Annotated in this window: 45 protein-coding genes and 1 rRNA gene (1 of these 46 running past the window's edge); 26 read left to right on the top strand and 20 right to left on the bottom strand. The window is 70.1% G+C overall.

The genetic code is table 11. The features are described from left to right. On the bottom strand, positions 1-328 hold the 5' portion of the coding sequence (locus E3O50_RS07390) for a nitrilase-related carbon-nitrogen hydrolase (protein ID WP_134446198.1). 584 nt of this gene lie to the left of the window's left edge; 328 of the gene's 912 nt are visible here — the first part of the coding sequence; its start codon is at positions 326-328; its stop codon lies off the left edge, out of view. Between the two features lie 176 nt (positions 329-504). Here E3O50_RS07390 and E3O50_RS07385 point away from each other — a divergent pair, with 176 nt between their 5' ends. From E3O50_RS07385 to E3O50_RS19795, 5 genes are all read left to right on the top strand, one after another. Continuing rightward, positions 505-1,557 carry a putative F420-0 ABC transporter substrate-binding protein gene (locus tag E3O50_RS07385; protein ID WP_134446197.1) on the top strand — a complete coding sequence of 351 codons (1,053 nt, stop codon included), beginning with the start codon at positions 505-507 and terminating at the stop codon, positions 1,555-1,557. A 78-nt stretch (positions 1,558-1,635) separates the two neighbouring features. After that, complete coding sequence (locus E3O50_RS07380; RefSeq protein ID WP_134446373.1) at positions 1,636-2,634, top strand: putative F420-0 ABC transporter permease subunit; 999 nt, start codon at positions 1,636-1,638, stop codon at positions 2,632-2,634. Beyond that, the gene (locus E3O50_RS07375; protein WP_134560361.1) at positions 2,625-3,425 is read left to right on the top strand and encodes an ABC transporter ATP-binding protein; all 801 of its coding nucleotides are present in this window, start codon (positions 2,625-2,627) and stop codon (positions 3,423-3,425) included. Before E3O50_RS07380 ends, E3O50_RS07375 begins: the two co-directional genes overlap by 10 nt. Positions 3,426-3,501: 76 nt before the next feature. Beyond that, positions 3,502-4,503: a 2-phospho-L-lactate transferase gene (gene cofD, locus E3O50_RS07370; RefSeq protein WP_134560363.1), complete on the top strand. Its 1,002-nt coding sequence runs from the start codon at positions 3,502-3,504 to the stop codon at positions 4,501-4,503. A gap of 86 nt (positions 4,504-4,589) precedes the next feature. Then, on the top strand, positions 4,590-5,624 hold the full coding sequence (locus E3O50_RS19795) for a fructose PTS transporter subunit IIA (RefSeq protein ID WP_134560365.1): 1,035 nt from the start codon (positions 4,590-4,592) through the stop codon (positions 5,622-5,624). 221 nt (positions 5,625-5,845) lie between these two features. Here the strand turns inward: E3O50_RS19795 and fgd are convergent, their stop codons facing one another. Genes fgd through cofE form a run of 3 tightly spaced genes read right to left on the bottom strand, consistent with a single transcriptional unit; the run spans position 5,846 to position 8,483 of the window. Beyond that, positions 5,846-6,868, bottom strand: a complete 1,023-nt coding sequence (gene fgd, locus E3O50_RS07360; protein ID WP_198413456.1) for a glucose-6-phosphate dehydrogenase (coenzyme-F420) — start codon at positions 6,866-6,868, stop codon at positions 5,846-5,848. A gap of 5 nt (positions 6,869-6,873) precedes the next feature. After that, positions 6,874-7,587: a 2-phospho-L-lactate guanylyltransferase gene (gene cofC / locus E3O50_RS07355; protein ID WP_134560367.1), complete on the bottom strand. Its 714-nt coding sequence runs from the start codon at positions 7,585-7,587 to the stop codon at positions 6,874-6,876. Beyond that, positions 7,584-8,483 carry a coenzyme F420-0:L-glutamate ligase gene (gene cofE, locus E3O50_RS07350; RefSeq protein ID WP_241975476.1) on the bottom strand — a complete coding sequence of 300 codons (900 nt, stop codon included), beginning with the start codon at positions 8,481-8,483 and terminating at the stop codon, positions 7,584-7,586. The genes cofC and cofE overlap by 4 nt, the downstream gene beginning before the upstream one ends. A 199-nt stretch (positions 8,484-8,682) precedes the next feature. Between cofE and E3O50_RS07345 the strand changes: the two genes are divergently transcribed. From E3O50_RS07345 to E3O50_RS07335, 3 genes are all read left to right on the top strand, one after another. Continuing rightward, positions 8,683-10,689, top strand: coding sequence for a fructose-specific PTS transporter subunit EIIC (locus E3O50_RS07345; RefSeq protein WP_134560369.1), 2,007 nt, complete (start codon positions 8,683-8,685; stop codon positions 10,687-10,689). 129 nt (positions 10,690-10,818) lie between these two features. Next, positions 10,819-11,655 carry an exodeoxyribonuclease III gene (locus E3O50_RS07340; protein WP_134446191.1) on the top strand — a complete coding sequence of 279 codons (837 nt, stop codon included), beginning with the start codon at positions 10,819-10,821 and terminating at the stop codon, positions 11,653-11,655. 43 nt (positions 11,656-11,698) lie between these two features. Next, complete coding sequence (locus E3O50_RS07335; RefSeq protein WP_134446190.1) at positions 11,699-12,331, top strand: antibiotic biosynthesis monooxygenase; 633 nt, start codon at positions 11,699-11,701, stop codon at positions 12,329-12,331. A 13-nt stretch (positions 12,332-12,344) separates the two neighbouring features. On the opposite strand, the gene E3O50_RS07330 is transcribed toward E3O50_RS07335, so the two are convergent. Continuing rightward, positions 12,345-13,304 (bottom strand): AEC family transporter, encoded by a 960-nt coding sequence (locus tag E3O50_RS07330; protein WP_134560371.1) that lies wholly within the window; start codon positions 13,302-13,304, stop codon positions 12,345-12,347. Between the two features lie 81 nt (positions 13,305-13,385). On the opposite strand from E3O50_RS07330, the gene E3O50_RS07325 reads away from it, so the two are divergent. After that, a complete protein-coding gene (locus tag E3O50_RS07325; protein ID WP_134560373.1) occupies positions 13,386-14,201 on the top strand; it encodes an alpha/beta hydrolase in 816 nt (271 codons plus the stop codon). A 228-nt stretch (positions 14,202-14,429) separates the two neighbouring features. After that, complete coding sequence (locus E3O50_RS07320; protein WP_134560375.1) at positions 14,430-19,526, top strand: hypothetical protein; 5,097 nt, start codon at positions 14,430-14,432, stop codon at positions 19,524-19,526. A 60-nt stretch (positions 19,527-19,586) separates the two neighbouring features. Here the strand turns inward: E3O50_RS07320 and E3O50_RS07315 are convergent, their stop codons facing one another. Genes E3O50_RS07315 through E3O50_RS07305 form a run of 3 tightly spaced genes read right to left on the bottom strand, consistent with a single transcriptional unit; the run spans position 19,587 to position 22,171 of the window. Beyond that, a complete protein-coding gene (locus E3O50_RS07315; protein ID WP_134560377.1) occupies positions 19,587-20,621 on the bottom strand; it encodes an oxidoreductase in 1,035 nt (344 codons plus the stop codon). After that, positions 20,618-21,142: a pyridoxamine 5'-phosphate oxidase family protein gene (locus E3O50_RS07310; protein ID WP_134446185.1), complete on the bottom strand. Its 525-nt coding sequence runs from the start codon at positions 21,140-21,142 to the stop codon at positions 20,618-20,620. Before E3O50_RS07310 ends, E3O50_RS07315 begins: the two co-directional genes overlap by 4 nt. 9 nt (positions 21,143-21,151) lie before the next feature. Continuing rightward, positions 21,152-22,171 (bottom strand): LacI family DNA-binding transcriptional regulator, encoded by a 1,020-nt coding sequence (locus tag E3O50_RS07305; RefSeq protein ID WP_134446184.1) that lies wholly within the window; start codon positions 22,169-22,171, stop codon positions 21,152-21,154. A gap of 139 nt (positions 22,172-22,310) precedes the next feature. Between E3O50_RS07305 and E3O50_RS07300 the strand changes: the two genes are divergently transcribed. Then, entirely contained in the window at positions 22,311-23,255 is a 945-nt protein-coding gene (locus E3O50_RS07300) for an NADP-dependent oxidoreductase (protein ID WP_134560379.1), read from the top strand. Between the two features lie 13 nt (positions 23,256-23,268). Here the strand turns inward: E3O50_RS07300 and E3O50_RS07295 are convergent, their stop codons facing one another. After that, positions 23,269-24,105: an SDR family NAD(P)-dependent oxidoreductase gene (locus tag E3O50_RS07295; protein ID WP_134446182.1), complete on the bottom strand. Its 837-nt coding sequence runs from the start codon at positions 24,103-24,105 to the stop codon at positions 23,269-23,271. A gap of 142 nt (positions 24,106-24,247) precedes the next feature. Between E3O50_RS07295 and E3O50_RS07290 the strand changes: the two genes are divergently transcribed. Further along, entirely contained in the window at positions 24,248-24,871 is a 624-nt protein-coding gene (locus E3O50_RS07290; protein WP_134446370.1) for a hypothetical protein, read from the top strand. 103 nt (positions 24,872-24,974) lie between these two features. Next, complete coding sequence (locus tag E3O50_RS07285; protein WP_134446181.1) at positions 24,975-25,769, top strand: 2,3-bisphosphoglycerate-dependent phosphoglycerate mutase; 795 nt, start codon at positions 24,975-24,977, stop codon at positions 25,767-25,769. A 26-nt stretch (positions 25,770-25,795) separates the two neighbouring features. Here E3O50_RS07285 and E3O50_RS07280 read toward each other — a convergent pair whose 3' ends face one another. From E3O50_RS07280 to E3O50_RS07250, 7 genes are all read right to left on the bottom strand, one after another. Beyond that, entirely contained in the window at positions 25,796-26,941 is a 1,146-nt protein-coding gene (locus tag E3O50_RS07280) for a glycerate kinase (RefSeq protein ID WP_134560381.1), read from the bottom strand. Between the two features lie 116 nt (positions 26,942-27,057). After that, on the bottom strand, positions 27,058-27,441 hold the full coding sequence (gene rbsD / locus E3O50_RS07275; RefSeq protein ID WP_134560383.1) for a D-ribose pyranase: 384 nt from the start codon (positions 27,439-27,441) through the stop codon (positions 27,058-27,060). Next, positions 27,438-28,376, bottom strand: coding sequence for a ribokinase (locus E3O50_RS07270; protein WP_134560385.1), 939 nt, complete (start codon positions 28,374-28,376; stop codon positions 27,438-27,440). The genes rbsD and E3O50_RS07270 overlap by 4 nt, the downstream gene beginning before the upstream one ends. Continuing rightward, positions 28,373-29,317, bottom strand: coding sequence for a substrate-binding domain-containing protein (locus E3O50_RS07265; protein WP_134560387.1), 945 nt, complete (start codon positions 29,315-29,317; stop codon positions 28,373-28,375). Before E3O50_RS07265 ends, E3O50_RS07270 begins: the two co-directional genes overlap by 4 nt. 65 nt (positions 29,318-29,382) lie before the next feature. Beyond that, positions 29,383-30,354: an ABC transporter permease gene (locus E3O50_RS07260; protein ID WP_338145029.1), complete on the bottom strand. Its 972-nt coding sequence runs from the start codon at positions 30,352-30,354 to the stop codon at positions 29,383-29,385. A gap of 5 nt (positions 30,355-30,359) precedes the next feature. Continuing rightward, a complete protein-coding gene (locus E3O50_RS07255) occupies positions 30,360-31,997 on the bottom strand; it encodes a sugar ABC transporter ATP-binding protein (RefSeq protein ID WP_134560391.1) in 1,638 nt (545 codons plus the stop codon). A 1-nt stretch (position 31,998) separates the two neighbouring features. Further along, the gene (locus E3O50_RS07250; protein ID WP_134560393.1) at positions 31,999-33,087 is read right to left on the bottom strand and encodes a LacI family DNA-binding transcriptional regulator; all 1,089 of its coding nucleotides are present in this window, start codon (positions 33,085-33,087) and stop codon (positions 31,999-32,001) included. Between the two features lie 245 nt (positions 33,088-33,332). On the opposite strand from E3O50_RS07250, the gene E3O50_RS07245 reads away from it, so the two are divergent. Next, positions 33,333-34,535 (top strand): class I SAM-dependent methyltransferase, encoded by a 1,203-nt coding sequence (locus tag E3O50_RS07245; protein ID WP_134560395.1) that lies wholly within the window; start codon positions 33,333-33,335, stop codon positions 34,533-34,535. Between the two features lie 79 nt (positions 34,536-34,614). On the opposite strand, the gene E3O50_RS07240 is transcribed toward E3O50_RS07245, so the two are convergent. Beyond that, positions 34,615-36,681, bottom strand: coding sequence for a glucose PTS transporter subunit IIA (locus E3O50_RS07240; protein ID WP_134560397.1), 2,067 nt, complete (start codon positions 36,679-36,681; stop codon positions 34,615-34,617). Positions 36,682-37,074: 393 nt separating this feature from the next. On the opposite strand from E3O50_RS07240, the gene E3O50_RS07235 reads away from it, so the two are divergent. From E3O50_RS07235 to E3O50_RS07205, 7 genes are all read left to right on the top strand, one after another. Then, positions 37,075-38,484, top strand: coding sequence for a DUF6421 family protein (locus E3O50_RS07235; protein WP_134560399.1), 1,410 nt, complete (start codon positions 37,075-37,077; stop codon positions 38,482-38,484). A 15-nt stretch (positions 38,485-38,499) separates the two neighbouring features. Then, on the top strand, positions 38,500-39,189 hold the full coding sequence (locus E3O50_RS07230) for an SDR family NAD(P)-dependent oxidoreductase (protein WP_134560401.1): 690 nt from the start codon (positions 38,500-38,502) through the stop codon (positions 39,187-39,189). Between the two features lie 124 nt (positions 39,190-39,313). Continuing rightward, positions 39,314-40,198: an ATP-binding cassette domain-containing protein gene (locus E3O50_RS07225; RefSeq protein ID WP_134560403.1), complete on the top strand. Its 885-nt coding sequence runs from the start codon at positions 39,314-39,316 to the stop codon at positions 40,196-40,198. Continuing rightward, on the top strand, positions 40,195-41,319 hold the full coding sequence (locus tag E3O50_RS07220) for an ABC transporter permease (RefSeq protein WP_134560405.1): 1,125 nt from the start codon (positions 40,195-40,197) through the stop codon (positions 41,317-41,319). The genes E3O50_RS07225 and E3O50_RS07220 overlap by 4 nt, the downstream gene beginning before the upstream one ends. Positions 41,320-41,391: 72 nt before the next feature. Then, a complete protein-coding gene (locus E3O50_RS07215) occupies positions 41,392-42,516 on the top strand; it encodes a low specificity L-threonine aldolase (RefSeq protein WP_174774650.1) in 1,125 nt (374 codons plus the stop codon). Further along, complete coding sequence (locus tag E3O50_RS07210; protein WP_134560409.1) at positions 42,513-44,213, top strand: long-chain-fatty-acid--CoA ligase; 1,701 nt, start codon at positions 42,513-42,515, stop codon at positions 44,211-44,213. Before E3O50_RS07215 ends, E3O50_RS07210 begins: the two co-directional genes overlap by 4 nt. A gap of 221 nt (positions 44,214-44,434) precedes the next feature. Continuing rightward, positions 44,435-45,028 (top strand): nitroreductase family protein, encoded by a 594-nt coding sequence (locus E3O50_RS07205; protein ID WP_134446166.1) that lies wholly within the window; start codon positions 44,435-44,437, stop codon positions 45,026-45,028. 112 nt (positions 45,029-45,140) lie between these two features. Here the strand turns inward: E3O50_RS07205 and E3O50_RS07200 are convergent, their stop codons facing one another. Next, a complete protein-coding gene (locus E3O50_RS07200; RefSeq protein WP_134446165.1) occupies positions 45,141-46,187 on the bottom strand; it encodes a zinc-dependent alcohol dehydrogenase family protein in 1,047 nt (348 codons plus the stop codon). Between the two features lie 139 nt (positions 46,188-46,326). Continuing rightward, the gene (locus E3O50_RS07195) at positions 46,327-48,513 is read right to left on the bottom strand and encodes an AAA family ATPase (RefSeq protein WP_134446164.1); all 2,187 of its coding nucleotides are present in this window, start codon (positions 48,511-48,513) and stop codon (positions 46,327-46,329) included. Between the two features lie 185 nt (positions 48,514-48,698). On the opposite strand from E3O50_RS07195, the gene E3O50_RS07190 reads away from it, so the two are divergent. The 5 genes from E3O50_RS07190 to E3O50_RS07170 all read left to right on the top strand — a co-directional run bounded on the left by E3O50_RS07190 (position 48,699) and on the right by E3O50_RS07170 (position 57,366). Beyond that, a complete protein-coding gene (locus E3O50_RS07190) occupies positions 48,699-50,630 on the top strand; it encodes a primary-amine oxidase (protein ID WP_134560411.1) in 1,932 nt (643 codons plus the stop codon). Between the two features lie 99 nt (positions 50,631-50,729). Beyond that, positions 50,730-51,638, top strand: a complete 909-nt coding sequence (locus E3O50_RS07185) for a universal stress protein (RefSeq protein WP_166787243.1) — start codon at positions 50,730-50,732, stop codon at positions 51,636-51,638. 87 nt (positions 51,639-51,725) lie between these two features. Then, entirely contained in the window at positions 51,726-55,133 is a 3,408-nt protein-coding gene (locus tag E3O50_RS07180; protein WP_134560413.1) for a DEAD/DEAH box helicase, read from the top strand. A 137-nt stretch (positions 55,134-55,270) separates the two neighbouring features. After that, the gene (locus E3O50_RS07175; protein ID WP_166790701.1) at positions 55,271-56,590 is read left to right on the top strand and encodes a glycosyltransferase 87 family protein; all 1,320 of its coding nucleotides are present in this window, start codon (positions 55,271-55,273) and stop codon (positions 56,588-56,590) included. 134 nt (positions 56,591-56,724) lie between these two features. Beyond that, the gene (locus tag E3O50_RS07170) at positions 56,725-57,366 is read left to right on the top strand and encodes a histidine phosphatase family protein (protein ID WP_277870862.1); all 642 of its coding nucleotides are present in this window, start codon (positions 56,725-56,727) and stop codon (positions 57,364-57,366) included. 215 nt (positions 57,367-57,581) lie between these two features. Here E3O50_RS07170 and rrf read toward each other — a convergent pair. Beyond that, positions 57,582-57,671: ribosomal RNA gene (gene rrf / locus E3O50_RS07165) — 5S ribosomal RNA — on the bottom strand; the annotation flags it as partial.

The following is a 57,671-nucleotide window of genomic DNA, read 5'->3' as shown; positions in this document are numbered from 1 at the left end:
AGACCGGAAGCACGATCACGATGTGGTGCTCTGCGGCGAGCGCCTGGAACCGTTCGACGAGGGGGCCCGGAACGCTCGTCGCGTAGCCGTAGTACTGGGGGTCCTGGATGATGCCGAAGTAGGGGCCGTGGAAGAGCTCCTGGAAGCAGATCACCTGCGCTCCCTGCGCGGCCGCCGAGCGCACGAATCCCTCGTGCTTGGCGATCATCGACGCTTCGTCGCCGGTCCAGGTGGCCTGGGTGATCGCGGCTCTCACGATGTTCCCGCCCTTGCCGGCCGCATCCGCGCGGATCTTCGCGCTGGCCGGGGTATTGGATCCGTCGGACATGTCTGCCTCCACCAAGTCACTACTGCGAGATAACTGAAACGTCCGCCGAAACGTCCGGCGTGCTGAGTGCGTGTGGATCATCCTGTCGCCCAACGGGCCGGGAGGCAAGCACTCAGCGAAACCGTTATCCGGCGCTGGTACCATTCAGAAAGTCCCGCCCGGCCACCGAAGGTCTCATGACACGTCTCCCGTTCTTCCGCGGGCCCCGCGCTTCTCGCGCCTGGCCGGCGCTCATTGCTGCCACGGCGCTCACCGCCCTCCTCGGAGGCTGCGCGACCACGAGCCCGATTCCCGCAGGCCCCGCCCCGGATGCGGTCACGGCCAGCCCCACCCCGACGTCGAAGCCGGCCTACCCGCTCACGATCGAGAACTGCGGCACGACGGTCACGGTCACGAAGGCCCCGAGCCGGATCGTGTCGATCAAGTCCTCGGCCACGGAACTTCTCCTCGCGCTCGGCCTCGGCGACAAGATCGTCGGCACCGCGTTCCTCGACGGTCCGCTCCCGCAGGCGCTCAGCTCGATCGGCACCAACCTCAAGGTCGTCAGCGACTTCCTGCCCAGCCAGGAGGCCGTGCTCGCCCTGAACCCTGATTTCGTCTTCGGCGGGTGGGAGTCCAACTTCGCCGCTGACGGCGTCGGCACCCGCGACACCCTCGCCGCGGTCGGCATCGGCAGCTATGTCGCGCCGTCGGCCTGCAAGGGCGCCGACCAGCCCAATCCGCTCACCTTCGACACCGTCTTCGGGGAGATCACCCAGGCCGGCGCCGTTTTCGGGGCCCCCGAGGCAGCCGCACGGCTCGTCGCCACCCAGCGCAAGGAGCTCACGACGCTCTCCCCCGCGACGACGAAGACCTCTGCGCTCTGGTATTCGAGCGGCGTCGACAGCCCGTACGTCGGTGCCGGGATCGGTGCGCCGCAGATGATCATGGATGCCGCCGGACTCACGAACGTCTTCGCGAGCGTGAAGGACACCTGGACCTCCGTCGGCTGGGAATCCGTCGTCGCTGCCGATCCGAGCGTGATCGTGCTCGTCGACGCGACCTGGAACACGGCAGAGTCGAAGATCAAGACCCTCGAGACCAACCCCGCGACGAAGAACCTCACCGCGGTGAAGAACAAGCGGTACATCACCCTCCCGTTCGCTTCGACGGAGGCCGGCATCCGCAACGTCGAGGCCGCGGCAACGACGATCGACCAGCTGGCCGACCTCAACTCGCTGAGCAAGTAGTCGGTGACTGCGGGCACGGACTCCGTGGCGGGACGGACCCGGCCGGCCGCATCCGCTCGCCGGAACGGCCGCTTCGGGCTGTGGCTCGCGCTCGCCCTGGCCGCGCTTGTGCTCGTCTCCGCGCTGGCCGTGACGATCGGGCCCGCTCCGGTGAACCTGGCGGATGTCGCAGGCAGCCTCGCGGCGCACCTCGGCTTCCCGCACTCCGGCACGGTGCCCGTCCTCACTGACGCGATCGTCTGGCAGCTGCGGCTCCCCCGGGTGCTGACCGCGGCGTTCGTCGGTGCGGGCCTCGCCCTGAGCGGCGCGGTCATGCAGAGCGTGACCCGCAACCCGCTCGCCGACCCGTACCTTCTCGGGCTGTCCTCAGGGGCGTCGCTCGGCGCGGTCTGCGTCGTGATTCTCGGCGTCGGGGTCGCACTCCCGCTCGCCGCCTTCGCCGGCGCACTCGCCGCGCTCATCGCGACGCTCTCCATTGCCAGGGTCGGCGGAACGATCACGCCCGGCCGGGCCGTGCTCGCCGGCCTCGCGATCGCCCAGCTCGGCGCGGCGGGCACCTCCTTCGTGATCTTCTGGTCGGCCAAGGGCGACTCCTACCGGGAGATCCTGAACTGGCTGCTCGGCTCCCTCGCCGGCAGTTCCTGGGCCACGGTCCTCATCGCCGGGAGCGCGCTCCTCCTCGCCGGCACCGGGCTCGTGCTCGCCGCGAGCCGGCTGGACGCCTTCGCCTTCGGCGACACCGCCGCGGCCTCGCTCGGAGTCGACGTCAACCGCACCCGGTGGGCGCTCCTCGGCACGGTGGCACTGCTGACCGGGGCGATGGTCGCCGTGAGCGGTGCGATCGGGTTCGTCGGGCTGATCCTCCCGCACCTCGTGCGCGGGCTCAGCGGGCCGGGGCACCGCAGGCTGCTGCCGCTCGTCGCGGTATATGGCGCGGTGTTCCTCGTGATCGCGGACACCCTCGCCCGAACGGTCTTCGACCCGCGCGAGCTGCCGGTGGGCATCATCACCGCCCTGATCGGGGTTCCGGTGTTCATCGCGCTGATCAAGAGCCGGAAGTCCGTTTCATGGGTGTAGTCATCGAGCGGGTGTCGTTCCGCGTCGGCGGGCGCACGATCCTGGACGACGTCTCCGCGATCATTCCGACCGGCTCGGTGACGGGCCTGCTCGGCCCGAACGGCGCGGGAAAGTCCACACTGCTGCGCCTCATCGCGGGCCTGCACACCCCGACGAGCGGGCGGATCACCCTCGACGACGCACCCCTGGCGACCCTCGGCCGACGCGAAACCGCCCGCCGGATCGCCCTCCTCGAGCAGAACGCGAGCCCCACGATCGACCTGCTCGTGCGCGAGGTCGTCCTCCTCGGTCGTATTCCGTACCGCTCCGGAATCTTCGGCGGCTTCGACGGCGCCGAGGACCTGCGCATTGTCGCCGAATCGCTCGCCCAGGTCGGCGGCACCGACCTCGCCGACCGAAGCTGGGGCACCCTGAGCGGCGGCGAGCAGCAGCGGGTGCAGATCGCCCGCGCGCTCGCCCAGCGGCCGAACCTGCTCCTGCTCGACGAGCCGACCAACCACCTCGACATCGGCGGCCAGCTCGGTCTGCTCGCCCAGGTGCGGGACCTCGGCCTCACCGCCGTCCTCGCCCTGCACGACCTCAACCTCGCCGCCGCATACTGCGACCAGATCCTGTTGCTCGCCGACGGCCGCCTGGCAGCCGCAGGCACACCCGCCGATGTCCTGGTCCCAAGAGTCATCGCCAAGGTCTACGGCGTCGACAGTTTCGTCGTCCCGCACCCCCGCGGCGGGCATCCGTCCCTGCTCTTCGCCCCCTCACCCCCCACCCCGCCCGTTCGCGAAAGCGGGTGAATCGTCGTTATGACCCATCGAAAACGACGATTCACCCGCTTTCGCGGCAGCAGGACGACAGCAGGAGGATAGGGACATGACGAAGATCACGGTACTGGCGGGCGGGATCGGCGGGGCCCGGTTCACGCGGGGGCTGCTGCACTACCTCGCGGCGAGCGACCCCTCCGCGCGGGTGACGGTCATCGTCAACACCGGCGACGACATGTGGCTCGATGGCCTGCGGATCTGCCCCGACCTCGACACGGTGATGTACACCCTCGGCGGCGGCATCAACGAGGAGCAGGGCTGGGGCCGCCCGGACGAGTCCCGCCGCACCTCGGCCGAGATCGCGGCGTACGGGCGCGGCTGGTCGTGGTTCACGCTCGGCGACCTCGACCTCGCGACCCACATCGTGCGCAGCGACCTGCTGCGCTCCGGCTCCACCCTGAGCGAGGCGACCGCGTTCCTCTGCGAGCGCTGGCAGCCAGGAGCCCGCCTCCTGCCGATGAGCGACCAGCCAGTCGAGACCCATGCGCGCCTCGCAGCGGATGCCGACGAGCACCGCGCCGGGGACCTGATCCATTTCGAAGAATGGTGGGTCCGGTATCGGGCGAGCGTGCCGGTCAGCCAGTTCGTGCAGCGCGGGCTCGACACGGCGGAGGCCGCCCCCGGCGTGCTCGAGGCAATCCTGGAGGCGGACCTCGTGATCCTGCCGCCGTCGAACCCCGTGGTCTCGATCGGCACAATCCTTGCGATCCCGGGCATCCGTGACGCCCTGCGATCCACGCCCGCCCGCGTCGTCGGCGTCTCGCCGATCATCGCGGGAGCCGCCGTCCGCGGCATGGCCGACGCGTGCCTCCAGACCATCGGCGTCGCCACGACCGCTGCGGCCGTCGGCCTGCACTACGGCGCCCGGTCCACCGGCGGCATCCTCGACGGCTGGCTCGTCGACGAAACGGATGCCGCGGCGCTGCCCGCTCTCGCGGCCGCCGGCATCCGCTCACTCGCGGTGCCGCTCTGGATGCACGACCTGGACACGACGGCGGAAATTGCGGCAACATTGTTCCGGATCGCATCGCCTGCGCGGGGGATACACTAAGTCAGGCTAATTATTCTTCAAGCTAACTAATTTGCCCCCGGTTCAGCGCTCGATTCCGGTCGGCCTACCGGAAGGACCCTACTGTCATGCCCGCACATCTCGACTCCGCGTTGCACGGCGGCTCGATCACCGCCGTCGTCGGAGCTGTCCCCGGCATGCCGGCATACGTCCCCGCGCTCATCGTCGGCGCCATCATCGTCGCGGCCGCCGTCGCGATCGTTCTGATCGTCGTGCGGCACCGCGCAGCGCGCCGCAGCGCAGCCAGCGCCTCCACTGGGTCCGGCTCGACCAACACGGCCAGCGCGTCCGGTGCGGCCTCGGATGCCACGGGCACCCCGGGCCACCCGGCCAGCGCGGCCCCGACCACCATCGGGAACGCCCCGGGCAGCACCCAGACGACCGCACCCGGCTCCGATGCCGCCCACGCTCCCGCTTCGGCCGGAACGCCGGGCGCATCCGCTCTCGCCTCGGCCGCCGTATCCGCCCCGGCGCCGTCCCTGGTGCACCCGAGACATGAGCCCGTCGTCATCAGCACGCCGCACCCCAAGCGAAAACTCGCCACGATGACGATGCCGCTCACCACGGCGATCCCGATCGTGCCGACCACCTCAACCGGCTCGGTGTCGACCGGCAAGAAGACCGTGCTCGACTACATCGACGAGCGCACCATCGTGCTCGACGTCGAGGAGACCGACCGGGACCGGATGATCCGCACCCTCGCCGGCATGATGAGCACGACCGGGCGGATCACCGACGTGGGGCTCGTCGCCCAGGCCGCGTTCCGCCGCGAGACCCACGGCACCACCAGCATGGGCAACGGCATCGCGATCGCGCACGCCAAGTGCGACTCCGTCGTCGCCCCGGTGCTCGCTTTCGCGCGCAGCAAGCACGGCATCGACTGGAACTCAGCGGACGGCGAGAAGGCGACCCTGATCTTCATGATCGCCGTGCCCAAGGCCTCGGCAGGAACCGAACACCTCCGGGTGCTGTCCCAGCTCTCGCGCTGCCTCGCGAAGCCGGCGTTCCGCGCCGCGATCCAGTCCGCGCAGACCCCGGCCGCCGTGCTCGAGGCCCTCGCGATCAGCGCCAACCTCAAGAAGCCCGAGCAACCCCAGCCCTAGCCCGATCCGGCCGTCATCCCAGCTCCAGCTCCAGCTCCAGCTCCAGCTCCAGCTCCAGCTCCAGCTCCAGCGATCGTCAGTCTTCCGAATTCAGGAGTTGCGGCCGCCAGACTGCAGCACTTCCCGGAGCAGTGCGGCGAGGGCGGGCACCGCGGGCGCAACTCCTGAATTCGGCACGCCCACTGTCGAAGGTGACGCTCGGTCGTGTCTGCACGCGCGGCTCAGGCGCGGGCGCGGATGCGGGGGGCCAGATCGCGCTCGAAGGCCGTCAGGAACCGCTCCTGGTCGTGGCCGGGCGCGTGGAAGACCAGGTGGTTGAAGCCGGCATCGATGTACTCGCCGATCGCCGCGACCGTCTCGTCGGGGTCAGAGCCCACGATCCAGCGCTTGGCGACCTGCTCGATCGGCAGGGCATCCGCGGCCGCCTCCATCTCCGACGGGTCGGTGATGTCGTGCTTCTGCTCGGGCGTGAGCGACAACGGGGCCCAGAACCGGGTGTTCTCGAGCGCGAGCGCCGGGTCGGTGTCGTAGGAGAGCTTGATCTCGATCATCCGGTCGATCGTGGCCGCATCCCGCCCGGCCTTCTCCGCGCCGGCCGCGACAGCCGGTAACAGCTTCTCGGTGTAGAGCTCCATGCCCTTGCCCGAGGTGCAGATGAAGCCGTCCCCCGACCGGCCCGCATAGCCCGCCACGAGGGGTCCGCCCGCGGCGATGTACACCGGGATGCCTCCCTCGGGTCGGTCATAGATGCTCGCGTCATGGGTGCTGTAGTACTCGCCCTCGAAGCTCACCTTGTCCTCCGACCAGAGCGCGCGCATCAGCGCGATCGACTCGCGCAGCCGGGCGTAGCGTTCCTTGAACTCGGGCCAGTCCTGGGCGCCTGCGCCGCGGAACCCGGTCGCGATCTCGTTGAGGGCCTCTCCCGTCCCGACACCGAGCATGATCCTGCCCGGGTAGAGGCAGCCGAGCGTCGCGAAGGCCTGGGCGATCACGGCGGGGTTGTACCGGAAGGTCGGCGTCATCACCGAGGTGCCGATCTGCACCCGTGTCGTGCGCTCCCCGACGGCCGCCATCCAGGCCAGAGAGAACGGGGCGTGGCCGCCGGTGTGCCGCCAGGGCTGGAAGTGGTCACTCACCGCGACCGATTCGAAACCGTGCCGCTCGGCGGCGACGGCGATCTCGACCAGCTCACGCGGGGCGAACTGCTCGGCGGAGGCCTTGTATCCGAGTTTCAGAGGAAGCATGATGCTCATTTCTCGAGGGGGCGATCGGGGGACGGAACCAGGGCTGCGGGCGGTGGGACGGGCGAGTCCTGCTGGGCCGAGTCCTGCGGGGCGGCGGATGCTGCGGTGAGCAGGGCGGACGTGTACGGTCCGGCACCCAGTCGTTCGACCAGGGCCAGGTCGGCCGGGGTGTCGACGTCGCGGCGGATTCCGGACCCGGCCGGCAGCGTGAGCGGAACGTGCCCGGCCGCCTCGTGCGCCGCGCGTGAGCCGGAGCCGAAACGCGGGCTGATCGGCACCCCGGCGAGCGCGAGCAGGGTCGTGGTGCCGGTCCGGTCGGCATCCGGCACCATCGACCGCTCGTGGTGGGCGGCAAGCGCGAGCGTCCGTTCGACGTCATCCGCGGTGAGGGCAGGCAGGTCTCCGGTGATGACGGCGCGGTGCGCAGCGGGGAACTCCGCAGCGGCCGCGGCCAGTCCCACGTCGATCGCGGCGTTGAGCGGGTCGACCGGGTCCCGAACCTCGGCGACGATGTGCGCGCCCAGGCGGGCGAGTCGCGCGCCGAGGACGGTGTCCCCGGTCACGACGAAGACGGCAAGGACCGGGGCGGCTGCGGCGAGGGCAGCAACGGTGTCGAGGGCGAACGCGTCGGCGAGCTCGGCACGGTCCGGGCCGGCGCCGCCGAGGCGTGTCTTCGCGCCAGGGTTTCCCTTGACCGGAACCACGACCACCCAGCTCACGGCAGGTCGGCTTCCGCGGCGGTGAGTCCGGCGGCCAGTCCGGCCGCGTAGCCCCTGGTGTAGCCGAGGGCCTCGGCCTCCGCGCTGCCGAGCCGGAACATGTCGGTCTCGCTCGGGCGCAGCAGAATAGCCGCCCCGCGATCGACAACACCCGATCTGGCGGTGACGGGGTCAGCGGCCGGGAGCGGCAGGACCAGCCGGCCGAGCCCCCGGATCACGGCGACCGGGTTGCCGCTCGCCTTGCCCTTGACGAGGTCGGCGGCGCCGGCGATCTCGTCGCCGACGGCGGGCGCGGTGACGTTGAGGAGTTTGCCGGCGGCATCCGTCGTGCCGCGCAGGTCGTCGAGCACGGCGACGCCGGCCGCGCCGATCGCGATGTCGGTCTGGCCCTCGCGCCAGGGGCGCCCAGCGGTGTCGGTGATGATGACACCGAGGCGGAGCCCGGTGCGTGCCCGCACCGCGGCGCAGAGGGCGCGGGCGGAGGCATCCGGATCGGCCGGAAGGAGCAGCACGAAGCCCTCGGGGGTGTTGCTCGCGTCGACGCCGGCCGCGGCCATCACGAGGCCCTGCCGGTTCTCGACGATGCGGGTCACGCCACCCGGGTACGCGCGGGTCGCGACGACACGCACGGTCTCCTCGGTGATCGCCTGCTCGCGGTCGGCCGCCGCGCGCAGGCGGCCCTCGGCCTTGGAGACGATCTTGCTCGTGACCGCGAGGATGTCGCCGTCACTCAGCAGGGTGCCCCCAGCGACTCCGGCGGCCGCGACTTCTGCAGCGGCGAGGATCAGCCCGGCGAGGTCGGCGCCCGCCGCGACCTCGGGAATCCCCTCGAGGGCGAAAACGCTCAGTTCGCCGCGCACCGGTCCCGCTTTCCGCTCATCCTTCGATCCTGTCACGTCCCGTAACCGCCCGGAGGTCCCGGCTCTTCCCGACTCGTCGCAGATCGAAGTTCCCACGTCACGTGAACGTCGATGTGCGACACCTCACGAGCCACCCTCGTTCGCGGGGCGAAATAAAGTTAGTTAAGCTTATGAAATTGAGCTGCGGTGTTCACGGAGATTCCGGTCGACCTCGGCCCGGAAGGACTCTCGAGCCATGCCCGAACCCCTCACCGCGACAACAGCACCACATCGACTCCTGATCCTGGGCCTCACGGCCTGCCCCACCGGCATCGCGCACACCTACATGGCTGCCGAGAAGCTATCGGCCGCGGCGGCCGAACTCGGCTATGACATGAAGGTCGAGACGCACGGCTCCGTCGGCGTCGAAGGCGCCTTCAGCCCGGCCGACATCGACCGTGCCGACGCCGTCGTGATCGCGGCAGACACCAGGATCGACCCGTCACGCTTCGCGGGCAAGCGGATCATCTCCGTCGGGGTGGCCGACGGCATCCACCGCCCTGCCGCTTTGATCCGGGAGGCCCTCGCCGCCGCGCCGTCAGCGGCCGCCGACGGACCCGACGGCTCGGCCGGGAATACCCCCGCCCCGACCACCGGACGGTCAGACGTCGGCGGCACCCTGTACCGCGCCCTGATGAACGGCGTCTCCTACATGATCCCGTTCGTCGTGGTCGGCGGGCTGCTAATCGCCATCTCGCTCTCCCTCGGCGGCGAGGCGACCCCGAAGGGTCTCGTCATCCCGGAGGGCAGCTTCTGGTTGACGATCAACCAGATCGGCGTGCTCGGCTTCACCCTGATGGTGCCGATCCTCTCCGGGTTCATCGCCTACGCGATCGCCGACCGGCCCGGGCTCGCGCCGGGCATGATCTGCGGCTGGATCGCCACGACAGGGTCGTTCTACCACTCCGAGTCCGGCGCCGGCTTCATCGGCGGCATCGTCACCGGGTTCCTCGTCGGTTTCGTCGCCCTCGGCATCAAGAAGATCCCCGTGCACCGGTACATCAAGCCGATCATGCCGATCCTCGTGATCCCCGTGCTCACCACCGTGATCGTCGGCGGCGCCTTCGTGCTCGCCCTCGGCCAGCCGATCAGCTGGGTCTTCTCCACCATGAGCACGTTCCTCACCGGCCTGCAGGGCGGCAGCGCGATCGTGCTCGGCCTGATCCTCGGCGCGATGGTCGCCTTCGATATGGGCGGCCCGGTCAACAAGACCGCGTTCCTCTTCGGCAGCGCCCTGATCGCGACAGGGAACCCGGCCCCGATGGGCATGGTCGCCGCCGCGATCGCCGTCCCGCCACTCGGGATGGGCCTGGCCACCCTGATCCGCGGCCGCTACTTCTCCAAGCCGGAGCGTGAGGCCGGGATCGCCGCCCTGTTCATGGGGTTCTTCGGCATCACAGAAGGCGCCATCCCGCTCGCAGCCGCCAAGCCGCTGCAGGTCATCCCCGCGAACATGCTCGGCGGAGCCGTCGCCGGCGGCATCGCAGCCCTCTTCGCGGTCACCGACTCCGTGCCGCACGGCGGACCGATCGTCGCCGTCTTCGGCGCCGTCTCCGGGGTGCCGATGTACTTCGCGGCCCTGCTCATCGGTGCCGTCGTCACCGCCCTCGTCTCCCTGCTGCTCCTCGGAATGTCCGCGCGCAGGGCCGAACGCCACACGCGGCAGGCCGCCGCGGAGACATCCGTCTCGACGGCACCACAGGCAGTGCCGGCACCGAAGACGGTTCTCGACTACATCGACGAAGACACGATCGTGCTCGACGCCGCCGACACCGACACCGACGCGATGATCCGCACCCTCGTCGGCCGGATGGGCGCCACCGGCCGCGTCACCGACGCAGGCGTCGTCATCCAGGCGGCCCTCGCCCGCGAGAAGCTCGGCACCACGGCCGTCGGCGACGGCATCGCGATCCCCCACGCCAAGTCGGACGGCGTCAGCGCGCCGATCCTGGCTTTCGCCCGCAGCAGGCACGGCGTCGACTGGAACTCGCCGGACGGCACCCCGGCCACGCTGATCTTCCTGATCGCCGTGCCGGAAGCGGCGGCCGGAACCGAGCACCTCACCGTGCTCGCCCAGCTGTCCCGCGCCCTGATGAAGCCCGCCTTCCGCGCCACCCTCCAGGCCGCAGCGACCCCGGCAGACGTGCTCGCGGCACTGGCCGCCCAGGTCGGACCGAAGCAGTCGACGCCCGTCGCACCCTGAGGCCGGCACTCCAGCGCCGTGAGGTGTCGCAGATCGAGGTTCCCGCATGCAACGAACGTCGATCTGCGACATCTCAGGGGGCGGTGCGCGCCAACGCGACCTGCGGCATCCGTCAAATAGGCTGGGCGCATGCGCATCGCCACCTGGAACGTCAACTCCATCCGAGCCCGCTCCGCCCGTGTCGTCGACTGGCTCGTGCGCGAGGACATCGACGTGCTCGCCATGCAGGAGATCAAGTGCAAGCCGGAGCAGTTCCCCTCCGACGTCTTCGAGGAGGCCGGCTACGAGCTCGCCATCCACGGCCTCAGCCAGTGGAACGGCGTCGCCTTCGCGAGCAGGCACCCCGTGACGGATGTCGCAACGAGCTTCCCCGGCATGCCCGGCTTCCTGAAAGGCCAGGAAGGCCCCGGGCTGCCGCTCGAGGCCCGTGCGCTCGGGGTCACGGTGAATGACCTGCGGCTCTGGAGCCTCTACGTTCCGAACGGGCGCGCGCTCGACGACCCGCACTACGCGTACAAGCTCGACTGGCTCGCGAAGCTCGACGAGCACACACGCGCCGAACTCGCCGCCCGCCCCGATCTCGCCCTCGCGCTGATGGGCGACTGGAACGTGGCCCCCCTCGACTCCGACGTCGGCGACCCGACGCTGGTCCCCGGGGTGTCGACGCACATCTCACCGCCGGAACGGGCCGCATTCGAGGCCTTCGCCGCCGCAGGGCTGACCGACCCCGTGCGCACCCTCGTGCCGGAGGGCTTCACCTACTGGGACTACAAGCAACTGCGGTTCCCGCGCAACGAGGGCCTCCGCATCGACTTCATCCTCGGCTCACCGGCGTTCACCGACCTCGTCACCGCCGCGAGCATCCACCGGAACGAACGCAAGGGTGACGCACCGAGCGACCACGTGCCCGTCGTCGTCGACCTCACCCTCGACGACGAGGACGACGACCGCCCGATGATCTTCTGACCCTTTCGGGCGAGATGCCGCGACCGTCGGGGATACTGGAAGCATGTCTTCCGTATCGCCGGGGAACGACGGCAATCCGGCGGCGGCCGGGCCGTCCGATTCCGTCACCGTCTCCATCACGCGCCGGGTGCAACCCACCCGGATAGCCGAGGCGACCCACTGGGCCCAGCAGGGCATGGACCTCGCGAGCGCATTCCCCGGCTTCCTCGGCTCCGGCTGGGTGCGCACGAGCGCGGACTCGCTCAGCTGGCACATGCTCTACCGTTTCGACAACTCCGATTCACTGGATGCCTGGGAAGGCTCCGATGAGCGCGCCGAGTGGCTCGCCCAGGGCGTCGACTACATCCTCGACTCGCGCGTGCAGAAACGCACCGGCATCGAAGGTTGGTTCGACACCCCGCAGGAGGGCGCGGACTCGGGCATCTACCAGCCCTCGCAGTGGAAGCAGACCGTCGCGATCGGCCTCGGCTTCTTCCCGACCAACGTGGTCTTCACCTTCCTCGTCACACTCGCGATCCCCGAGTGGGGCGGCTACCCGATCGTGCCCCGCATCCTGATGACGACCCTCGTGATGGCGCCCACGATGACGCTGCTCGTGATGCCGTGGATCACCCGGTGGCTCCGCCCGTGGCTGACCCGGCCGCCGGCATCCGCCTACCGCCGCCCACAGGTCTAGACCACCCGCAGGCCTAGGCGGCCGGCGCGAGCAGGGCCGCGATCACGAGCAACGCCGGGATGGCGGCGATCGTCGTCACGAGCACGGTGTCGCGGGCGACGACCATGCCGCGGTCGTACCGGGCCGCATAGTTGAAGACGTTCTGCGCGGTCGGCAGGGCGGCGACCGTCACGACCGCGAACAGCTCTGCGGGGCCGAGCCCGAAGACGAATCGGCCGAAGGCCCAGGCCACGACCGGCATCACGGCCACCTTGAGCGTCGCCGCGAGCGCGACCTGCTTCCTCCCTGAGCCGGGTCGCAGGATCCGGTCGCCGTGCAGTGACATGCCGAACGAGAGAAGGACCATCGGGACACCGGCCCCTCCGAGGATGTCGAGGGGTGCGAACACGGCGTCCGGGATCGGGATCCGGAACACGGCCACGATCAGACCGGACAGGGAGGCGAGGATCAGCGGGTTCCGGAACGGCTGCGTCAGGATCGACCCGACCGAGACCCGGCCGCTCGTCGCGACGTCGAGGATGCCGAGCAGGATCGGCGCGAAGACGAGCAGCTGCAGGAGGAGCACCGGGGCGACGTAGTGCGCACTGCCGAGCACGTAGATCGCGACGGGCAGGCCGATGTTGTTCGCGTTGACGTAGCCGGCTCCCGCAACGCCGAGCGCGGTTTCCGCCACGCGGTCCCGGCGCCGGCTCCCACCGATCGCCCTGCGGCGCACGAGGAACCGGCTGGCCGCGAGGTAGACCACGACGATGAGCAGGACGGTGCACAGGGTGGTCAGGAGGAACCAGGAGAACAGCACCCGGACATCCGTGTGGCTCAGGACGGTGAACATCAGCGCGGGCATCGCCACGAAGAAGGCGACCCGATTGAGCACGAACCCGGCCGTCGGGCCAGCGAACCCCGCACGCTCGATGAGGTAGCCCACCAGGATCACGAATCCGATGATGGAGAACCCGACCAGGACGCCGCTCATTACTCCCAGATTAGGGGACAGTTCTGCTGCAGGAGAGCGCGAGTCTTGCCAGCGGTCACGCCACAGCCGTACGCTCGAAGCATGCCTCATCTCAGCGTTCCGGGTGCGTCGATGTACTACGAGACCGAAGGTGCGCTGTCGTCGCCGGCGATCCTGCTGCTGCACGCCGGCATCGCGAACCTGCGCATGTGGGACCCCCAGGTCGCAGCCCTCGCCGCCAGGCATTTCGTGGTGCGGTTCGATGCGCGCGGCTTCGGGCAGACCACGACCGAGAACGTCGCGTTCTCCAACCGGGCGGATGCCGTCGCGCTGCTCGATCATCTCGGCATCGCGTCCGCGACCCTCGTCGGCTGCTCGCGCGGAGGGTCGATCGCGATCGACATCGCCCTCGAGAGCCCGGACAGGGTCGCCGGGCTCGTCACGATCGGGTCCGGCCCGAGCGGTTTCCCCGAAGTCGAGCTCACCGAGCTCGAGGACGCCCGCTTCGACGAACTCGACGAGGCCTTCGACGCCCGTGACTGGCACCGGCTCGCCCGGCTGGAGGTTGCGCTGTGGGCGATCGGCACGACCAGGGACGAGAAGGCCCTCGATCCCGAGTTCGTGTCGACGGCCTACGCGCTCAACCGGGTCAATGTCGTGCACGCCGAGGAGAACCCGATCCCGATCCCGCTAGAACCGCCCGCGAGCAACCGGGTGATCGATATCGAGGTTCCCGCGCTCGTGACGGTCGGCGAGTTCGACGTGACGCCCGCGCTCGCCCAGTACGAGTACCTGCTGTCGACGCTGCCCTTCGCGAGCGGCTGCACCTTCCGCGACGCCGCGCACCTGCCGAGCGTCGAACTCCCTGACGAGTTCGAGCGGGTGCTCCTCGACTGGCTCACCTCGAACGGCCTCTAGCCCCCGTCGCCCCGCCCCGCCCCGCCCGGAGCATCCGCTCGCACTCCCGCGAGAGCGGAGTTATGGCCCTTAAAACGCTGGTTTAGGGGCCACAACTCCGCTCTCGCGGAACGACAGGGGGCGCGGGCGGAGACGGGAGCGGTTGCCCACAGGCCGAACGGGGCATCCCGCCAGCGGGCGGCGACACGCTAACCTGTGGGGGCAGTCCACATCAAGCGAGGGGCAACGATGTCAGACCCGGCCGGCGGCGATTCAGCCGCACCCGATCCATTCGCGCAGCACGCGGGCACGGTGCTCTGGCCCGGCTCGCTCCGCGACCTGACCGACACGACCCTGTGCCCGGCCTGCCAGACCCCGCTCGCGCCATACGGGTGCCCGTCCTGCGGGCTCGACCTGCGGCATCCGGTCGCCGCCGAGCTGCTGGCCGTGTCGACGGATGCCGCGAAACTGCTCGACCGGCGCGTCGCGCTGATCGGGCGCCTGCGTTTCGACGCCGCCCGGGCCCGGGCCGCCGCCCAACAGGTGCAGCACACGCCGACCGCGCCGGCTCCGGCGCCTCCCCTGTCCTGGCTCCCCCAACCGCCGGCGACTGCTCCCCTGGTGGTCCCGATCGCGGCTTGGGCTTCGACCGCGCCATCGGTGCCGGTTCCGTCAGAGCACGCGACGCCGACGCCCTCCCGATCAGCGCCCGCGCTGTCCACGCCGGCGCTGTCCACGCCGGCCCACCAGTCCCCGCCGCGGCAGGCACTCCCGAAGGCCGCACCTGCGCCGCGGGACCCCTCGCTCCCGCCGAAACGGTCGAGCGTGCAGATCCTGCTGCTCGTGGTCGGGGTCACGCTCGTGTCGGTCGCCGCGATCTTCTTCCTCACGGTCGCCTGGATCTTCGCCGGGCTCCTCGTGCGTTCCCTCATCGTCGGGGCATTCACGGCCGGGGCGCTGGTCACGGCCGCGGTGCTCAAGCGCCGCGGACTCGGGGTCACGGCGGAGGGCATCGGCGCCCTCGCGGTCGTGCTCGTGCTGCTCGACGCCTGGTCCCTCCGGCAGAACGACCTCTTCGGGCTCGGCGCGGCGGAGTCCGACGGCTACTGGGGGGTGACGCTCCTCGTGTGCACCGGGCTGTTCCTCGGCTGGCACGCCGTATCCGGGCTGCGGGTTGCGAGTGTCGCCGGCTTCGCGGCCGCCGCGCCCGGGCTCGGCCTGCTCGTCTCCGCCGCGGCGGTCGGCCAGGACGACCTGACCCGGGTCTACCTCGCGTGCCTCGGGGCATCCGTCGGCGCGCTCATCCACCGGTTCACCCGGGCGTCGACGCCGAAGGGCGCCGCCGCGCCGGTCGGTCGTTGGCCAGGCGCCGACCGGGCGCCCGAGCGGGCGATCGTGTTCGGTTTCGCCGTCGTGTCGCTGCTCGGTGCCCTCGCAACGGCCCCGTTCGTGGAGACGGGCAGCGAACTCTCCCCGCTCTGGCTGCTCGGCGCGGTCGCGCTCGTCGCCGCCGTGCACTCCGTCACGATCCTCGGGGTGCGCGCGGTACCTCCGGCCCAGGCCCCGGCCGACCCTGCCCAATCCGTCGCCTCAGCCTCTGCCCCGGCCGGCCCGGGCGCAGGCTCGCTCGCCTTCGCCTGCTTCTGTTCGGCCGTCGCGGCCCTCGCGCTCGCCCTGATCGCCCTGATCGTCGCGATCCGCACCACCAGCATCCCGCTCCTTGTCACGGCGCCCCTGCTGGTCGCGCTCACCCTCGCGCTCGGCCTGGAGCTCGTGTCCAACCGCGCCGCCGGTCCGCGGCGCACCGCCGAGCGCGTCGCGGCCCTGACGGCGGCCCTCGCCGCGGGCTATTTCGCCCTCGCGACGGTCTCCAGCGCCGCGTGGCCGCTCGGCGTCGCGCTCGTGCGTGGCCTGACTGTGTTCGCTAGCGACCCGGGCAGGCCGTTCAACCCGCTCCTCTCCTGGTTCGACGAGCTGGACAACCCGGTCGGCCCGAACAGTCTCTGGGCCCTCAGCGCCCTCGTCGCAGCCGGCGCCCTGGCCGCCGTCATCTGGCACGCCGGGGGGCTGCTGCACGCTCGCACGCGCCTGGTCGCGGCGGTTTTCGCGGCTACTCTCGTGCTCGCGGTCCCGTTCGCGGGGCAGCTCCCCGGCTCGGTATGGCTGGTCACCCTGCTCTTCGGGCTGCTCGGCGGCGGCGCGCTATTCGCCCTGCTCGCGCACCAGCGCGACCGGCTGCCGCTCGGTTCCCTCCGTCCCATCGTGCTCACCCTCGTCATCGTGAGCGTCTCCCTCGGTTTCCTGGTCGGCTGGGCGCGGTCGGACACCTGGTGGATCGGCACAGCCACCGGCATCCTCGCGCTCGTCGTCGCCCGCGGCCTGCTCGGCAACGTCCAGGAAGCCCACATCGCGGGAACCCCCGACCGCCCCGCGCACAGCGGGCGGGAACAGGGACGCGGCGCGCTCCTGGCGGGCGCGCTCCTGCTCACCCTGCTCGCCGTCGTCGTCGCGCCGTGGGCGCTCACCCTCGGCGCCCGGCCGCCGGCGACCGTGCTGCTCGTGGACCAGCTGCGCGGCCTCACCCTCGCGACCGCGCTCCTCCAGCTTTTCTTCGCGGTGCCGCTGCCCCGCTGGGTGCAGCCCACCGAGCGCCGCTGGGCCTTCCGGACCCTGCTCGCCCCCACGATCCTGGCCTTCGCCCTGCCCGTCGGGGACCTCGCCGCCGCCCTCGACCCGACCGGTCGCGCCGTCCTGCTGCAGCCCGAACCGGCAGCGGCCATCATCCACACTGTGCTGCTGCTCACTGCCGCCGTGCTCTGGCTCACGCTCCGCGGCAACCGCGCCGCCGCTCCCATCGAGCGGCTCACCGCGCTCGTCGCGATCGCCCCGGTGCTGTTCCTGCTGTTCGGCGCCGTGCTCCGGGCGGCGGATGCCCCCGCCACCGTCGCCGACGTGGCCGCGCCGGCCGCCGCCATCCTGTGCTGCGCCCTCGGGCTCACGCTCGGGTCGCTCGCGCTACGCACGTCGCCAGGGACGGTGTCCCGCGGTCACTCCGACCGGCTCGCCCTCGAGGTCGGCGCACTGCTCGTGCTCGGCCCGGCAACGATCACGGCGATCGCCACGAGCCGCCCGCTCGGCTGGGTCGCGCTCCTCCTCGCCGGCCTCGCCGCGCTCCTGGCCGCGATCGCCCCCGACGGGCTCTTCGGCTCGCACTCCGCGCGACGGCACCTCGGCTGGGTGGCGCTCTGCCTCGGAATCGCGGGCCTCTGGCTCGGCCTCTCCCGGTCAGGCACCGAGGCCGTGGAACCCTACGTGCTGCCCGTCGCGGCGGTCCTGCTCGTGCTGGCCGCGCTCATCCGCCGCTTCGGACTGGTCGACCGCAGGACGGCCGGGAGCCCCGTCGCCGCTTGGCTCACCCTCGCCGGGCTGCTCGTCGCGCTCGTGCCCGTCGCGCTTGTCGCCGGGACCGGCCCGCTCGCCCGCCCGCTCGCGGTCAGCGGCGTCTCGGCCGCGCTGCTGCTCACTGCCTGTGCCCTGCGCTGGACCCCGCCGCGGTCCGGGTACCTCGCCGCGGCCGCGGCGAGCGGCACCCTCGGGCTGCTCGTGACGAGCGGCGGCCGGATCGTGGCGCTCCTCCGCTCCACCGAAGACGCAGGGCTCCTCATCGAGGCCTGGCTCCTGCCCGCACTGCTGGTTCTCGTTGTCGCCGGCATCCTCAGCGCACGCTCCGGGCGACGGATGCTCGGGGACGCCTCGGGTGCCGGTGACGCCCACGTCACGGCCAGGCTCGCCGTGCGCACCGGATACGGCCTGCTCACGGTCGCCGTCACCTTCGGGTCACTCGCCGAGGTCCTCAGCCTCGCCGCAGCGGCCCCCGACGAGACCCCGCTCGCCGCACCGCGCGTCGTGCTGCTCGCCCTCGCCTGCGCGGCAGCGCACGTCGGTCTGATCCGGTGGGACCGCACCAGGGAGGGCCGCGCTCTCGCCTGGGCCGCCCTCGGCGGTGCCGGCGTCGCACTGCTCGGCGGATACCTGCACGGTGTCCCGGTTCCGCTCGAGATCGTGACGGTTCCGGTCGGACTCGTGATCGTCGGCGGGCGCCTCCTCGCCGCGGGCCAGTTCCACAGCCCCGTCCCGGCCACGGCCGCGGACTCGGGCGCGGCCCGGTCGACCCGGTTCTGGATCCAGGCCGGCCTCCTGCTCGCCGTGCTCCCGAGCGCCACGATCCCGCCGACACCGGACGGGTCCCTGCTCCGCCCGATCCTCGTGCTCACCTTCGGCGGCGCACTCGCGATCGCCGGCGCCACGCTCACAGCGACACCGGCGTGGCGTCAGCTGGCCTGGCCGGCCGTCTCCGCCGGACTCGTCGCCGTGCTGCTCACCGCCCTGAACCGAGTCAGCCCGCTCCTCGACACCGTCCCGGCCGGGCCGGATTCCCGGCTCGAGGGCTGGCTCCTGCCCGCGGCTGTGCTCGTGGCCGCGACCGGAATCGCCCTCCTGGCCGCGGCCCGCCGCGGCCCCGTCGCCGGTCTCGCCGCGGCCGTCGGCGACCACCCACCGACTGGCCCGGTCGACGGCGATGCGCGCGACGGCATCCGCTTCACCGGTTCGACGCCCGGCCCGGTGCGGACCGGCCCGAGACAGGTGCCGGCCACGGATTCCGCGACGTCGGCGCTCGGCTACGGTCTCGTGATCCTGGCGATGGCCGGCGTGCTCGGGGCCGAAGTCGCCGCGCTCGGGTATGCGCCTCTCGCGACGATCCGCGTCGTGCTGCTCGCCTGGACATTCTCCGCGGTGCACGTCTCGGTGTTCCAGCTCGACCCGGGCCGGGCCGGCCGCTGGGTCGCGTGGCTGGCCATCGCCGCCGGCGGAGTCGCGGTGCTCGCCGGCTACGGCCACGGCGTTCCGCACCCGATCGAGATCGTGAGCGTTCCGCTCGCCCTCGCGCTCGTCACGAGCGGCTGGCTGCACCTCGAGGCGACGCCGTCCGCGCGCAGCTGGCCGTGGCTCGCACCGGGCCTCTTCGTGCTGCTCGGTCCGTCGCTCCTGCTCGACGTGACCGAGAGCCCGCTCTGGCGGGTCGTCGGGCTCGGAGTACTCGCGGTCGCCGTGCTGCTGGCCGGCCTGTGGCAGCGGTTGCAGGCGCCGTTCGTGCTGGGCGCCGTGGTGTTGCTCGTGCACGGTCTCGCCCAGCTGTGGCCGTGGATCGCGCTGGCCTACGAGGCCGTCGCCTGGTGGCTGTGGCTCGGCATCGGCGGCACCCTGCTGATCGTGCTCGCTGCCCGCTACGAGCAGCGGATCCGCGCTCTCAAGCAGATCGCGCTCGGCATCTCGTCGCTCCGCTGACGGGTCAGCGCAGCGACACCGTCGCGTGTCGCCGCCCCCTGCCGTGACGCGGGCGCGCTGTCAGCCGAGATCGAAGGTGACCCCGGTCAGGCGTTCGCTTTCCGACCACAGGCGCACGGCATCCGCGTGGTTGCCGGCCCGTTCGGACCGCCCGACCGGATGCGGGTGGCCGTGCTGCTCGCCGAAGCCGTCCGGCCCGACGAAGGTATTGCCGGCGAGTCCCGGCTCGGTCGCAGCGTAGAGCGTGGGCAGCGCCCCCATCTCGGCCGGCTGGGCGAGGACCCGGTTGGCGAGATCCGTCAGACGGCGTTCGAAGCCGTTGTTGTTGCCGCGCATGCTTGCGCCGACGGACTGCAGGTTCGTACGGGCGTACCCGGGGTGGGCGGCGAGGGCGAGCAGGGGTGCCCCTGCCGCGTCGGCCCGGCGCTGGAGTTCGCTTGTGAAGAGCAGGTTGGCGAGCTTGCTCTGGCCGTAGGCAGCCCAGGCCTTGTACTTCTGCGCGCCCATCAGGTCGTCGAAGTCCATCCGGCCGCGCCGGTGCAGTGCGGAGGAGAGCGTGACGACCCGGGCCTTCCGGCCGGCGTAAGGGCCGGTGACCGCGTCCGGGCCGGTGGCCACCGCGGCGCGGGCGAGGAGGCCGGGCAGCAGCAGCCCGGTGAGGGCGAAATGGCCGAGGTGGTTGGTGCCGAACTGCAGTTCGAATCCGTCGACGGTCCGGCGCTCCGGCACGTTCATCACGCCCGCGTTGTTGACGAGGACGTCGAGTCCTTGGGGGTGCTCGGCGAGCCAGGCACTCGCGAAGGCCCGAACCGAGGCGAGGCTGGACAGGTCGAGCTCGCGCACCTGCACCGCGGCATCCGCCGCCCGGTCGGCCGGCAGCCCGGCCAGAATGCGCCGCGCTGCGTCTTCGCCCCTGGCGAGATCACGCACGGCGAGGATGACGGATGCCCCGTGCCCGGCCAGCTCGGACGCCGTCACGAATCCGAGCCCCGAGTTCGCTCCCGTGACGATGATCGTGCGACCCCGGAGGTCGGGGATGTCCGCGGCGGTCCAGCCGGGCTTCTTCGGCGACTTCTTCGGAGAAGCGGCGGTCATTTCGACAGCTCGATCCGGTAGCGCACGTGGTTCCGGTCGGCGCTCGCCTGCCAGAACTCGATCTCGCTCGGCTGCAGCGCGTAAAGCCGCCAGCTCGAGTTGGGCCGGCCGTCGGCGCCGGGGCGCTCGTCCCAGTCCTGCGCGGATGCCCGGGCCGAGAGCTCGATCACCGAACCGACAACGCGCACCTGCCTGCCCAGCTGCGGCCAGTAGAAGTTCATCGCCGCGCTCGGGTTCTCACTGAGCTCGAGGCCCTTGCGCGAGGTCGCGGAGCTCGCGAAGTGCCAGCCGGCCTCGTCGATGTTCTTGAGGATCAGCATCCGTGAGGACGGCTGGCCGGCAGCGGTCGTCGTGGCGAGGCTGAAGGCGTGCGGCTGCGGCACCCCGGCGGCGAGGGCGGCGGCAAGCCAGGCCTGGAAGAGCAGGGCGGGATCGGACTCGGCGGCCTTCGCGTCGAAGGGCGGGAGGGAGGCCGGGAAGTCCGGCAGGGAGCGCAACAGGGAACGGAAGGATTCGGTCACGCGCAGAGCCTAGCGGGATCGACTGGGATCGACCGGGGTCGCGGAGGAGCCCCGGATGATCAACCGGCTGGGCAGGCGCACGGACTCCGGCGTGCCGCCGTCGATCACGGTCCTGAGCATGTCGACGGCGATCCGGCCCATGTCCGCGACACTGTGCGCGATGACGCTCACGGGCGGATCGAGCAGGGCGAGCCAGTCGATGTCGTCGAAGGAGACCAGGGCGACGTCGGTGCCGATCCGGAGGCCGAGCTTCTGGATCGCGCCGATCGCGCCGAACGCCATCGGGCTGTCCGCGACGAGAAGCGCGGTCGGCGGTTCATTGAGTGCGAGCAGGGTGCGCACGGCGGCCGAGCCGCTCTCGGGCTGGAAGTCGCCGAAGACGATGAGCGCTGGGTCGAGGCTGAGGCCCCGGTCGCCGGCGGCCCGGACGAAGCTCGCGTAGCGTTCACGGCCGGTCGAGGTGGACTGCGGCCCGGCAATGTAGCCGATCCGGGTGTGCCCGAGCGCGGCGAGATGATCGACCGCCTCCCGGATCCCGGTGTCGCTGTCCGTCGTGACGCTCGGCAGGTCGATGCCCTCGATGGTGCGGTCGATGAAGACGGCCGGGATCTCCCGTCCGACGACCGAGCGGATGCTGCCGCTCCCGTCACCGAGCGGCGCGACGATGATGCCGTCGACGCGCCGGGCGATCAGGTTGTCGAGGTACCGGTCCTGCTGGTCCTTCCGCTCGTTCGCGTTGCCGAGCAGCGTCACGAAGCCGTGCACGAGGGCAGCCTGCTCGACCGTGTGGGCGAGGTCCGCGAAGAACGGGTTCCGGACATCCGGCACCAGCAGGCCGATCGCGTGCGTGCGGGTGGACCGGAGCGCCCTGGCCTGGGCGTTCGGCCGATAGTCGAGCTCCGCGACGGCCGCCTGCACCCGGGAGCGGGCGTCCGCCGAGGTGGCGGGGTTTCCGGAGAGCACCCGGGACGTCGTCGCAACGGAGACGCCGGCGAGCGCGGCAACGTCCTTGATGGTGATCGTGACCATCACTGCACCCCCTGCCCTGCCGGGACTGCGTCAAGTGGAAACGTTTCCAAGCTGATGCCCAGACTATTGCGGAGGCGCAGAGGTGTCAAAATGCGGGAGGGGGTTGTCATTCCGCCCTCCACCGACTCGAGGAGACCCCATGGCCCAGATCGTTCAGTACAGCAAATTCGGCGGACCCGAGGTGCTCGAGCTGGTCGAGGTGGCCGAGCCCCGGGCATCCGCCGGCGAAGTCGTGGTCGCGGTCCGGGCGGCGGGCGTGAACCCGATCGATTGGAAGATCCGCAGGGCCATCCGCCCGACGGACCCGATCACGACGCCGAGGCGGCCGGGCTCCGACGCCGCCGGGCGGATCGTCGAGGTCGGCGCCGGCGTGACCGGCTGGTCGGTCGGGGACGCCGTGATCGTGCTCGGCGCCGCTGGCGCCTATGCCAGCCACCTGACAGCGACCCCCGCGCAGCTCACTCGCAAGCCGGACGGACTCGGCTGGGCGGAGGCCGCGGCCCTCGGAGTGCCGGCCGGTACGGCCTACCAGGCGCTCCGCTCCCTCGGACTGGGATCGGCGGACACCCTGCTCATCCACGGCGGTTCTGGCAGCGTCGGACAGGCCGCGATCCAGTTCGCCCTGCTCGACGGCGCGACCGTGATCGCGACGGCGAGCGAGCCGAACCAGGCCCGGCTGGCCGAACTCGGCGCGATCCCGGTCGTGTACGGGCCCGGTCTCGTCGATCGCATCCGTTCGCTGGCTCCCCGGGGCGTCGACGTCGTCCTGGATGCCGCGGGCACCGACGAGGCCCTCGAGGCTTCCTTCGCGCTCGTCGCCGACCGCAGCAGGATCGGCACGATCGTGGTCGGCCGGAAGGCGGCGGAGCTCGGCATCCAGGCCTGGTCAGGCGGCAGCCCGGTTCCGCTCACCCCGGAGCAGGTCGAGCTCAGGGCGGCGGGCCTGCGACTCGCAACCGAGCTGGCGGCCGCCGGCCGGTTCGATGTCGAGATCGCGGCGGTCTTCCCGCTCGCCGAGGCGGCCGCAGCCCATGAGCTCAGCGAGCACGGGCATCCGCGCGGCAAGATCGTCCTGCTGCCCTGACCCGCCCGGACGGTCAGCGACGCCCGACGAAGTCGTCCATGGTGTTGTAGACGCCGAAGACGCGGCCGGCCACGAGATCCCAGACCGGCAGCGGCAGGATGCCCCGCAGCACTTTCGACAGACCGACCGTCCACGGCATGGTCACCTGCGGAGTCCCGGCGAGCATGGCCCGCCAGACCCGGTCGACGACGTATTCCGGTGTGAGTATGGGAGTCAGGAGCGGCCCGCGCGCGCCGTCGAACATGCCGGTCGAGATATAGCTCGGCGACACCGTGGTGACCTTGACCCGGCTGAAACCCTGCTGCACGAGCTCGAGCCGCAGGGAATCGCTCCAGCCGATCAGGGCGGCCTTCGAGGCCGCGTACACGCTCATCCTCGGGTTGGAGAGCAGGCCGGCCGCCGAGGCGATGTTCACGATCCGCGATTCCCGGCCGTTGGTGCTCATCATCCCCGGCAGGAACTCGCGGGCGATGTACATCGGGGCGAGGGCGTTGATCTGCATGGTGGGGCGAGTGTCGTCGCCGTTGTCGTGTTCCCAGAAGAAGGCGCCGCGCACGATCCCGGCGTTGTTGATCACGATGTCCGGATTTCCGATTTCCGTGCGCACGCGTTGGGCTGTCTGCGCGATCGCACCCAGGTCTCCGATGTCGACGACGTACGGAAACACCGCGGTCGAGCCGGTGGCCCCCTCGGAGAGGCGAGCGGCCGTCCTGGTGAGAGCGGCGGCGTCCCGATCCCACAGGATCACCGCCCGCGCCCCCTCTGCGACGGCCCGCTCGGCGTAGAGGCGGCCCATGCCGCTGGCAGCGCCGGTGATCAGCACGCGGGCTCCGGAAACGGTTCGAGTCATGCCTCCATCATTCATCATCGCCGCCGGTCCGGGAGCCGCCATCCTGGGGAGCGCCCCGGAAGCCCAGTGCATACCCAGCCCCGGCTGGCATCGTGGACGCAACCGATCGACGACTCACAAGACGACTGACCAGGAGCACACCATGGGATTCCTCGACCGCCTCTTCGGCCGCGACGAACAGGGCAGCACGGCACAGGCCCGCACCGCGCCCACCACGCGTGGCGCCGTCCCGCAGCGCACCGACGACGAGATCGCCGTCGAGCGCTACCAGTACCTGTTGCGCACGGCGCCGCCGGAGACCATCGAGCAAGTGCACACCGAGGCCTTCGCCAAGCTCACCGACCAGCAGCGCGACCTGCTCTTCCAGCGCCTCACCGAGAACGCCACGCCGAGCGAACGCCCGGCCGACGCCGCGCCAGCGACGCTCGCGAAGGCCGCCACCCGTGCAGAGCTCCGCGAGCCCGGCACCCTCGAACGCACCCTCGGCCGCCAGGGCCAGGGCGGCCTGGGGTTCGGCGGCATGGTCGGCAGCACCATCCTCGGCACGGTCGCCGGTTACGTGATCGGGTCCGCGCTCGTGAGCGCGTTCCTGCCGGACCCGGGGGCGACGGATGCCGCAGCGAGCGATTCAGGGACCGATTCCGGCGGGGACTCCGCGAGCGACACGAGCACGGAAGCCGGAGCGGACACGGGGTCCGACACCGGCGGTGACTTCGGCGGGGGCGACTTCGGCGGCGGGGACTTCGGCGGCGGCTTCGACTTCTGAGCCGTCCGCCCCGGAACGGCCGTGCCCAGCACGACCGCGCCGGGCACGGCCGGGCGATAGCCTGACAGGAGCGTCCCGGTCGGAACGCCGAGAGGACAGGCCAGTGAGCACCCGCACTCCCGGCACTCTCGTGCTCCTGCGGCACGGCGAGAGCACGGCGAATGCCTCCGGCCTGTTCACCGGGATCCTCGACGCGCCGCTGTCCGATCTGGGGGCGGCAGAGGCCCGGTCCGCCGCCAGGCTGGTAGCCTCGGCGGGCCTCCACCCCGACGCCGTGTTCACCTCAGCCCTGCAGCGGGCCCGGCGAACGGCCGACATCCTGGTCGAGGAGCTGCGACAACACCCAGCGGCCCCGCAGGCCGACTGGCGGCTCAACGAGCGCAACTACGGAGCCCTGACCGGTCGCTCGAAGGCCGACGTGCGGGCGGAATTCGGCGAGGCCCAGTTCCTGGCCTGGCGCAGGTCGGTCAACACCGCTCCGCCGCCCCTCGACGACGAGGCTTTCGCGGCCGCGCGCGAATCGCCCCTGTTCCGCGGGCTCCCTGCCGAAGCGCTCACCCGCACCGAGGCGCTCAGCCACGTCATGGCGAGGGTCGGCCGGTTCCACGCCGAACAGGTGGTTCCGCGCCTCCGCCTCGGCCAGACCGTGCTCGTCGTCGCCCACGGGAACTCGCTCCGGGCCTACTGCGCGCTGCTGGACGGCCTCGACGACCACGCGATCCACCGGCTCAATCTTCCGACCGGGCATCCGCTCGTCTATCGCTTCACGGCCGCCGACCTGGCGCAGGAACCCACGGGCGCGCTCCCGCGGCAGCCGCTCTCGGCGGGCGGCCACTACCTCGATTCCGCCGCCGCACTGCCCGCCGCGGCCCGGCTCACCGCCGACGGCGGCACCTAGTCCCCTCGAGTTGCGGATGCCACAAGTCAGGGCCGGGAGTGCTGCGGAACCGTGAGCAGGCGACAGGTGGTCGCGACGGCCTTCTCGAGGTTGGCCGCGCCGGCGGCGAGCGCCTCCGCCAGGGTGCAGACGCCCAGGACGATCGGAACGAGAGCGGCGAACCCGTGCCCGTACAGCGCCTCGGCACCCTCCCCGACCCGGCCGGCGAAGGCGATCACGGGCACGCCGTGCCTGGCCGCGGTTTCCGCGACGCCGAGCGGGGTCTTCCCGCCGAGGGTCTGGGCGTCGATGCTGCCCTCCCCCGTGAACACGATGTCGGCGCCCGCCATCGACTCGGAGAGGTGGGCGGCCTCCATCACGACGTCAACGCCGCGCTGCATCGTGCTGTCGAAGAAGGCGAGGAAGGCCGCTCCGAGCCCGCCGGCGGCGCCGGCGCCGGCGACCGTGGCGACCTCGCGGCCCGTCATCGACGTGACGACGGACGCGAAGACGCCGAGGGCAGCGTCGAGCTCGGCCACGGTCGACTCATCCGCACCCTTCTGGGGTCCGAACACCCGGCTGGCCCCGCTCGGGCCGAGCAACGGGTTGGTCACGTCGCACGCGATCCGGAAAGACGTGTCCGCGAGTCGCGGATCGAACCCGGACAGGTCGATCCGGGCGAGGCGGGCAAGGGCTGCGCCTCCGCGGGGCAGCTCAGCGCCGCCGACGTCGAGCAGCCGCGCGCCGAGCGCCTGAAGCATGCCCGCCCCGCCGTCGTTGGTGACCGATCCGCCGAGCCCGACGATGAACCGGCGTGCGCCGCGGTCGAGCGCGTCAACGATCAGCCGGCCGACCCCGAAGGTGCTCGCGATCCGGGGGTCACGGTCGGCGACCGCGACGAGGTGGATGCCGGCGGCCGCGGCGATCTCGACGACCGCCAGGCCCTCGGCGGCCACGAACCCATAGGTCGCCGGAACCGTTCGTCCGAGCGCATCCTGCACCTCGGCCGTGACGAGGGTGCCGCCGAGCGCGGTCACGAGGGCGTCTGCCGTTCCCTCCCCGCCGTCGGCCATCGGCGCGACGATACACACGGCATCCGGGAACACCGAACGGATGCCGCGTTCCATCGCGGCCGCGGCCTCCGCCGCGGTCATCGATTCCTTGAAGGAGTCGGGTGCCAGAACGAACTTCATGCGGTGATCCTCTGCCGGGCGCAACCGATGGGGTGAGAAAAGGGGGCCGGGGAGATTTCCCCGGCCCCTTCAGTGTGGCCGTTTCGGCGGACCACGTCGATCTCAAGAGCCGTGGCTCAGAATGACACCCCGCAGACCAGGGCCGCATTCGCGTACGGCGTGGCCTCGCCCGTGCGGATGAAGAGCCTGGCAGACGCGGAGAGCGCCTTGAGATCCTCGTGGCTGATGTACTCGATCCCGTCGAAACGCTCGGCCAGCCAGGCACCCGCCGGGGCGCCCTTCGCTTCCTCGGCGGCGATGCAGTGCTGGAACACCATGTCGCTTGTGAGGGCATCGAGGACCTGCTCGAACCGCGGAATGCCGTGGACGAGAGCGAGGTCGACCACCGGCACCCCCGCCGGGATCGGCATGCCGCAATCGGCCACCAGGACCAGGTCGGTGTGCCCGAGTCTGGCGAGGGCGCCGCAGAGGTCGGCATTCAGAATGCCGGTCCGCTTCACTTCTCCACCTCGGGGAGTTCGTCGTCCGCGCCGGGATACGACTGCTGGGTGCCGAGCGTGCGCACCGCGAACGCGCCGACCCTGACCGCGAGGCGCACGGCGTCGAGGAGACTGGAGCCGGCGGCGAGCCGTCCGCTGAGCGCCCCGACGAAGGCATCGCCGGCGCCGGAGGAGTCGACCGCTGCGACCCGGGGCGAGGGAACCGTGGTCGTGCCGAGGGAATCGGAACAGATCGCACCCTGTTCTCCCCTGGTCAGCACCACGGCGGGAACGCCCCAGGCGCGGAGCCTGGCCACGAGCTCGGCGTCCCCACGGGGGATGTCCGTGCCGGGGTCGACGAGCGCGAGGACGAGTGCGGCCTCGTGCTCGTTGACGACGAGCGGGTCGGCCCGCCGGATCGTGGCGGGGTCGACGGCGATCACGGGAGCGAGGTTGAGCACGACCCGGCCGGTGGCCAGGCGGACGGCCGCCTCGATGCCGGCGGCGGGGATCTCGCCCTGCAGCACGACGACGGCGGCCCGCGCGATGAGGTCGGCGGCGTCACCGACGACATCCGCCCCCACGGCGGCGTTCGCCCCGGGGACGACGACGATGGTGTTCTCCCCGTCGTCGGCCACGGTGACGAGGGCGAGGCCGGTCGGGCCGTCGATGGCGGACACGGCGGACAGGTCGACGCCGGCCCGCTCGAGGAGAGCCATCGTGAGCCCGGCGACGGAATCGCTCCCGGTGGCGCCGACGAGGCTGACGTGCGCGCCCAGCCGGGCCGCTGCGACGGCCTGGTTGGCGCCCTTGCCGCCCGGCAGGAATTCCATCGACCGCGCGATCAGGGTTTCCCCTGGCGCGGGATGGCGCTCGACGACCATGAGCTGGTCGACGTTGATCGAGCCGACGACGACGATCGGGCCGCCGTCAGCGGTGGGGGTGAAGGAGCTCACTTGGTGAAGTCGCCCACGTTCGTCTTCGTGACGGTGACGACCTCGACGGGGACGGTCGCGTCGACCTTTTCGCCGGCGAGGGTCTTGACGGCCAGTTCGATGGCGAGCTTGCCGAGTTCGGCGGGCTGCTGGGCGATCGTGGCGGCGAGGGTGCCTGCTGTGATCGCGGCGAGTCCGTCGGTGGTTCCGTCGAAGCCGACGACCTTGACGTCGGTCCCGGCGCGGGATCCGAGCGCCTGCACGGCTCCGAGGGCCATCTCATCGTTCTCGGCGAAGACACCGGTCACCTCGGGGTGGGCCTGGAGCAGGTTCGTCGTCACGTCGAGTGCGGTGGCGCGGTCGAAGTTGGCGGTCTGCTTGGCCACGACGGTGATGTTCGGGTAGGCCTTCATGCCCTCTTCGAAGCCGGCGCCACGGTCGCGGCTCGCGCTGGTTCCGGAGACACCCTGCAGGTCGATGACGCTGCCCTTCTCGCCCATCGCGGTCGCGAGCTCGACCGCGGCCTGCTTGCCGCCGGCGACGTTGTCGCTCGCGACGAGGGAGGCGACGGTTGCGCCGTTGACGGTGCGGTCGACCGCGATCACCGGGATGTTCGCGGTGTTGAGCGCCTTGACGGCCGAGCCGGCGGCATCCGAGTCGACGGGGTTGACGATGACGAGCTTGGCCCCGCTCGATGCGGCCGTGGCGAGCTGGTTGGCCTGGGTCGCCGAGTCGTTCTGGGCATCCACGATGTTGAGCTGCAGGCCGGCGGCGGTCGCGGCGGCCTGGGCGCCGTCGCGCAGCTCGACGAAGAACGGGTTGTTCAGGGTGGAGACGGCCAGCACGATCTTGGTGCCGGATGCCGAGTCCCCACCGCCCCGGCCGCACGCGGTCGTGCCGACGAGGATGAGGGCGGCTGCGGTGGTGACGGCGGCGATTCTGCGGAAAGAGGACGACTTCATTGTGTGTTCCTTTGGTTTGAGCGATGGAGGGAAAGGGAGAAAGTGCGGGTGTGGAGGAATAGTGCTCAGCTGTTGCGCGTCTTGCGGCGCAGCACGTCGACGCCGACGGCGAGGGCGATCACGAGGCCGATGACGACCTGCTGCCAGAACGAGGTGACGTTCAGCAGGTTGAGGCCGTTGCGGATCACGACGAGCACGAGCGCGCCGACGAAGGTGCCCGAGATCTTGCCGAGGCCGCCAGAGAGCGATGCGCCGCCGATGACGACGGCCGCGATGGCGTCGAGCTCGTAGCCGGCAGCCGCCTGGGGCTGCGCGGAGTCGAGCCGGCCGGCGAGGAGGAGCCCGGCGAGCGCCGCGAACAGGCCGGCGAGGGCGAAGACGGTGACGAGGATGCGCTTGACCGGCAGCCCGGACAGGCGCGCCGCCTCGGCGTTGCCGCCGACCGCGTACATCGACCGCCCGATCACGGTGCGGTTGAGCACGAAGGAGGCGACGACGGCTGAGAGCAGGAGCACGACGATCGGCATCGGGACCGGTCCGAGGTTTCCGCCGAGGAAGGAAACCTCGGCCGCTGTCTTGATCGGGCGGCCGTCGGAGATGACGAGGGTGAGGCCGCGGGCGACGCTCAGCATCGCGAGGGTCGCGATGAACGAGGGCAGCTTGCCGTAGGCGTTCGCGAGGCCGTTGACCATCCCGGCGAGGAGCCCGGTGACGAGCCCGCCGATCAGGGTCAACCAGCCGGGAAGCCCGGCGGCGACGAAGAGCCAGCTGGACACCATGGCCGCGAGGGCGGCGACCGCGCCGACCGACAGGTCGATGCCGCCCGCGACGATGACGAAGGTCATCCCGAACGCGAGCACGGCGACGGTGGAGACCTGGATGCCGATGTTCAGCAGGTTCTGCCCGGTCAGGAAGTCCGGGGTGGCGATGAAGAGGGCGAGGCACAACACGACGAGGCCGACGAGCGCTCCGTTGTTGGCAAGGAATTTCTTGTAGTCGACGCGGCGGCGCGCCGGGGCCAGGGTAGTCGTGGACATCGGTGTCATTCCTTCTCGTGGGTCGGTGCGTTGTCGCGGGTGACGGCGGCGAGGTCGCCGTCGGTCGTTGTGGTGATCGGTTCGTTGATCGGTTCGTTGATCGGTTCGTCGGATTCGATGTCGTCGACGATGGCGTCGATCTCGGTGCTGCCCGCTTCCCGGGCGGCGAGGGTCATCACGGCGTCCTGGGTGGCGTCCGCGGCGCTGAGCTCGCCGGCGATCCGGCCGTCCCGCATCACCAGGATGCGGTCGCTCATGCCGAGGACCTCAGGGAGTTCGCTCGAGACCATGACGATCGCGCCACCGGCATCCGTGATCGCGTTCATCAGTTCGTAGATCTCGACCTTGGCGCCGACGTCGACGCCGCGGGTGGGCTCGTCGAGCAGCAGCACGGTCGAGGCGGCGATGATCCAGCGGCCGAAGACGGCCTTCTGCTGGTTGCCGCCTGACAGTGCGCCGACGGGCTGGTCGATGGTGTGCATCCGGATGCGGAGCTTCTCGGCGACGGCCTGGGCCCTGCGGCGCTGGCCGGTGAAGTCTGCGAGCCCGAGGCGTGCGGTCGACGCGAGCGTCGCGTAGCCGAGGTTGTCGTTGACGGATGCCCCGAGCACGAGCCCCTGTCCCTTGCGGTCCTCGGGCACGTGGCCGATGCCCGCGGCGATCGCGGCCGGGATGTTGCCCTTCGGCAGGCGGTGCCCGCGCACCACAACGGCGCCGGAGTCGTAGTGGTCGACGCCCGCGATCGCCCGGATCAGTTCGGTGCGACCGGCGCCGACGAGTCCGGCGATCCCGAGCACTTCACCGGCGTGCACGGTGAAGCTCACGTCGCTGAACGAGCCGCTCGCGCTGAGGTTCTCGACCGCGAGGATCTCGGCCGGTTCGGCGAGCACGGGGGCGCGCCGGGGGAACTGGTCCTCGATGTTGCGGCCGACCATGAGCCGCACCAGCTCCGCTTCCGGTGTCGAGGCCGGCACCTCGGCGACGAATTCGCCGTCGCGCAGCACCGTGACCGTGTCGCCGACCTCGGCGATCTCGTCGAGGTGGTGGCTGATGAAGAGCATCGCGACGCCGCGGCGCCGGAGGTCGGCCATCACGGCGAAGAGCGCCTGGGTCTCGTGCCGGGTGAGTGCGGCTGTCGGCTCGTCGAGGATGAGGATGCGCGCGTTGATGCTGAGCGCCTTGGCGATCTCGACGAGCTGCTGCTTGGCGATGCCGAGCTCGCCGACCGGGGTGTCCACGTCGACGTCGAGACCGATCAGGGCGAGGGCGGCACGCGCCCGGTTGCGGAGGGCGCGCCGGTCGACCATGCCGTGCCTGGTCGGCATCCGCCCGAGCATCACGTTCTCGGCGACGCTCATGGTCGGCACGAGGTTGAGTTCCTGGTGGATGGTGGCGATACCGAGGTCCTCCGCCGCGCGGGTCGTCGGGAGCGTCACGACGGCGCCGTCGACCACGATGTCGCCGGAATCGGGCTGGTATACCCCGGCCATCATCTTGATCAGCGTGGATTTCCCGGCGCCGTTCTCGCCGAGGAGCACCTGTACGTGGCCGGCGTAGACGCTCACGGTGACGTCCTTGATGACGGTCACCTGGCCGAAGGTCTTGCCCACGTTCTGCAGGGTGACCAGGGGTTGTGGATTCATTTCAGTGCGTCCTTACGCTGTTATGACTGGCTGTGGGTGCTGGGGGTACCGCGGGCGGCGTGGGCGGGCGGGGCGGTGTTCCCGGTGTTCCGGCCGGTGCCGACGACGCCCGGACGATCAGTTCGCTCGGCAGCACGACCGAGGCAGGGGTGCCGCCGTCGATGACCTGCAGCAGCAGGTCCACCGCGGTGCGGCCCATATCGGCGACGCTGTGCGAGATGACGCTCAGTGCGGGGTTGAGCAGCGCGAACCACTCGACGTCGTCGAAGGCGACCATGGCGAGGTCGACGCCGAGAAGCACCCCGAGGTCGTGCAGGCTGGCGATGGCGCCGACGGCCATCAGGCTGTCGGCAACGAGCAGGGCGGTCGGCGGCTCGCGGAGGCCCAGCAGGGCGTGCACGCCGGCCGAGCCGCTGGCCGCCTGGTAGTCGCCGAAGTAGACGAGTGAGGGGTCGGCGCTCAGCCCGTTCTCGGTGACGCACCGGGTGAAGGCGGCGAACCGGTCTCGCCCGGTCGAGCTGGCCTGCGGCCCCGAGATATAGCCGATCCGGGTGTGGCCGGCCGCAGCGAGGTGTTCAACGGCCTGGCGGATGCCGGTGGTTCCATCCGTCGTCACGCTCGGCAGGTCCATGCCCGCGATCGTGCGGTCGACGAAGACGGTGGGGATCTCACGGGCGATGAGGGAGCGGATGCTGTCGCTCCCCTCCCCGACGGGGGCGAGGATGATGCCGTCGACCCTCCGCGAGATCAGGGTGTCGAGGTACCGGTCCTGCTGGTCGGCGCGTTCGTTGGCGTTGCCGAGCAGGGTCACGTAGCCGTGCAGGTTGGCCGCCTGTTCGACGGTGTGGGCGAGGTCGGCGAAGAAGGGGTTCCGCACGTCGGAAACCAGGAGGCCCAGGGCGTTCGTCCTGGCTCCGCGCAGCGCGCGGGCCTGGGCGTTCGGCCGGAAGTCGAGTTCCGCCGCGGCCGAGGCGACGCGGGCCCTCGAGGTCGGCGAGGTGGCCGGGTTGCCGGAGAGCACCCGGGAGGCGGTGGCGACGGAGACGCCGGCGAGCGCTGCGACCTCGCGGATCGTGATCGCGTTCATCATGCTCACCTCATTGTGTGATTGGGCCCTGCGTCGTGGAAACGATTCCATGGAATCGTTTCCATACTAGGTGGCTCCCCTCCCGGCTGTCAACACCCCTGCCGCACAACCCCGTTCGCCAGCCCCGTTCCCTTCCGAACGCTGCGATACTCAGGGGAGACCGCCGGCACTCGTCCGGGGGGACGAGTCCCACGCGCACGAGCGTCGGAGGCCCAGCCACCACGTGTCGTGTCACAGGAGCGGACCCCATGTCCCGCACGCCGCTGAAGCCCACCGATCTCACGCATCCGTCGCCCCCGCTCACCGGCTGGCACTCAGAGAACCACTGGCCGGCACCCGAGACCGTCGTGGTCGCCGACGACCGGATGACCGCGGACGCGGCATACCGCCTCGCCAAGTCGGGCACCGGGATGCTGTGGGCCGGCGATTTCCAGAACGCCCGGCAGCTGCTCGGCGCACTCGCCCGCCGCATCGACCACATCGACACCGCGCGCCGCCGCACGCATCCGCCGCGCCGCGGCCCGGCGGCCCTCTTCGAACGGACCAGGGCCGACGCCCACGAGCGCGCCCGGCTGCTCGGCCTCGTGCTCATTCCGCTCGACGCCGACTACACGATCGCCCTGCGGCGCGCGCCCGATGCCCGAGCCGCCTGCCTCGAGACCTACGGCCCGGCCGGCCGTGCCGCGACGGTCACGTCACTGCGCGAGTTGCTCGGCGTGATGGGCGCCCACGAGTGGCGGGTGAGGGGCGTCGTCGTCCCGGCGCTCGGCGGCAGCATCCACGCGCACTACGGCGTCTTCTCGCCCGTTCGCGGAGAATACCTCGACCTCGTGCTCGCCGCGCCGCTCCCCGCGACGGCCTCGACCGGGAGCACGAGCGCGGCAACGGATGCCTCCCGCACCGCCTTCGACATCGGCACCGGCACCGGCGTGATCGCCGCGATCCTCGCCGGCCGTGGCTTCGATCGCGTGATCGGCACGGACACGTCCCCGCGCGCGCTGGCCTGTGCGCGCGAGAACGTTGCGAGGCTCGGCCTCACGACGTCGGTCACGATCGAGGACACCGACCTGTTCCCGTCCGGACTCGCCGACCTGATCGTCTGCAACCCGCCGTGGATCCCCGGAGCCGCCGTCACCGCAACCGACCACGCCGTCTACGATCCGGACGGGCAGATGCTGCAGGGCTTCCTCTCCGGCCTCTCCGGGCATCTCGCACCCGGAGGCGAGGGCTGGCTCGTGCTTTCCGACATCGCCGAGCACCTCGGGCTGCGTTCCAGGGACGCCCTGCTCGACCAGTTCGACGACGCCGGTCTCGAGGTCGTCGCACGCCTCGACACGAAGCCCGTGCACCGGAAGGCCGCCGACGCCGACGACCCGCTGCACGCGGCGAGGGCCGCAGAGGTGACCTCGCTCTGGCGACTGCGCGCGGCATCCGCCCCTGAGCGCTCCTGACAAAAAACACAAGGCGGGCAGAGAATCCTCTGCCCGCATTGTGCGGTGAAACGTGATGCGTATTACCGGGTGACGACCGTTACTTAGCGGCGACCGTCAGGAGCGGGCTTCCGACCTGGACGTGGCCGGAGGCAGCCTGCTCGACGGGCCCGAACTTCCGGGCGTTCGTCACGAGCACCGGGGTGACGAGCGAGTAGCCCGCGTCCTCGATGATCGTGCGGTCGAAGACCACCAGCGGGGTGCCGGCTTCGACGCGGTCGCCGGCGGCGACCTTGACGTCGAAGCCCTTGCCTGCCAGGTTCACGGTGTCGATACCCACGTGGATGAGCAGTTCGACGCCGCTGTCGAGCAGCAGCCCGAAAGCGTGACCGGTCGGCTGGGCGACGAGGACCTTGCCGGCAGCGGGGGCGTAGACGGTGTCCTCTGTCGGGTCGATCCCGACGCCGGGGCCGACGATTCCCTTGCTGAACACGGGGTCAGGGACCTCGGCGAGCGGAACGACGATACCGGCGACCGGCGAACCGATCGTGGCGAGCAGGGTGGCGACGGCGGTGGCCGTTCCGGTGCTGGTCGCAGTGGCGACGCCTGCGCCTGCAGTACCGGCGGCAACCGGTGCTGCGACGGATGCGACGTGTGCGGACTTCTTGCTCGCTTCGGCTTCGTCGGCCGCAACCTGGGCGGCAACTTCCGCCTTCTGTTCCGGCGTCTGGTAGCCGGAGAGGATCACGAGGATCATCGCGGTGAAGAAGGCTGCAGCGATGGCGATCGTGTACAGCGGGATGTTGTCGAACGCGGGGATGGTCAGCAGCGAGGTGAAGACGAATGCGCTGGTCTTGACGCCGCCGCCGAGTCCGATGATGACGCCACCGACGAGGCAACCGATGAGCATGCGCGGGTAGATGCGCTTGAACCGCAAGTGGATTCCGTAGAGGGAGGGTTCGGAAATACCGCCGAGGAGACCGGCAGCGAGAGCGCCCGTCGCGGTCTGCTTCATCAGGCGGTCCTTCTCGCGAATGGCGAGGAAGAGCACACCGGCAGTGGCACCGAAGCACGCGAAGTTCCAGGCGCCCATCGGGCCCTGGATGAAGTCAAACCCGAGGGACTGGATGTTGAGCAGCATGATCGCGTTCAGCGGCCAGTGCAGGCCGAGCGGAACCATGAACGGGTAGGCCAGCGGGATGACGACCGCGAAGATGAACGGCGAGAAATCGTTGATCGACTTGAGGAAGTTACCGAGTCCGGCTCCGCCGTACACACCGATCGGGCCGATCAGGAAGGCGGTCAGCGGGATCATGATGAGCATGCTGATGAACGGCACGAAGATGAGCTGGACGCTGGACGGAATGATCTTCTTCAGGAGCACGGTCAGGGCGGCGAGCACTCCGGCCATCAGCAGCGGCGGGAACACCTGCGAGCTGTAGTCGAACACCGTCAGCGGCAGTCCGAAGATCTGCACGACGGATGCGTGGCCGCCGAAGACGGACTCCGCACCATCGGTCTTCCCCAGGGCGGTGAAGCCCGGGAGCATGACGACGGCCATGATGCCGAAGCCGACCCACGGGTCGGCGCCCATCCGCTTGGAGGCGTTGTATGCAACCATCAGCGGCAGGAAGACGAAGACGCCCTGCCACATCAGGTTCACGAACTGCCACGACGGATCAAGGGTGACGCCGGGCGCGTTCCAGGCCGGAATGACACCGAGGGTCGCCATCAAGGCCATGAAGGTGATGAACAGCGACGCGCCCAGCAGCGCACCGAGGATGGGACGGAACGAGTCGGACAGGACCTCGAAGAACGTGTCGAGGGCGGCGAACTTTCCGCGCGGTCCCTTTGCCTTCCCCGCAGCCTTCATATCGGCGACGGAGTCGCCCTCGCTGGATCCGCCGGAGCTGATCCGCTTCATTTCGGGGAGGGCCATAATTTCGTTGTACACGGTCTCAACCGCGCCACCGATGACGACCTGGTAGCGGTCGCCCGTCTGGGGGACGGCACCGAGGACGGCGGGAATCGCCTCGACGGCCGACTGGTCGATACCGGATGCATCCTTGAGCTGGAAGCGGAGCCGGGTGGCGCAATGGGTGAGACCCACGACGTTTCCGGCACCTCCGATACTTTGAATAATCTCTGCAGCAGGTTTCGACGCCACCTTGGACTCCTTTGGGTGTGGATTAAGAACGTGTGTCTCCGGTGGCACGACTCAGGGCGACCGTGTGGGCCGGCTGAGAAAGTCGTGTGGGTTTTCACACATCATTAGCAACGTACACGATCTTTGTGCACATCTCAGCACCGGTTTTGACCGACGCTTCGAGCGCAGGGAACATGAATCGTTTCAGGATGGACCGAGGGAGATCGCGAGCGCCCGTGGGCGGTACCGGACTGCACTGCGCGGCTTATTCACGCGCGAAACCGGCCGAACACGGCGATTCACTGCGGCAGCCCGCATGAAAACGCCGTCTGTCCCCGGATACGCTGGGGGCTCGCGCAGAGAAGCGCGTACACACCGCCGCGACCGCGGCATTCACGAGGACGGGAGGTTCCCATGTCGAATTACAGTGCAGAAGCATTGGTCGGTGAGCCCGAGGTTCTCGAGGACACGCCGGACCTCGGCACCGCAGTCGGCACAGACGTCGCCACCACCCCGGCGTGGCTGCGACTGAAGGCCGCTGCCACGGCGATGCAGGCCATCCAGGCCAAGGACGGTTCGGTCCCCGAGCCCGCCGACCGGGCGGATGCCGCCGGCCACATCGCCGTGATTCGCTCGGCCATCGAGGAACTCGCCCCGTACTTCGCGCACGACGCCGGCTACCTCGCGGCGCTCGGCCGCGACTTCGCCCGCTGGGCGGCCGAAGACTTCGGCGTGCCCGACTTCTTCGACTCCCTGATGGAGTTCCAGCCGCAGCTGCACCGGACCGATGGGATCCGTCACCTCGTCGTCTTCCCGATGTACACCCAGAACGGCAGCACGAACCGTCTGGTCGAGGCGGTCCTGGTCGAGGTGATCTGGCCGGAGTTCGTCGCCGAACTCGAGCAGGAGTATACGAACAAGCTGTTCGTGCCGATCCGGTTCCTCGATTTCACACCCGGTTACGACACCAATTCGGCCGTGCTCTTCCCCGAGACGGTCGCGATGCGCGAGATCCCGACCTTCACCTGGGGTGCGATCTTCGCCGACCGGGAGGCCGCGCGCTTCCGCAGGGTCGTCGGTGCGGCATCCGCCATCACCCGCCTCGAGCTGCCCACCGAGGCCGCGGCGCTTCTCGACGACCAGCACCTCACCGAGGAAACCTTCGTGATGTGGGACCTCATCCACGACCGCACCCACATGCGCGGAGACCTCCCGTTCGACCCGTTCATGATCAAGCAGCGGATGCCGTTCTTCCTCTACTCCCTCGAGGAACTGCGCTGCGACCTCACCGCCTTCCGCGAGTCGGTCACGATCGCGCGCGACGACAACGCGAGCCCGGAGGCCCGCAGGCATGCGAGCCTCGTGCAGTACGCGGTGATCTTCGACCGGATCTTCCGCTTCGCGATCAGCGGCAGCCGGGTGCGCAACTACGACGGCCTCGGCGGCCAGTTGTTGTTCGCGTGGATGCACCAGCACCACGTGCTGCACTGGACGGACACTGCGCTCAGCCTCGACTGGGACGCCGTCCCCGACGTCGTGATCGCACTCGGCGCCCGGATCGACGAACTCTACTGGGCCTCGATCGACCGGCCGAAGAAGGCGCACTGGCTCGCCGCGTACGCGATGATCGCCGAGACGCTCACGCCGAACCCGGCCTCGGCCTGGGCGCGCGGGCTCCCGCTCGACGTGCTCGCCGGACCTCCGAAGGGGTACACCGACCTCGTGCTCGACGACGAATTCCCGCTTTCGATGTTCTTCGAGGCGCTCGACAAGAAGATGAAGGCCGTCATCGAGTCGACGGCCGGCATCACCGGGCGCGACTAGCCGGGGCGGCCGACGATGACCGAAGCAGCGGATGCCGCCCGCAGGTTCGTCGCCGGCCGCACCGTGCTCGTCGCCGGTGCGACCAGTGTCGCAGGGCTGGCCGTTTCCGCGGCGCTCGCGGCTGCGGGCGCCCGCGTGATCGTCGTCGGGTCGAACCGGCAACGCCTCGACGCGCTCGTCGGGAGCGTCCCCGGCTCGTTCCCCTATGCCTGCGATCTCGCAGACGGTGCGGCCGTCACCAATCTCGCCGAACGTATCCATGCAGACCACGGCATGATCGACGGGCTCATTCACCTCGTCGGCGGCTGGCGCGGCGGCGGCGGTCTCGCCGGCCAGTCGGACGAGGATTGGGCATTCCTGCACCGGAATATCGTGACCACGCTCCGCAACACGAGCCGCGCCTTCAACGCCGACCTGCTCGCGTCGCCGGCCGGTCGCCTCGCCATCGTCTCGTCGGTCTCGGTGGAAGCGCCGGCCCCCGGCGGTGCGAACTACGCGGCGGCGAAGTCGGCGGCGGAAACGTGGACCCGCGCCGTCGGCCACGGCTTCGCGAAGGCGGCCTCACCGAGCGGCCAGACCGCCGCGACCGCGATCTTCGTGGTCCGCGCCCTTGACGGCCTCGAACCCGAGCTCGCCGAACAGGTCGTGTCCCTCTGGGACGTGCCGGCGGCATCCGTCAACAACACGCGCATCCCCCTCGGCTGACCGCGCCACCCGACAGGTGTTGCCGCTGCGGACGACTGCGGCCGGTGTCACGGCCACTATTGTCCGAACCGGCGACAGGTAGCGGAGAGGCGCGCTAGCGTGGGGTCGCATACGGAGGAGGGGCATGCTCTCGATCGAGCACGTCAGTAAGCGGTTCGGCACCCGGCAGGTGCTGACCGACGTGAGCTTCGACATCGCCGACGGCCGACTGACCGGCTTCGTCGGCGCGAACGGCGCAGGCAAGACGACCGCGATGCGGATCATCCTCGGCGTGCTGTCGTCCGACTCCGGCGACGTCCGGCAGGGCGGGGTTCCGCTGACCGCGGATGACCGCCGCCGCTTCGGCTACATGCCCGAGGAACGCGGGCTGTACCCCAAGATGAAGATCGGCGAGCAGCTCGTCTACCTGGCCCGCCTGCACGGGCTGCCCCCGGCATCCGCCCGGCGCAACGCCGCAGAGCTGCTCGAGCGCTTGGGCCTCGGCGAGCGCAGCGGCGACCTTGTAGAATCGCTCTCCCTCGGCAACCAGCAGCGTGCGCAGATCGCGGCGGCCCTCGTGCACGACCCCGAGCTCCTCGTCCTCGACGAACCGTTCTCCGGACTCGACCCGCTCGCGGTCGAGGTCGTGATGGGCGTGCTCGGCAGTTATGCCGCTCGCGGTGTCCCCGTGCTGTTCTCCTCGCACCAGCTCGACATCGTCGAACGCCTCTGCGACGACCTCGTCATCATCGCCGGCGGTGAGATCCGCGCGAACGGCCCCCGCGAGGAACTTCGCGAGCGGCACAGCAGCCCGCGCTTCGAGATCCGCACGGGTGACGACGCCGGCTGGGTCCGCACGGTGCCCGGCGTCGACGTCCTCGAGGTGAGCGGCGGTTTCGCTGTCTTCGAGGCCCAGACGGATGCCGCGAGCCAGGCCGTCCTCCGCCTCGCCCTCGAGCGCGGCCCGGTCCTCGCTTTCAGCCGGCAACGCCCGAGCCTGGCCTCCATCTTCAAGGAGGTCGTGCAGTGAGCACTCCATCGGGAACGGCCGACCGGTATCCGGCGCCGACGCTTCGGCAGAGCGTCTGGCTCGTGGCGACCCGGGAGATCGTGGCCCGGCTCCGCAGCAAGGCCTTCCTGATCTCCACGGGCATCCTGCTGCTCGTCTCGATCGGGTCCGTCGTGGCCGGCGGCATCGCGGGCCAGAACCAGACCCTGCCCAAGGTCGCGGTGGTCGGGTCCGCCGCCGCGCAGGTCGTGCGCCAGGCCGGCACGCTGGCCGCCGTCGAGGCCGACGATGTCGCCGCCGCCGAGGCCCTCGTTCGGGCGGGCACGGTGACCGCCGCGATCGTGCCGGCGGAATCGCAGGCCGGCTACCCGCTGCCCCTGCGGGTGATCGCCCTCTCCGCGACCCCGCTCGAGGTCGTCGGCGTCCTCAGCCTCCGCCCGGAGGTGACCCTTCTGGAACCATCGAAACAGGGCGAGGGCCTCGTCTACCTCGTCGCGATCGGTTTCGGGCTCGTCTTCTTCATGTCGGCGATCACCTTCGGCTCCACGATCGCGCAGAGCGTCGTCGAGGAGAAGCAGACCCGCGTCGTCGAGATCCTGATGACGACCATCCCGGTGCGGGCGCTCCTCGCCGGCAAGGTCGTCGGCAACAGCATCATGGCCTTCGGGCAGATCGTCGCGATCGGCCTGCTCGTCTCTATCGGCATGGCGGTGACCGGCCAGCACGTCCTGCTCGGCGACATCGGCCCGTCGCTCGTCTGGTTCGCGGTGTTCTTCGCGTTCGGGTTCGTGATGCTCGCCTCGCTGTTCGCGGCGACGGCGTCGATGGTGTCCCGGCAGGAGGACGTCGGCTCGGCGACCTCGCCGGTGCTCGTCCTCGTGATGATTCCCTATTTCCTGGTGATCCTGTTCAACGACAACCCCACCGTGCTCGCGATCATGTCCTATATTCCGTTCTCGGCACCCGTCGGAATGCCCATGCGGATCTTCCTCGGCACCGCCGCCTGGTGGGAGCCGCTGCTCTCGCTCGCGATCCTGCTCGCCTCGACCGCCCTCGTGATCCTGATCGGCTCCCGCATCTACGCGAATTCTCTCCTCCGGATGGGGGCACGGGTCACCTTCCGCGAGGCGCTCCGGGGCTGAGCGGATGCGCGGGCGCCGGTCCGCGGGCATATCTCACAGTGGCGGCGGAGCCGGATGCGCAAGGATGGAGGGGTGACTCAACTCCATGACCTTTCCTCGCGCGGTTTCGCCTCGGACAACTACTCCGGGGTGCACCCCGAGATCCTCGAGGCGATCGGCAGGGCCAACGGCGCCCACCAGATCTCCTATGGCGAAGACGTGTACACCGAGCGCCTCCAGGAGGTGTTCGCGCGGCACTTCGGCGAGGGCACAGAGGCCTTCCCCGTCTTCAACGGAACCGGCGCGAACGTGGTCGGCCTGCAGTCGATGCTGCCGCGCTGGGGCGCCGTCATCTGCGCCTCGACCGCGCACATCAACTCGGATGAGGGCGGCGCCCCCGAGAAGGTCGCCGGCATCAAGCTCCTCACCATCGACACCCCCGACGGCAAGCTCACCCCCGCGCTGATCGACCAGCAGGCCTGGGGCTGGGGCGACGAGCACCGCGCCCAGCCGCTCGTCGTCTCGATCACCCAGACCACCGAGCTCGGCACCGCGTACAGCATCGAGGAGGTGCGGGCCATCGCCGACCACGCGCACGCGAACGGCATGACCCTGCACATGGACGGCGCCCGCCTCTCCAATGCGGCCGCAGCGCTCGGCGTCCCGTTCCGCGCGTTCACGCGCGACGCCGGCGTCGACGTGCTGAGCTTCGGCGGCACCAAGAACGGGATGATGTACGGCGAGTGCATCGTCGTGCTCAACCCCGAGGCATCCGCCGGCCTGGTCTACCTGCGCAAGCTCAACATGCAGCTCGCCTCGAAGATGCGGTTCATCTCGGCACAGCTGATCGCGCTGCTCGACGGCGACCTCTGGCTCCGGAACGCCGGCCACGCGAACGCCATGGCCACGAAACTGCGAACCGCCCTCGACGACGGCATCGCGGACGGCTCGATCACAGGCGTCTCCTTCAGCCAGCCCACCCAGTCCAATGCCGTGTTCGCGGTGCTGCCGCCCGGCGTCGCCGACAGCCTGCGGGAGGCGTTCCGTTTCTACGACTGGAACCCGGCGACCGGCGAGGTGCGCTGGATGTGCGGCTTCGACACCGAGGAGGCCGACATCGACGCCTTCGTCGCCGCCCTCAAGGTCGAACTCGGGTCGGCTCGCGCGCTCGCGAGCGACCGGGACACCGTGCAAACCCCCGAACCGGCCGAACGATGAACGCCTTCGCCAACAAGCCCTGGCTCGGCTCGTACGCCCCCGGGGTGCCGAACACCATCCCGGCCCCCTCCGACACCCTCGTCGGCATGATCGAGGCCTCCTGCCGGCTCTACGCCGACGCGATCGCGCTCGACTTCTTCGGCGGCACCACGAGCTACACCCAGCTCGGGGAGCAGATCTCGCGCGTTGCGAACGGGCTGATGCGCCTCGGCGTGAAGCCCGGCGACCGGGTCGCTCTCGTGCTGCCCAACTGCCCCCAGCACGTGGTCGCGTTCTACGCCGTGCTGCGCCTCGGCGCGATCGTCGTCGAGCACAACCCGCTCTACACCGAGCGCGAGCTGCGGCACCAGTTCGAAGACCACGGCGCCCGGGTCGCGATTGTCTGGGACAAGGTCTACGCGACCGTGCGCGACTTCCCGGCCGACCTGGGACTCCGCACCGTCGTCGCCGTCGACCTCACGGATGCGATGCCGCTGGTCAAGCGAATCGCCCTGCGGTTGCCGATCAAGCAGGCCCGGTCCTCGCGAGACGCACTCACCGTCTCCGAGCTGCCGAAGGACGCCATCGAGTGGTCCTCCCTCGTGCGCGCCCGCAAGCTCCGCCACAACCACCCGCGACCGGCCCTCGGCGACACCGCGGTTCTGCAGTACACCAGCGGCACGACCGGCACCCCGAAGGGCGCGATCCTCACCCACTCGAACCTGCGGGCCAACGCGCTCCAGGGCGAGGCGTGGGTGCCCGGTCTCACCCCCGGCCAGGAGGTCTTCTACGCCGTCCTGCCGATGTTCCACGCCTACGGCCTCACCCTCTGCCTCACCTTCGCGATGGCGACAGGGGCCCGGCTCGTGCTGTTCCCGAAGTTCGATGAGAACCTGCTGCTGGACGCCGCGAAGCACACTCCGCCGACCTTCCTTCCCGCGGTTCCGCCGATCTACGACCGGCTGGTCACCGCTGCCGAGAAACGGAACGTGAGCCTGCGGAGCATCCGCTTCTCGATCTCTGGCGCGATGAGCCTGCCCGTCTCGATCGTCGAACGCTGGGAGTCCGCCACCGGCGGGCTCCTCGTCGAGGGGTACGGCATGACCGAGGCCTCGCCGATCGCCGTCGGAAACCCGATCGGCCCGAGCCGCCGCCCAGGTACCGTTGGAGTGCCGTTCCCGAGCACAGAGATCCGCGTCGTCGACCCGAAGGACCCGTCGATCGACCGCGGTGTCGAGGAAGAGGGCGAGTTGCTCGTCCGCGGCCCGCAGGTCTTCTCCGGTTACTGGGACCAGCCGAGCGAGACCGCCAAGGTGCTCCTCGAGGGCGGCTGGCTCCGCACCGGCGACATCGTGCGCGTCTCCGCCGACGGCTTCGTCACCATCGTCGACCGCATCAAGGAACTCATCATCACGGGCGGGTTCAACGTGTCGCCGTCCGAGGTCGAAGCCGCTCTGCTCTCACACCCCGACGTCGCCGACGCCGCCGTCGTGGGCATCGCGAGCAAGAACGGCGGCGAGGACGTCGTCGCCGCGATCGTGCTCACCGACGGCGCCGCGCTCGACGTCGACGCCCTGCGTGAGTACTGCCGCACCCGGCTCTCGGCGTACAAGGTGCCGCGGCGCATCGTCGAGGTCGAGGAGCTCCCCCGCTCGATGATGGGCAAGGTGCTGCGCCGCCAGGTGCGGGACAACCTCATCGCCGCCACCCCCGCCTAACGCCCGCCCCACCCGCCACCCGGCCCGGCCCAACCCGCGAAAGCGGGTGAATCGTCGTTATCCCGCGCTGAGACCGACGATTCACCCGCTTTCGCGACACAAAGCGACACACGGCCGCGCAGTATGCGTGTGCATGGAATAACGACGCGGCGCGCGCGCGTTGAGGAGAGCGGGTCAACGTTGCCCCGGACACCCACACGCTCCAGACGAAAGACGGGCACATGACCCTCATCACCGACACCCTCAGCCGCGCCGCCGACACGACGTCGCCCCTTCTCCCCGCGCTCTCCGGACGATGGAGCCCGCGCGGCTTCGACCCGACCGCGGTCATCGACGAGACGACCCTCACCACGCTTCTCGAGGCCGCCCGCTGGGCCCCGTCCGCGAGCAACATCCAGCCGGCCCGCTTCATCGTCGCGCGCCGCGGCACCGCGAGCTTCGCCAAGGTATACGAGGGCCTGATGGGCTTCAACAAGTCCTGGGCGGATGCCGCGTCCGTGCTCATCGTGAACATCGCGCATCTGCCGATCGACGAGACCCGCGAGAACCCGTGGGCCCGCTACGACCTCGGCCAGGCGGTCGCGCACCTCACCATCCAGGCCCAGGAAGAGGGGCTGTACACCCACCAGCTCGGCGGCATCGACGGCGCGGCGATCGCCGAGGCCTTCGGCCTCACGTCCGACCTCGCCGTCGTCTCGGTGACCGTCCTCGGTGTCCTCGGTGACGTCGACGCCCTCTCCCCCGAGCTCTACGCCCGTGAGATCGCGCCGCGCACCCGCAAGCCCCTCACCGAGCTCCTGCTCGCCAACGACTGACCCACCCCGCTTCCCCCGCGAGAGTACGAAAAAGGCCCCTTCACGCGAAGCGAAGGGGCCTTTTTCGTACTCTCGCGGCCAGGAAGGCTGCGAGCGGCGGGTTCCGGGCGGGTTAGGGGCGGAGGAGGACCTTGATCGCGCGGCGCTCGTCCATCGCGGCGTACGCCTCGGCGACGTCGGCGAGCGGCAGCTCCAGGTCGAAGACACGGCCCGGGTTGATCGCCCCGGAGAGCACCTCCGGCAGCAGTTCCTCGATGTAGCCGCGCACGGATGCGACACCGCCGTTGATCCCGACATTGCGGCCGAAGAGGGGCTGCATGGCAATCGGGCCACCGGTGGGCACGCCCACGTAACCGACCATTCCGCCGGGTCGGGCCGATGCGACAGCTTGCTCCATCGATTCCTTGGTTCCGACGCACTCGAGCACGAAGTCCGCGCCGATGCCGTCGAACATCTCGTGGATCTTCGCGACGCCCTCGGCGCCACGCTCCTCGACGATGTCAGTCGCGCCGAATTCGCGCGCGACGACCTGCCGCGAGGCGTGCCGGGACATAGCGACGATCCGTGAGGCCCCGAGGCGCTTCGCGGCGAGGATCGCACACAGGCCCACGGCGCCGTCACCCACGACGACGACGGTGCTGCCCGGGGTCACTCCCGCGGAGACCGCGGCGTGGTGCCCGGTGCCCATCACATCTGCGAGGGTCAGCAGGCCCGGGATCTGGGCATCCGTCGGCTGGGACGGTGTCGCGACGAGGGAACCGTCCGCGTGCGGCACGCGGACGCGCTCGCCCTGGGCGCCGTCGGCGAAGCCGCCGAGCCGGTCGTCAGCACCCCACCAGCCGCCGTGCAGGCAGGAGGTGCTCACGCCGTTCCGGCAGTTGATACACGTGTTGTCGCAGTCGTAGAACGGCGCGATGACGAAGTCGCCGACCTTGATCGTGGTGACGTCTGCGCCGATCTCCTCGACAACGCCGACGAATTCGTGGCCGATCCGGTGCGGCTCCTTGGTCGGCTGCACGCCGCGGTACGGCCACAGGTCGGAGCCGCACACGCAGGCTGCGACGACGCGCACGATCGCGTCACCGCCGGTCGAGAGAATCGGGTCGGGTACTTCTTCGAGGCGGATGTCCCGCTCGCCATAGATCACAGTTGCACGCATGCTCCGAGCCTAGTTCCCGACCTCGCCGGCACCCCGTCGCCCAGCCCCCGTTCCGCTGACCGCGAAAGCGGGTGAATCGTCGGTTTCAGGGCGCGAAAACGACGCCTCACCCGCTCTCGCGATGATACGGGCCGGCGCTCTAGAGGTCGGCCTCGTCGAGCGGATGCGGCGGCACCGGCACAGCGGGCGCAGGCGCGACCGTGAGGGAGTCGCCATCGGCCGCGAGGTCCACGAGCACGGTGTCACCGTCGCGCACCTTGCCGGAGAGGATCGCGGTCGCGAGCCGGTCGTCGATCTCGGTCTGCATGAGCCGCCGCAGTGGGCGGGCGCCGTACATCGGGTCGTAGCCGCGTTCGGAGAGCCAGGTGCGCGCCCGCGGCGTCACGGCCAGCTCGAGGCGGCGCTCCACGAGGCGCTTCTCGAGCCGGTCGATCATGAGCTCCACGATCTGGCCGAGGTCCTCCATCGACAGCGACTGGAAGACGACGATGTCGTCGAGCCGGTTCACGAATTCCGGCTTGAAGGTCTGCCGCACGAGCAGCTGCACGGCTTCCTCCTTTTGCTCGGTGCTGAGCGTCGGGTCGATCAGGAACGCCGAGCCGAGGTTCGACGTCAGCACGAGGATGGTGTTGCGGAAGTCGACGGTGCGGCCCTGGCCGTCGGTGAGGCGCCCGTCGTCGAGCACCTGCAGCAGCACGTCGAAGATCTCGGGATGCGCCTTCTCGACCTCGTCGAACAGGATCACCGAATACGGGCGCCGGCGCACCGCCTCGGTGAGCTGCCCGCCCTGCTCGTAGCCGACGTAGCCGGGAGGCGCCCCGACCAGGCGGGACACCGAGAACTTCTCGCCGTACTCGCTCATGTCGATGCGGATCATGGCCTTCTCGTCGTCGAAGAGGAACTCGGCGAGCGCCTTGGCGAGCTCGGTCTTGCCCACGCCTGTCGGTCCGAGGAACAGGAACGAGCCGGTCGGCCGGTCGGGGTCGGAGATGCCGGCCCGGCTGCGGCGCACCGCGTCTGCGACCGCGCGCACGGCGCGCTTCTGGCCGATCAGCCGGTGCGCGAGCTCGCCCTCGAGGTTGAGCAGCTTCTCGGTCTCGCCCTGGAGCAGGCGACCGACGGGAATACCCGTCCACATCGCGACGACGGCGGCGATGTCCTCCGCGGTGACCTGGTCGTTGACCATCCGCGGTCCGTCGGACTCTGCCTGCTCGGCGGCGGCGAGTTCGCGTTCCATCACGGGGATGTCGCCGTAGAGCAGCCGGGAGGCGCGTTCGAGGTTGCCCTCGCGCTGGGCCCGCTCCGATTCACTCCGCGCGGTGTCGAGTCGGGTCTTGAGCTCGCCGACCCGGTTGAGCGAGGCGCGTTCCTTGTCCCACCGGGCCTGCAGTCCCTTCAGGGTGTCCTCACGTTCGAGCAGGTCGGCCCGCAGCTTCTCGAGCCTCTGGCGGGAGGCGTCGTCCTTCTCCTTCTTGAGGGCCAGCTCCTCGAGCTTGAGCCGGTCGACGCTGCGGCGCAGCTCGTCGATCTCGACGGGGGCGGAATCGATCTCCATCCGCAACCGGCTCGCGGCCTCGTCGATCAGGTCGATGGCCTTGTCCGGCAGCTGACGGGCGGTGATGTACCGGTTCGAGAGGGACGCGGCCGCGACGAGAGCGGCATCCGCGATCGACACCTTGTGGTGCGCCTCGTAGCGCTCCTTGAGGCCGCGCAGGATCGCGACCGTGTCCTCCACGCTCGGCTCGTCGACGAGCACCGGCTGGAAGCGCCGCTCGAGGGCGGCGTCCTTCTCGATGAACTCGCGGTATTCGTTGAGCGTCGTCGCTCCGATCAGGCGCAGTTCGCCGCGGGCGAGCATCGGCTTGAGCATGTTGGATGCCGCGACAGAGCCCTCCCCGCCGCCCGCACCCATCAGGGTGTGCAGTTCGTCGACGAAGGTGATGATCTGACCCTCGGCGTCGTTGATCTCCTTGAGCACGGCCTTCAGCCGCTCCTCGAACTCGCCGCGGTACTTCGCCCCGGCCACGAGGGCGGCGAGGTCGAGCGCCACGAGCTGCTTGCCCTTGAGCGAGTCGGCCACGTCGCCGGCCACGATCCGCTGGGCGAGACCCTCGACAACGGCGGTCTTCCCGACACCGGGTTCGCCGATCAGCACCGGGTTGTTCTTGGTGCGGCGGGTGAGCACCTGGCTCACGCGGCGAATCTCGGCGTCCCGCCCGATCACGGGGTCGAGCTTGCCGCTCTTCGCGATCTCGGTGAGGTTCACGCCGTACTTCTCGAGCGCAGACTTCGCCTCTTCCTGGGGCGGCTGCTGGCCTGCTTGCATGGGAAGTTCCTCTCTCTCGTGCGACAGCCCGCCGACAAACAAAGCTGAGTCGCGTCGACTCAAGTTTAGAGGCTGGCGACGCTCGGCGCCAGCACTCGCGTCCGGCGGTACCGGTGCCATAATGACCGCAAACGGCGGCAGGCGACAGCGCCGCCGAGACACGCCTTCGATGATGAGGAGCCCCGATGACCTTCCATCCCCTCGACCCACTGACGGCCGATGAGTTCACCGCGGCCGCAGCCATCGTCGGCCGCGAGCGCGGTGTCGGACCGGGCTGGCGCTTCGCCTCGATCGAACTCGTCGAGCCGGGCCGGCACGCCAGGTCCGCCTTCGATCGTGCCGGTGCGGTGCCCGAGCGCCTCGCCCGGCTCGTCGTGCTGAACCGGGCCGAGAACAGCACCTGGGTGGCGGTCGTCTCCCTCAGCGCAGACGCCCTGCTCGACTGGACCACGGTGCCGGGCGTGCAGGCCAACTTCACGGTCGACGAGTGGGACGAAGCGGATGCGGCTCTCCGCGCGCACCCTGACGTCGTCGCCGCCCTCGCCCGCCGGGACATCACCGATCTCGACAACGTCTTCATCGACACCTGGACCTACGGTGACGCCGTCATCCCTGAGCGATTCCGGGGCAGGAGGATCGGCTGGTCCGACGTCTGGGTGCGCGCGGAGGCGGGCGCCAACCCCTATGCCGGACCGGTGAGCGGACTGCACTTCGTGATCGACGTCAACACGATGGAACTCCTCGACGTCGAGGACTCGTTCGCGGTCGACCGCCCGGCCGTGATGGGCGAATACGTGCCGCATCTCATCCCTCCTCGCATCCGCGACCTGAGCCGGCGGCCTCCGCTGAGGCCGCTCGATATCGTGCAGGCAGAGGGGCCGAGCTTCACCGTCACCGGCCACCGGGTCGAGTGGCAGAACTGGTCGCTCCGGGTCGGCTTCAACTACCGGGAGGGCATGACGCTGCACGAGGTGAGCTACCGGGACGGCGAGCGCGTCCGCCCGATCGCCAACCGGCTCTCCTTCGCCGAAATGGTCGTGCCCTACCGGGATCCGAGCGTCGATCATTTCCGTCGCACGGCTTTCGATATCGGCGAGTGGGGCCTGGGCTTCATGACGACCTCACTCGAACTGGGCTGCGATTGCCTCGGCGAGATCCGCTACCTCGACGCCGTGCTGCACAACAGCGCCGGCGAACCGTACTCGATTCCCAACGCCATCTGCATCCACGAAGAGGACAACGCCGTGCTCTGGAAGCACGTCGACCACGATGGCGGATCGGAGGTACGGCGGATGCGTCGCCTCGTCGTCTCCTTCCACGTCACCGTCGCGAACTACGAATACCTCGTCTACTGGCGCTTCTACCAGGACGGCAATATGGAGTGCGAGGTGCGCGCGACCGGGATCATGGTCGTCACGAGCCTCGACGCGGGCCACCCGCATCCGAACGGCACCCTTGTGGACACCCGCACATACGCCCCCTTCCACCAGCACTTCATCGTCGCCCGGATGGACCTCGACATCGACGGGACCGAGAACACGGTGTTCCGCTCCGAGACGCGCGTCGAGCCGATCGACGAAGCGAATCCGCTCGGCCTCGCCCTCACCCAGCGGAGCACGCCCATCGAGACCGAGGGCTTCGACGACTACGACTGGGCGACCCAACGCAGCTGGAAGGTCGTGAACGAGGCGACGTTGAACGGGCTCGGCACCCCGGTGTCGTACAAGCTCGTTCCGGGCGGCGCCATTCCCTCGTTCTTCGACCCCTCCTCGCCGGTGTTCCAGCGCGCCCAGGTGATCGGGCACACGGTGTGGGTCACCCCCGGAGACGAGACGCAGCGCTGGCCCTGCGGCGAGTTCGTCAACCAGAGCGCGGTCGACCACGGCCTGCCCGAGTGGACCCGCGCCGGGCGGCCGGTGCGGAACACCGACATCGTGCTCTGGTACGTCTTCGGCATCCACCACATCACCCGCCCGGAGGAGTGGCCCGTCATGCCGGCCGACACCGTGTCATTCTGGCTCAAGCCGGTCGGCTTCTTCGACCGCAACCCCTCCCTCGACGTGCAGCCGGGTGCCGCAGGACACGCGCACGGACATGAGCATCACGACCAGCACTGACCAGCACTGACCAGCGTTGAGCAGCACCGAGCAGCACCGGCCACGAAGCGCACAGACCAGCCCCACCGACATTTCACCGAGAACCCAGGGAGATCCAGCGTGACCAGGACAGCGAACTACGTCGTCGCCTACGAAGCGACCGATCGCGGCAATGATGCCATCGAACTCGGGGTCGCCCTCGCCCGGCTGACCGGAGCCGAGCTGCGGCTGTGCCTCGTGCTGCCGCACTCCACTATCGCGCCCTCCCGGCTGCGCGCCTCCGGCTCCGACTTCGAGGCGCTCCTCGAACAGCAGGGCCTCGAGTGGCTCGCCGGCGCCGCGGCGAGAGTGCCGGCCGACGTCGTGGCCACGACGCACCTGATCTGGGCGGATGCGACCTCCGACGGGCTGCTGAGGGCCGTCACGGAATTCGACTCCGACCGGATCGTCGTCGGAGCCTCACGCCACGGCATCCGCGGTCGCTACACGATCGGCAGTGTCGCAAACGCCCTCCTGCACGCCTCGCCCGTACCCGTCGCCCTCGCGCCGCACGGGTACCTCGCCCCGGCGCAGATCTCCCGGATCACCTGCGCGATCGGAACCCGGCCCGGCTGGTCGACTCTCCTCGATTCGCTGCTGGCGTTCACGGAGGGCCTCAGCGTTGACGTGCGCTTCCTCACCCTCGTCGAGGTCGACTCCCGGCGCGCCCAGCACGGCGAGTCGACGCCCGCTGTCGAGGCGGCCCGGACCGCAGAGAGCACGGCGCATCTCGAATCGGTGCTCGAGTATTACTCGACGCGATCGTCTGCTCCGGGCGCCATCACGACCGAGGTCGCCGTCGGCGAGAACGTGGAGTCCGCGGTGGAGGCCATCGAGTGGCGAACGGACGAAGTCGCCTTCGTCGGTTCGAGCCGCCTCGCCCAGCCGACCACGATCTTCCTCGGCATCACCGCCCACCGGATGCTCAACGCCCTTCCGGTGCCGCTCGTCGTCGTCCCCACCGGCGCCGCCGCCCGCCTCGCCCGCTGAGCGGCAGCGGAGGCCGCCGCCGCCTCCGCTGCCGGCCACACCGTGGGAGAATGGGGTTCGACCTTCTAAGGAACCCTCTTCCCCCTTATGGCTCACTCTCTCAGCTCACACGAGATCGCCCTCCTCGTCGGAAGCCAGGCCTTTTCGCGCGGTGAACGTTATGCACGCAACGGCCACGTCCTGTCCGAAGTCTGGGACGACTCGGGCACCAGGCTCATCGGAAAGGTCCGGGGCACCGGACGCACGCCGTACACGGTGACCATCTCGTTCATCCTGAATCCCGCCGGTGTCGCGGTGCGCGCGACCGGGCTCTGCACCTGCCCGATGCGGAGCAACTGCAAGCATGTCGCCGCCTTGCTCGTCACGAGCCGGAACGGCGGGAATCCGGGCTCGATCGAGGCCGACGAGGCCGACGTCGACCGCTTCCGCAGGCGGTCCGCGCCGCCGGCCCTGTATGCAGTCCAGTCCCCCGCAGCAGCATCCGCAGCGCCCGCCCCGACCGTCCCGCGCTGGCGCAGCGCGCTCGGCGGCCTGCCCACACCCGGAGAGACGGCCGCGCGGATAGGGACGGAACTCGCGTTGCAGTTCCAGGTGCTCGCCCCGGTCAACTCCCGGTTCCAGTCCGGTGGACGGCACCTCGCCGCCCGGCCGATGCTGCTCGGCAAGCAGGGCCGCTGGATCCGCGGCGCCCTGACCTGGGACAACATCGCCCAGACCGCAGGCACCGCCCAGCGCGCCCAACGGCGGGTGCTCTCCGCGCTCTACGCCCTGCACCTCGCCGGACGCCCGTACTACGGCTCGGCGACGCAGTGGATCCAGCTCGACGACTTCCCGGACCGGGCGCTCTGGGGCCTGCTCGAGGAGGCGACGGCCGCCGGCATCCCGCTCATCTCCACCTCGGGCGCCCAGGATCCCGTGCGCATCGCCGATCGTCCCGCATCACTCGAGCTCGACATCCGCCGCACACCCGGCGGCCTCGCGCTCACCCCCACCGTCGTACTCGACGAGCACCGGCTGCCCGGCGGCCGGTTCGGTTTCACGGGCGACCCGGCGCACGGCATCTACACCTGGCAGGATGCCCCGGCCGGGGACCCGACCGGAGGCAGGCTCACCCTCGCGCCGCTCGCTGTCGAGGTCAGCAGGGAGCTGCGGAACCTCGCCGCCACCGGCCAGTCCATCGACGTGCCCACCGCCGACGAGCCCGACTTCCTCGCCGAGTTCTACCCGTACCTCCGCGACCGTGCGCGCGTCACGAGCCGCGACGACTCGTTCGAGCTGCCCGAAAGCCCGCGCCCCGAGCTCACGCTCACGATCAGCCACCAGGCGGATGCGCGCATCGCTCTGAACTGGGCGTGGCGCTACCAGGCGGGCCCGGCCGCCACCAGCACCGGCACCAGCACCAGCACCGAAACCCCAGCAGGGGAATACGACCTCGAACTGCGGCCGGCTCCGGGAGAGCACCGCTACCGGGACTCCGCCGCCGAGGCACGGATCCTCCGCTCCGTCGACGAACTGCTCGCACCCCTCACCGAGCTCGCCCCGCGGCGCGGCGGGGTGCCCCGGCTGTCCGGGCACTCCGAACTCACCGGCGCCGGCATGATCGACTTCCTCGAGGGGGTCGTGCCGCGGCTCGAAGTACTCCCCGACGTCGTCGTCGTGCAGAGCGGCGTCGTGGTCGACTACCGGGCGGCGGACACCGCCCCGGTGATCAGCGTCGGCACGAGCGAGCGCCTCGACGACCGGGACTGGTTCAATCTCGCGGTGTCCGTCTCGATCGACGGAGAGGACGTGCCCTTCGACGTGCTGTTCCGGGCCCTCGCGACCGGCCAGGACATCCTCATCCTCCCGAGCGGCACGTACTTCAGCCTCGACCGGCCCGAACTGCACACCCTGCGCCGCCTGATCGAGGAAGCCCGCAGCCTGCAGGAACCATCCGCGACCTCCCTCGGCATCAGCCCCTTCCAGGCCGACCTCTGGGAGGAACTGCAGGAACTCGGCGTCGTGACAAGCCAGGCCGCCGGCTGGCGCGACATCGTCGCCGGGCTCACCGACGTGGAACGGGTACCGACGCTCCCGCTGCCGGACGGCGTGCACGCGACACTCCGCAGTTACCAGCAGTCCGGCTTCGAATGGCTCGGCTTCCTTCACGACCACCGGCTCGGCGGGATCCTGGCCGACGACATGGGGCTCGGTAAGACCCTGCAGGCGATCGCCCTGATCAGCCGCGCGGTGGCCGCACGCGACAGCGACGCACCCGCGCACCCGTTCCTCGTCGTCGCTCCCACGAGCGTCGTCTCGAACTGGGCTGCGGAGTGCGCGAGATTCGCGCCGGGCCTGCGCGTCGCATCCGTCACGGAGACCTCGCGCAAACGGGCGACGGGCATCGCAGCCCTCCATGCCGAAGCGGATGTCGTGATCACCTCGTACACGCTGTTCCGCCTCGACTTCGACGAGTACAACGCGGTGCCGTGGGCCGGTCTCCTGCTCGACGAGGCCCAGTTCGTGAAGAACCGCGCATCCAGGGCCTACCAATGCGCCCGGCGCCTCGACACACCGTTCAAGCTCGCGATCACCGGCACCCCGCTCGAGAACAATCTGATGGAGTTCTGGTCGCTGCTGTCGATCACTGCGCCCGGCCTGTTCCCGAGCCCCACCCGCTTCGCGGACTACTACCAGAAGCCCATCGAACGGGATGCGAACGACGAACGGCTCGCCCAGCTGCGCCGCCGCATCCGCCCGTTCATGCTGCGCCGCACCAAGGAGGAGGTCGCCGGTGACCTGCCGAGCAAGCAGGAGCAGGTGCTCGAGCTCACCCTGAACCCCCGGCACCGGGCCGTCTACGACACCCACCTGGCCCGGGAACGGCAGAAGGTGCTCGGCCTGATCGAGAACCTGAACGCGAACCGTTTCGAGATCTTCCGATCCCTCACGATGCTCCGCCAGCTCAGCCTCGACGCGGGCCTCTACGACGCCAAGTACGACGGGATCCCCTCAACCAAGCTCGACGCGCTCCTCGAACTGCTCGAAGACATCGTCGCCGGCGGGCACCGCACCCTCATTTTCAGCCAGTTCACCCAGTACCTCGGCCGGGCCCGCAACCGGCTCGAAGCCGCCGGCATCAGCTACTCCTACCTCGACGGCAAGACCCGCAACCGGGCTGCGGTGATCGACGAGTTCAAGACCGGTACCAATTCGGTGTTCCTGATCAGCCTCAAGGCCGGAGGCTTCGGGCTCAACCTGACCGAGGCCGACTACGCCATCCTGCTCGACCCCTGGTGGAACCCCGCGACCGAGGCGCAGGCCGTCGACCGGATGCACCGGATCGGCCAGACCAAGAATGTGTTCGTCTACCGGCTCGTCGCGAAGAACACGATCGAGGAGAAGGTCATGGCGCTCAAGGCCACCAAGGCACGCCTCTTCGACAGCGTGCTCTCCGCCGACGGCGCCAGGGGAACCGCGCTCACGGCCGCGGACATCCGCGAACTGCTCGCCTGACCGCCATCAGGCTGTGAGCTCTCTCAGCAGGAACGGCCGGTAACCGGGCAGAACTGTCTTGCAACCCAGCGCACAAACCTATAATTTGGATGAAGTCTGCCCTCCCGGGCTTTTGGCCGTCTGCAGAGGTGAGTGAAATGTCCTACATTCTTGACCAGGTCGACCACCGGGTCCGACGCGTTCTCACGCCCGCCCGCCGCCTGTGGCTGGAAACCCCCCGCACCCTCGTGATCGGCTTCATCGCCATCCACGTCGTCTTCCTCCTGGCCCTCCTCCCCGCGATCCTGACCGGCAATGTCCTCGGCGACCTGCCCCTCTACCGCACCTGGGCCCAGCAGGGCCTCGTGCACCACGTCTGGATGGGCATCAACGTCGAGTGGGTCTACCCGATCGGCGCCCTGTTCCCGATCGTGTTCGCCGGCCTCGGCGGTCCGCTGTTGTACCAGCTGATGTGGTTCCTGATGACGGCCGCGCTGAACGCCCTGGCCGTCATGGTGCTCACGGATGCCGGCCGCAAGATCAGCGGCTACCGTTCCGCCTGGTTCTTCCTCGTGATCAGCTTCGTCCTGAGCCCCGTCGGCCTGCTCCGGCTCGAGGGCCTCACCGCCCCGCTCGTGATCATGGGTCTCGTCCTGCTCGCCCGTCGCCCGATCGTGGCCACAGCACTGCTCACCATCGCCACCTGGGTGAAGGTCTGGCCGGCGGCCGTCGTTGTCGCCGTCGTTGTCGCGTCCCGGCGTCGCATCACGGTGATCCTCACGGGCATCGCGGTCACGGCCGGCGTCGTCGGCACTGTCTTCGCTCTCGGCGGACTCAAGTACATCACCGGCTTCGTCACGATGCAGTCCGACCGGGCTATGCAGCTCGAAGCGCCGATCACGACCCCCTGGGTCTGGCTCGCCGCCCTCGGCCACCCGAACACGTTCATCTACCAGAACTACGCGATCGCCACCCGCGAGGTCAGCGGACCCGGCACAACGCTCGTCGCCTCCCTGATGAATCCGCTGATGTTCATCGCCATGGGGGCGATCGTCACGCTCATGCTGGTCGCGTTGCGCCGTCACCACGACGTCTCGCAGCTCCTGCTCGTCGGGTCGCTCGCGCTCGTCGGCGCCTTCATCATCTTCAACAAGGTCGGGTCCCCTCAGTACATGCTGTGGCTCGCGCCCGTCGTCATCGTCGGAGTCAGCCACAGCTGGCACGCCTGGCGCGCGCCGGCGTACATGATGGTCGCCATCGGCGTTCTGACCACGCTGATCTTCCCGGTGTTCTACATGCCCCTCGTCAACGGCGACCTGTCGGCGCTCGTGCTGCTGACGGCGCGCAACGGCCTCCTGATCGTGATGTTCGGCTGGTCTCTCGTCACGCTGTGGCGCATGGTCGTGGCTCCCGTCACCTCGCCCGCACTGCTCTCCCGCCGCCTGGCCGCGAGCAACTCGCGTAGCGTCGCCGCCTGACCCGGCGTCAACCCGCGCAGTCTCCACCCGCCCAGAGCCGGGCGTAGCCCTGCCGTGCGTCGCAGGCGTTCGGGCAGGGTCCGGGCCGCCTGGGCGATTCCCGGTTGGGTCCCCGGCCGGGGGACAATGGAGTAGTGACTTCACCAACGACCTTCGCCCTTATCCGCCACGGCCAGACCGACTGGAATGCCGCCATGCGGATCCAGGGTCTGTCGGACATCCCGCTGAACGACACCGGGCGCGCGCAGGCCGCCGAGGCGGTCGGCCACCTGGCGGACTACGACTGGGACTTCATTGTTTCCTCGACCCTGTCCCGGGCCGCGGAAACCGCCGACCTCATTGCGGACGGCCTCGGCCTCACGGTGACCCGCCGCATCCCGGAGATCGTGGAACGCAACTACGGTCCCGCAGAGGGCCTGAGCGCCGGCCCTGAGCTCGACGCCCTGCGCATCGATGGCGGTCCGACCGGCAACGGCGGCTTCATCGGCGCGGAGTCCGAAGCGGATGTCGCCGCGCGCGGCCTCGAGGCCTTGCGTGAGCTCGCCGTGGCGCACCCCGGGGCCCGGATCATCGTCGTCTCCCACGGCACGCTGATCCGCCTGACCCTGATGAAGGCCCTCGGCGAGTTCGTCGGCACAATCACCAACGCGGCCCTGAACGTCGCCAGCCTGGACGACACCGACTGGTCGCTCCAGGTACTCAACGGCGAGGTCCTGACGGCAACAGACGACCTCGACAACGACCTGGACGCACTCGACGCCGTCCCCGCCCGCTGACCCCTGACCGCTCCCGCTGACCTCCGCGGGTTGCGCGCCAGTTGCGCCGTTACGCGCCACGCGTGCCTGGGGCGTAGCGGCGCTGGTGTCGCGCGGGGCCAGTGCAGGGCGGGCCGGCCGGCTGGCTGGCTGGCTGGCTGGCTGGTGGTTGCGGTGTGTGGGTTAAAGCAGAAAAGCCACCCCGTGGGGTGGCTTTTCTGGTGTTTCTAAGTTAAGTCCGGCGGTGTCCTACTCTCCCACAGGGTCCCCCCTGCAGTACCATCGGCGCTGAGAGTCTTAGCTTCCGGGTTCGGAATGTGACCGGG

This window comes from Cryobacterium sp. MDB1-18-1 (genome assembly GCF_004402735.1).
GTDB lineage: Bacteria > Actinomycetota > Actinomycetes > Actinomycetales > Microbacteriaceae > Cryobacterium > Cryobacterium glucosi.
This window is presented reverse-complemented; position numbering and strand designations above follow the sequence as displayed.

Bases quoted from the DNA above. Each gene is read 5' to 3' on its own strand.
- E3O50_RS07325 (WP_134560373.1), top strand. From the start codon at position 13,386: ATGCCTCATCTCAGCGTTCCGGGTGCGTCGATGTACTACGAGACCGAA.
- E3O50_RS07235 (WP_134560399.1), top strand. From the start codon at position 37,075: ATGTCGAATTACAGTGCAGAAGCATTGGTCGGTGAGCCCGAGGTTCTC.
- E3O50_RS07330 (WP_134560371.1), bottom strand. From the start codon at position 13,304: ATGAGCGGCGTCCTGGTCGGGTTCTCCATCATCGGATTCGTGATCCTG.
- E3O50_RS07175 (WP_166790701.1), top strand. From the start codon at position 55,271: ATGTCCTACATTCTTGACCAGGTCGACCACCGGGTCCGACGCGTTCTC.
- E3O50_RS07335 (WP_134446190.1), top strand. From the start codon at position 11,699: ATGTCTTCCGTATCGCCGGGGAACGACGGCAATCCGGCGGCGGCCGGG.
- E3O50_RS07210 (WP_134560409.1), top strand. From the start codon at position 42,513: ATGAACGCCTTCGCCAACAAGCCCTGGCTCGGCTCGTACGCCCCCGGG.
- E3O50_RS07200 (WP_134446165.1), bottom strand. From the start codon at position 46,187: ATGCGTGCAACTGTGATCTATGGCGAGCGGGACATCCGCCTCGAAGAA.
- E3O50_RS07190 (WP_134560411.1), top strand. From the start codon at position 48,699: ATGACCTTCCATCCCCTCGACCCACTGACGGCCGATGAGTTCACCGCG.
- E3O50_RS19795 (WP_134560365.1), top strand. From the start codon at position 4,590: ATGCCCGCACATCTCGACTCCGCGTTGCACGGCGGCTCGATCACCGCC.
- E3O50_RS07320 (WP_134560375.1), top strand. From the start codon at position 14,430: ATGTCAGACCCGGCCGGCGGCGATTCAGCCGCACCCGATCCATTCGCG.
- E3O50_RS07245 (WP_134560395.1), top strand. From the start codon at position 33,333: ATGTCCCGCACGCCGCTGAAGCCCACCGATCTCACGCATCCGTCGCCC.
- E3O50_RS07295 (WP_134446182.1), bottom strand. From the start codon at position 24,105: ATGACTCGAACCGTTTCCGGAGCCCGCGTGCTGATCACCGGCGCTGCC.
- cofD (WP_134560363.1), top strand. From the start codon at position 3,502: ATGACGAAGATCACGGTACTGGCGGGCGGGATCGGCGGGGCCCGGTTC.
- E3O50_RS07300 (WP_134560379.1), top strand. From the start codon at position 22,311: ATGGCCCAGATCGTTCAGTACAGCAAATTCGGCGGACCCGAGGTGCTC.
- E3O50_RS07280 (WP_134560381.1), bottom strand. From the start codon at position 26,941: ATGAAGTTCGTTCTGGCACCCGACTCCTTCAAGGAATCGATGACCGCG.
- E3O50_RS07230 (WP_134560401.1), top strand. From the start codon at position 38,500: ATGACCGAAGCAGCGGATGCCGCCCGCAGGTTCGTCGCCGGCCGCACC.
- E3O50_RS07340 (WP_134446191.1), top strand. From the start codon at position 10,819: ATGCGCATCGCCACCTGGAACGTCAACTCCATCCGAGCCCGCTCCGCC.
- E3O50_RS07195 (WP_134446164.1), bottom strand. From the start codon at position 48,513: ATGCAAGCAGGCCAGCAGCCGCCCCAGGAAGAGGCGAAGTCTGCGCTC.
- E3O50_RS07305 (WP_134446184.1), bottom strand. From the start codon at position 22,171: ATGGTCACGATCACCATCAAGGACGTTGCCGCGCTCGCCGGCGTCTCC.
- E3O50_RS07205 (WP_134446166.1), top strand. From the start codon at position 44,435: ATGACCCTCATCACCGACACCCTCAGCCGCGCCGCCGACACGACGTCG.
- E3O50_RS07345 (WP_134560369.1), top strand. From the start codon at position 8,683: ATGCCCGAACCCCTCACCGCGACAACAGCACCACATCGACTCCTGATC.
- E3O50_RS07315 (WP_134560377.1), bottom strand. From the start codon at position 20,621: ATGACCGCCGCTTCTCCGAAGAAGTCGCCGAAGAAGCCCGGCTGGACC.
- E3O50_RS07225 (WP_134560403.1), top strand. From the start codon at position 39,314: ATGCTCTCGATCGAGCACGTCAGTAAGCGGTTCGGCACCCGGCAGGTG.
- E3O50_RS07180 (WP_134560413.1), top strand. From the start codon at position 51,726: ATGGCTCACTCTCTCAGCTCACACGAGATCGCCCTCCTCGTCGGAAGC.
- fgd (WP_198413456.1), bottom strand. From the start codon at position 6,868: ATGCTTCCTCTGAAACTCGGATACAAGGCCTCCGCCGAGCAGTTCGCC.
- E3O50_RS07265 (WP_134560387.1), bottom strand. From the start codon at position 29,317: ATGAAGTCGTCCTCTTTCCGCAGAATCGCCGCCGTCACCACCGCAGCC.
- E3O50_RS07375 (WP_134560361.1), top strand. From the start codon at position 2,625: ATGGGTGTAGTCATCGAGCGGGTGTCGTTCCGCGTCGGCGGGCGCACG.
- E3O50_RS07260 (WP_338145029.1), bottom strand. From the start codon at position 30,354: ATGTCCACGACTACCCTGGCCCCGGCGCGCCGCCGCGTCGACTACAAG.
- E3O50_RS07250 (WP_134560393.1), bottom strand. From the start codon at position 33,087: ATGATGAACGCGATCACGATCCGCGAGGTCGCAGCGCTCGCCGGCGTC.
- E3O50_RS07385 (WP_134446197.1), top strand. From the start codon at position 505: ATGACACGTCTCCCGTTCTTCCGCGGGCCCCGCGCTTCTCGCGCCTGG.
- E3O50_RS07290 (WP_134446370.1), top strand. From the start codon at position 24,248: ATGGGATTCCTCGACCGCCTCTTCGGCCGCGACGAACAGGGCAGCACG.
- E3O50_RS07255 (WP_134560391.1), bottom strand. From the start codon at position 31,997: ATGAATCCACAACCCCTGGTCACCCTGCAGAACGTGGGCAAGACCTTC.